Below are 48,119 nucleotides of genomic sequence, written 5' to 3'. Positions count from 1 at the left end.
CTCAAACACCTCCCCAGATTGATGGGGTATATTCCCTTATTTGTCACAGGATTAGCAAGGGGAGGGCAGTGTTTAACTTGACCTCATAGGCTCTGGCTTTTTCAATCATTGATGAGCAAATCTGGCTGATTATACTATTGCGTGTTTTTAGAATGAGAGTTTTGGGGGAAATTGTTGAGATGTGTTTATCTAAGAAATTAATTGCGCTGAGCTTTGGTGTAGCCAGTCTTGTGAGTTTTTCTTTGGTCCAAAGCGCCACTGCTGAAGAGAGGATTGTTTCCATACCAGTTGGTGATCAAAACATGGTCGCAACGCTTGAAACGGCCTCACAAGAAAACGCACCTATCGCCATACTACTGCATGGTTTTACGGGAACGCGGGATGAACTGCCGGTGAAGGAAACGGATGAAGGCGTTTTCTCTCGCATGGCCCGCCTTTTGGCTGAACAGGGCGTTTCATCTTTGCGGATCGACTTCCGCGGATCTGGCGAAAGTGACGGTAAATGGGAGGACACGACCTTCTCCAGCCAGATCAAAGATGCCGTAACCGCGATTGCGTGGATTCGTGCGCAAGATGCGTTTAAAGGGGGTAAACTTGCGTTGATCGGTTGGAGTCAGGGTGGTTTGGTTGCGAGCCATGCTGCAGCTGCGAGATCAGATGTCGACAGTGTTGTGTTGATGGCCCCAGCAACTAATCCCCTCGTAACCTTCACTGGCCTCTTCGGTAAAGAGCTTGTCGAGAAGGCCATGTCTTCTGATCCGGAAACTCCAATCACGGCCAGTCTGCCGTGGGGCGTGGATACGACGCTGAAGGCTCGCTTCTATCAGGAGCTGCCGATAACAAGCCCGCTTGCAGCAGCTGCGCAGTATGATGGGCCGCTGATGGTGATCATGGCTAAGAAAGATGCGCTGATTACACCACAGCCTGCCATCGGTGAAGCTTGGATGAGGTACCACAGCGGTGAAGAAAAACTGCTGGTGCTCGATACGGATCATGTCTGGAGTGCGTTTGAAGGACCGAAGATGATCGACGAGCAGGTTGTGCCTGCCATTCTTGACTGGTTTGAGGAGCAGCTATAACTTCTCGCTGTTGGAGCAGTCAGTCGATTGAGGGTGGCTGCTCCTGAAGAACTTTCAGTATTCTTGTGCCAGCTTTCGACTTAGCTTTACAGCTTCACGTAAGGGGAGTTGAGGGCAGGCAAGGTGCTGGATGTAAAGCAAAAAGAGCAAGTGATTGCCATTCCGGTTGGTGACCAGAAGATCATCGGAACACTTGCAGGCCCTACTAGTGTTGGCGCGCCCCTTCTGATCCTCCTTCACGGCTTTCATGGAAGCCGCGATGAGCTTGAGATCGCCGGGACCAGTGAAGGCCTCTTCTCTCGCATGGCCCGCGTTCTTGCGGAAGTTGGGTATGCCACATTGCGCGTGGACTTTCGCGGATCAGGAGACAGCGACGGCGCTTGGGAAGACAACACCTTTGAAAGTCAGACTGAGGATGCAATCGCCGTTGTTGATTGGGTCAGAGCTCAAAGAAACCTATCGTTTTCCAAACTCATTCTGGTTGGCTGGAGTCAGGGCGGCTATATCGCTGGATGTGCTGCAGTAAAGCGGCCTGATCTTGATGGCATTGCTTTGCTTGCTCCAACTGTCCACCCTCGAAAGACCTTTCGCCATCTGGTTGGAGAAAAGGTCCGCACGTGTGCAGCGCTTGTAGATCCGGATCATTTGGTTTCCGCGGAATTTCCCTGGGGCACCAAAATTCAGATCAAGGCCCGCTTCTTTCAGGATCTGCCTGAAGTTCCTCCGGTTTTGGAACGTTCAGGGTTTGTGAGTCCTATGCTGGTCGTCGCTGCCCGGCATGATCGGGTCATCTTCCCTCAACCAACCTCCAGCGAAATCTGGCTTCGCCGACATCTGGGGGCGAAGCAACTGACTGTCCTCGATACGGACCATGTCTTCGGAGTTCTGGAAGGGCGTGATGAGTTTGACCATCAACTGATGCCAGCATTGTTGAACTGGCTGGTGAGTAGTTTTTAAAAGACGCCCAACCCGCGAAGTAAGATCGCAGATTGGGCGCTGTTGGGGGACTGAGTTTAGGCTTCGACGAAGCGTTGCAGGTCGTTGAAACTGCTGCTCCAGCCTTGATCGTGGTTTTTGGTTTGCTCTGGATCGGCGAAGACTCTCTGGACCATGGTCATGCGTGTTCCGCCCTCAATTGCTTCAAAGGTGAGGTCCACGTCGGTTTCATGACCGCGAACACCATCATTGATCCAACCCCACGAAAAACAGAGGCGGTTTGGGCGTTCCAGAACTTTGTAGATGCCGGAGACCGTATAAGCGCCGCCTTCCTTGGTTGAGGTCATCGTGGTTTTCCAATGGCCGCCGGCACGTACATCCATTTCACACTCAGGGGTGGTCATGCCTTCTGGTCCCCACCACTGAACGAGCATTTCGGGATTAGTCCAGGCGTCATAGACCTTTTCAGGTGAGGCTTTGAAGTCGCGGGTGATCCGTAGAGTGGTTGCTTCCTGTGTCATGCTATCGGCTGCTGTCATCTTCTTCCCCTTGCTGTTTGTCGAGCAGTGCTTCCAGCCGGTCAAAACTGGTGTTCCAGAAAGTGCGGTAGCGCTCGATCCATTGATGCAGGTCTGCAAATCGGTCTTTCTTCAATGTACAAACCCTCCATTGCTTTTCTATGCGTCGTTCGATGAGGCCAGCGTTCTCGAGCAGTTTGATATGCCGGGAGATGGCAGGAGCTGACATTTTAAATGGCTCGGCGAGTTGCCCGACGGGCAAATCACCTTCCTTCAAAAGCCGCTCAACGATGGCAAACCGTGTCGGGTCTGCCAAGGCTCCAAAAACTTCCGGCAAGTTGGTTTGTGTATTCATTTCACCATCTCATTAATTAACAAAAAAGTTAAATGAAGAATCGCAGCCGGTCAAGCAGTCCTGCAGACTCATTTCAAGTTGGCTTGTCCTTCCCTTATGGAATGCATGGTCCTGTCGCGTCACCGGAGGAAAAAGTTGCTCACAGGCTGAGTAATTTTCAAATATATCTGCGCGGCATCTTGGCAATAAACAGCAACAAATCCTGCGAAAATAATTGAGATGCCAAAGACGAAAATTAATTCTACCTCACGCCATAGAAACGAATAGAAAAACGTAAAAAACTGAGTTAGGTGGCAAGTAATCTTTGGCGCTGAAACACAAGCTTCAGTGCCTTTCCTCAAAACTGAACGGTGTGTCACTCGCGGACTTAAATCCCGCGAGACGAACGGCATGAACCCGGACATTGCAGGCTTGTTATGAGTGAGATGGTTTCCCATGCCCCGGCTCAGGGCAACGTTAAGTATGGCATCCTCTGGATGGTGGCAGCCATGTTTATGTTCGTCATTGTCGACAGTGTGGGCAAATATCTGTCTCTGTCCTATCCAGTTCTGCAAGTGGTTTGGGGGCGGATGTTCTTCCACCTGCTGTTCATGCTGATCTTTATGGCGCCGCGGGTGAAGACCATGATGGTGCCGAACAATGGGTCCGTTGTTTATCTGCGCGCGGTTCTTGTTTTGGTGATGACCATCGGGTCTGTTGCCGCGGCCCAGTTGATCCCGGTTGCAACGCTGCACGCGATCGCATTGCTTTCTCCCATGATGGTGACAGCCATGTCTGTGCCGATTCTGGGTGAAAAGGTTGGCCTTCGTCGCTGGACATCCATTCTGGTTGCGTTTGTTGGCGCACTACTTATCGTTAAGCCGGGCGCTGATGTGCTTGATCTGGGCGCGCTGATCGCGGTGGCGACCATTGTAGTCTACTCCGCTGGACACATCGTGGCGCGATACGCGAGCAAATTTGATACGCCATCAACCGTGCTGTTCCATACCGCCTTGTTGGGAGCGGTGGTCACTACACTGTTCACGCCGTATTTCTGGCAAGCACCAGACATGGAAGGCTGGGCACTGCTGGCTTTGATTGGTGCTGTGTCTGGTCTGGGCCACTATGCCATTGTGAAGGCCTTCTCCTTTGGGGAAGCCTCCACCATTGCGCCTTTCAGCTACAGCAGCCTCATCTGGGCCATGTTGATTGGCCTCATGTTCTTCGGTGAGTTCCCGGATACTCTGACGCTAGCTGGTGCGGCCATCATTTTTGGGTCGGCCATCTACATGTGGCATCGGGAGAAAGTTTTGGGAACAGCCGCATAGATTATGCGCTTACAACTACATAATGTTTTGCTTGTTAAATCTCTCTGCTCTAAAACTGGGGGATCACTGTGAGGGGGAACATTATGCATGTAAAAATGCTGGGTTGTGGCGACGCGTATGATGCGCAAAAAACGAATTCATCTCTGCTGATCTCAGAGGGTGATTTCAAACTGCTTATCGATTGCGGCCCAACCGTGCCTCAGGCTCTGTTTGCCTATGGGATGAAAGCTGACGATATCAGCTGCATCTACATCTCACATTGTCATCCGGACCATTGCCTTGGCCTGACAACGCTGTTGAACTACATGAAGTCCTTCAAGCGGTCCAAACCGCTGACCATCTATCGTCAGGCGTCCCAGCATCAGGCGCTTTATCGTTTGATGGAGTTTGCTTATTGGCCGGAAAAAGATCTGGGCTTTGATCTTCATTGGCAAGATTCAGAAGAGCTGTCTGCAGTTGGCCCATGGCGTGCAGAAACAACGCCAAGCAATCACTCAGTGCCCAACCGCAGCCTGCAGTTGAAGAGCGACAGCGAGGTTCTGTTTTACTCAGGGGATGGCCTGCTCTCTCCAAAAGGTGAAGAACTGGCTGCTCAGGCAGATCTGGCCTTTATCGAATGCGAGTACATGACTGCTGACAATGGGCATGGATCATGGGCAGATGTAAAAGGCTTGCAGCGCAAAGCGGGAAGCCGCTGGGTGCTCTATCATATTGATGACGCTTCCAGACCAGCAGTTGCTGCTGCGATCAAAGAGTATCCTGAGTTTTCGTTGGGAGAAGACGGTCGGGAGTTCGAACTCACCGGAGTGAAGGCTTAGGCGACCGCCTGAGCTTTCTCTAGCCAATCAGAAGCGAAGATATCTGCTGTGAGCGGCTTGGCGAAGTGATAGCCCTGCGCGTAGCAGCACTTGATGTCTCTCAAAATGTCGACTTGGGTCAGGTTCTCGACACCTTCTGCAATAACTTTCAGGTCCAGCAGGCTCGCCATCGCCGTGATCGCCTCAACGATATCACGGGTGGCCTGATCTGATTCCATACGCTGAACGAAGCTGTGATCGATCTTGAGCTTGTCCAGCTTCTGCGTGCGCAGCTGCCAAAGGGCGGAATGGCCAGTGCCAAAGTCATCAATGGCGATGATCATGCCCGCGTTGGCCAAGGAATCCAGATTTTCCTGCGTATGGCCGGTATCGTTGACGAAAGCAGACTCGCTCAACTCAATTTCATAGGTCTCTGGCGGAACGCCCAGGCTTTCCAGAAGCGCGAGGATCTCTGTCACACGGTTTGGCTTTGCCAGTTCACGCTCGGAGAGGTTGATCGCAATACGACCAGCGAACTCGAAGCCTTCTGATACCCATTTGCGATACTGGCAGGCGGTTTCCCGGAAAAGCCAGTCAGAGATATCGTCGATCATGTTCTGACATTCTGCGATCGGGATGAACTCAGAGGGTGAGATCGGGCCAAGGTCGGGGTCTTCCCAACGCATCAAAGCTTCCACACCAGAAAGCTTGTCGTTCTTCAGCTCAACAATTGGCTGATAGTTCAGTCGCAGATTGCCTTCGTTGATTGCCGTTGTGAGTTTTTCTGAAATCAGCACCTTACGGACAACGGCTTCTTCCATCTGGCAGGTGTAGAAGCTGAAGCCGAGATTGTTGTACTTGGAATGGTACATGGCGATATCAGCCTGCTTCAGCATGGTGCTGCTGGAGGCGCTGGCCAACTGGCTTACGGCTACGCCAATGCTGGCGGAAAGGATCGGTGATTGCTCGCCAAGATCAATCGGGGCTACCATCGCTGTTTGTAGCCGATGAACGGTCATTTCCGCTTCTGCGTTGGAGGTCTCGCGAAGCAGGATTACAAACTCGTCTCCGCCCAGACGGGAGAGCAGGCCGTTCTCGTTCAGAACACCTTCAAAGCGCTTGGCAGCTTCAACCAGAAACTCATCACCGGCATCATGGCCCAGGGTGTCGTTGATTTCCTTGAAGCGGTCCAGATCCATATAGATGACAGCACATTGGCTTTCACCGCGTCTGGTATCCTCAACGGCCTTATCGAGCTCTTGCAGAAAGTGCGCGCGGTTTGGCAACCCAGTCAGCGCATCAGTATAGGCAAGTTTGGAGAGCTCGACTTCGCTCTGCTTCTTCTCGGTGATGTCTTTTTTGATGGCCAGATAGTAGTTTTTGTTGGCGCTGCCACCTTCCCATTCAATCGGGGAGATTTTGGAGTGCTCAACGTACTCTGTTCCGTCCTGCCGGCGGTTGATGAACTCGCCTTCCCATGGTTCACCTTTGCCCAAAGTGGACCAGAGATCTTCAAAGGTTTCAGGAGGGGTTTTGCCGGAGCGGAGAAAATCCAGATTGCGGCCAACGGCGTAGTCTGCGGAGTACCCTGTGGTCTTCTCAAACTGAGAGTTTACATAGACAATTGTACCTTCATGATCTGCAACCATGATGGTTTCAGCACACTGTTCTACTGCAACTGACAGAAGCTCAGGAGGTACGAGCACAATATCCTCGGCAAGACTTTAAACTAAATTGCATGCACTGAATAATTAAACTGAAAGATAAGCGCAATGGTTCATCGCAGATAATTAAGGGAAAGATTTAGTTTTAATTGTCTTTAATATTTCATTTAGGAATAATGAAGTCTAAACATCATAGTATATTCAAGTATTATTATGTGCCTATATTTTAGATAATTTTGAAATATTAGTACTAAATGGTCTGGTCAGGTTGGTGATTAAGTGTAGGCGGTCGTTTCTTAGAAAATAGAACAAGGGTTCAACATAAGAACGGGCTTTATTGGACCAGCTGGAAAAGAATATTGACCATTACATTTATAAATAGAGGGTAAATTCTGTTTTTTGTCCATGAATTGTCCGGACAATACAAGAGTAGGTTGCATATAAAAAAGGGGAGCCGAGGCTCCCCCTTGGTTTCTTATGCATCCTGCAGTTGCGTGGATAACGGTATATCCTTGCGTCCACCAGCCTTGCTGCTCTCAACAGCAAGGTCCAGCACTTGCTGAAGATTCGCTGCATGGCGGAATGTCGGGTGTCCGTTGACGCCGGATTTCACCGCTTCTGCAAACTTGCGATAGTTGTTTGGCGTCGGGCTCAGTGCAACCTGCTCCCACTCCGCCTTTTCCAGATTAGGGCCAGAGCAAACGAACAGCTCACCCAAGTCACCCGTGTTGGTGACTTTGATGCCGCCCTTTGTGCCGTGAATCTGAAGATGCAGGTCATTCATGTGGCCAGAGGCAAAGCGGCTGGCGTGAACGACGCCAACAGCACCGGATGCTGTTTCAGCCATCATGGTGAAGCTGTCATTGGCGTCCAGCTTGTACTCACCAATCTGATTACCCGGTGCTTTGTCGAAGGTCTTCAGATGACAGGAGACAGACTGATATGGTGCGCCGATGGCAAAGCCTGCAAAGTCGAGGATGTGAATACCCACGTCACCCAGAACGCCAAGTGAACCGTGGGATTCAGACAAGCGCCAGAGCCACTTTTCTTCTTTGTCCCAATGGCCCCATGCAGGCTGGGTCAACCAGCTTTGCAGGTAAGAAGCCTCGAAGTGACGGATTTCACCTATCTCGCCAGCAGCAATCAGCTCATGGGCTTTCTGAAGCGCAGACACATCGCGGTAGGACAGGTTGACCATGTTGATCAAACCAGCCTGATCAGCAGCGGTTGCCATCTCATCCGCATCAGCGAAGTTGCTTGCCAATGGCTTTTCGCAGAAGACGTGCTTGCCAGCAGCCAGAAGCGGCATGGTGGTTGGGTGGTGCACGGCATCCGGTGTCACGTTTGCCACGGCATCAAACTCACCCCATGCAAGAGCATCTTCCAGGGAAGTGAAGCGCTTCTCGATGTTATGTTCATCGCAAAACGCAGTCAGGCGCTCTTCGTTGCGGTCTACACCGCCGACGATGTCTACGCCCTCGATTTCGCCGAACTTCTTGGCATGGCTGTTTGCCATGCCGCCAGTTCCTACAATGACCAGACGCATTACCGGTAACCTTCCTCGCCAGCTTTATGCAGACGCGGGCCGCGTTCCTCAATCTTTTCTGGTGCCTGATCGACCGGAACGTTTGGCGCTGCATTCGGATCTGCCACGCGTGGCTGCGGGTTGTAGGCCCACTTCACACCATTGGCGATCACGCGCTGAACGGTTTCATTGTGATAGGTTGGATAGGTTTCATGACCCGGGCGGAAGTAGAAGATGTTACCTGCACCGCGCTTGTAGGTCAGGCCAGAACGGAACACTTCGCCGCCCTGGAACCAGCTGATGAAGACGGTTTCCAGCGGCTCTGGCACACCAAATGGCTCGCCGTACATTTCTTCGTTTTCCAGCTCAAAGCTGTCTGGAATGCCTGCAGTGATCGGGTGGTTGCGGGATGTTACCCAAAGACGCTCACGCTCGCCAGCTTCACGCCATGTTAGGTTACAAGGTGCGCCCATCAGGCGTTTGAATGGTTTTGCAAAGTGCGCGGAGTGCAGGAAGATCATGCCCATGCCGGACCAGACGCGCTCGCACACACGCTCAACAATCTCGTCAGACACGTCGCCGTGTGCCGCATGGCCCCACCAGATCAAAACGTCTGTGTCTGCAAGGCGCTCTTCGGTCAGGCCGTGTTCCGGGTCCTGAAGAACGGCGGTTGTGGCAGAAATTTCTGGATCATTGTTCAAAGCAGCAGCGATGTGATTGTGCATGCCATCGGGATAGATGTCTGCAACAATTTTGTTCTTTTGCTCGTGGACGTTTTCGCCCCAGACAATGGTCTTAATCATTGGCGTATTCCGATAAATGTGGAGTGTCTTGCCTGAGGACCAGACAAAACGGCCATATGGAAAAGGGCCTTCCTCATTGCGAGAAAGACTGCGGAATTGTTCATTTGTGTAGGTGCGATGCTATCGCGTCTTGGGACCGCAGAACGCGGTTGACTTCAACTCTGCTTCAACCTTGGTATGAAATGCCAATGAAATATCAAGAAATTCACCGAAACATTTGTTGCAGTGCAACCGATTTACTGCGCACTATGGAACCCCTCTAAGTAACATCAAGTTTTTGCGGGGATTCCATAGCTAGTCACCTCATTTTCTAGAAGGTTTTACGGACTAGGAGTTCACCAAAGCTTCATCAAAGGTAAGCGTCAACGTTTCCCCCGCGACAGTATTTTGCGTTGCCACATAAAGTTGCAGGGTTGCGTCGAAGCTGGACCCAGCAAACGGCAGTTTGCAAAGCACCTTCAGTTCGCCGCCATGATGGCTGATAATCTTGGCCTGAGTTGGTTTGCTGTGTTGCCAGTTCAGGTCCACTTCAAACCCACCTCTCGCCCGCAGACCCCGGACTTCACCCTCAGGCCAAGCGCTTGGCAAAGCAGGCAGAAGTTCGATGCCGTTATGGGTGGTGTTCATCAGCATTTCGGCAACACCGCGTGTATAGCCAAAGTTGCCATCAATCTGGAACGGAGGATGGGCGATCATGAGGTTGCCATAAAGGCCGCCATCTTCACTCTTTGGCGCTTCATTTTCCACCCGGTTGAACATGTTATGGATGATCTTGTAGGCGTGGTCGCCATCGCCCACACGTGCCCAAAGGCAGATCTTCCAGCCCATACTCCAACCTGTCGCCAGATCACCGCGGATCTCCAGAGACCGAACAGAAGCTTTCAGCAGATCTGGCGTGTCTTTGCCGATCTGATCGCACGGGAACAGCCCGTAAAGATGGGAGAGGTGACGGTGAGTCGGCATGAACTCTTTGAAGTCCTGAGACCATTCCTGCACCTGACCTTGCGCTCCGATCTGATAAGGCAGTAACCGTGCGGCTTTCTCTTCCAGCGTATTTGCCAGTTCAGCATCAAGTCCCAGCAGTTTCGCGGCGGTTGCTGTGTTGGCGAAGGTCTCACGGATGATGGCGCAGTCCATGGTGCTGCCTTGATCGACGGTGATGACATGGCCATCTTCATCAAGATATCGGTTCTCCGGGCTGGTGCTGACCTTTGGCACCAGATAGCCGTCCTTGTTCTCACAAAGCCACCATTCGTAAAATTCTGCGGCAGACTTCATCAGCGGATAAGCGCGGTTCTTCAGGAACTCTTTGTCGCCCGTATAAAGGAAGTGCTCCCACATATGAGAGAGCAGCCATCCTGCCGCCATTGGCCAGAACGCAGAGGCAGGATCACATGGAGAGGGGACGCTATCGCGCCAGATGGTCGTGTTGTGGAAGGCGCACCAGCCGGGCGCGTTGAACATCTTCTTGGCTGTTCGAGCGCCGGATACTGCCAGTTCTTCGATCAGCATGAATAGCGGTTCATGCAGGTCTGAAAGGCCGGTGATCTCCGCAGGCCAGTAGTTCATCTCCAGATTGATGTTCATGGTGTAGTTGGAGGACCACTGCGGGCGGCGTAGATTGTTCCAGATGCCCTGCAGGTTTGGTGGCTGACTGCCTGCACGGGATGAGGCAATCAGTAAGTAACGGCCATATTGGAATTGCAACGCAGCAAGGGCTGGATCACCTTTTTCCTGAAACTGCTCTAACCGCGTACTGGTCGGCAAATCAGAGATGGCGTCATTGCCCAGTTTGAGCGAGATGCGATCAAACAGTCTCAACACGTCGTCGCTGTGTTTTTGCAGCATATCTGCATAGGAAACAGAGCCCGCTGCATTCAAAATGCTTTTCACGATCGGGGCCGGATCTTTTCCTTCCCGGCTTGGGCTCTTGTCTGGTCCGTTGAAGCTGGTCGCCATTGCGATACGGAGGGTAACCGCCGTCGCGCCTTCAATGTGCAGCTCGCCCCGTTCCGGGCGAATGCGTCCACCTTCCAGTTCAACGGAAAGGCCTGCTTCAAAGTAAGTGCCTTCACCTAAGCCATCTTCGCTGTAGACAATGCCGCCGCGATGCCCATCCTGCTCGTTTTCTGCAAAGGGGCGGAGTTTGCCGTCAGCGCCGAAGATCTCCGGATTTCTGTGCTGCTCCAGATCATGCTCGATACGCTCAATCACACGGCTGCTGGTGAAGGCCGGAGCCTGTCCGCGAAGATGCAGGCGTGTATTTTCCCCTTCATGCGTGGTGCGGCAGGTTGGGTGCGGGCTGTCGTAGCGCAGGTTGAAGGAGAGGGCGCAGGGTTTGTCTGCTGTCAGGCGCACAACAATGACGTTGTCTGGGAAGCTGGCAAAACTGGTGCGCTCGAACTTCGTGCCGTTCTGCTCGTAGCTTTCGTGATGCAGGGAGTGACGAATGTCCAATGCCCGGCGGTAGTTTGAAACGGGGCTATCATCGGCCATGGTAATGAACAGATTGCCAACCGGCTGATAGGCCTGCCCCTGCCGCCCTGTCCAGTTCTTGCGCACGAACTCCTGAGCTTCAAATAGCTTGCCGTCTCTTAGCAGAGCTTCCACGTGATCAATCTGATGCGCAATTTCGGGCACCGGATAGATGCGGGTCGGTTCACCTGAATAGAGCGTGTCTTCATTAAGGTGAATGCGTGCACTCAGCGGATTGCCGTAGACCATGGCCCCCAAGCGACCGTTTCCAAGGGGTAAGGCTTCGTTCCAATGAGCTGCGGGGGTGTCGTACCAGAGCGTGTGTGCCGGATCGGCGTTTGGGAAGAAATCTGTAATCACGATGACAATCCTAAGAAGTTCGGGCAGGTCCGGTGCTGTCCCGAACCTTTAAAATGTTGGAAATGGAAACGGAGCGAGGTGGGATTGCCGGGTCTTCTATGATGGAAAGCAGAAGTTTTCCGGTGGCTTCTCCGAGAGCGGTGATGGGTTGGGAAACAGTGGTCAGGCGAGGGTGCATGGAAGAGGCGACATAGCTGTCGTCGTATCCGATGATCGAAAGGTCCGTCGGGACTGAGAGGTTCATCTCTTGAGCTGCATGGAGAGCGCCTGCCGCCAGCAGGTCTGTGGTCCCAAAGATCGCGGTGATTTCAGGAGAGGTCTCCAGCAAGGACCGCGTTGCTTCAAAACCAAAGGCGACCTGATCCTTTGCGTTGTGCCGCTTGATATGCAGCTCAACAGGCTCTGGGAACTTGGCAATTGCGCGCTGCACAGCTGCCAAACGCAGATCATGTGGGCCTTCCGTGTGCCACGGTTCAAACGGCAGCAGCATGCCAATGGAACGGTGGCCTAGATCCAGAAGATGCTGAATGGCGATGTGCCCACCCTGCACATTGTTGAGGTTGGCATGAAACTGTAGCGGATCAACCGGATAGCTTTCCACCAACACACACGCCACATTTGCCTTTTCCAGACGTTGGATGAGGGAAGGGATGTGCGAGGTGTCTTTGAACGGACGCAGGAGAATACCGCCGACGCGCATATCGAGCAGAAACTCGATCTGCTCTTCTTCCATCGTCCGCTCGCCGTAGGTGTTGCTCATGATCGTGGTGAAGCCATGATTGAAGAGCGTGTCTTCGGCCGCGTCGGCGAAGATGGAACTGAAATGCGTGCTGTGATCGGTCTGAAGAATGCCGACGATGCGGGTTTCTTTCTGCCGCAGGCTGCTCGCCAGTTTGTTCGGGCGATAATCCAGCTCAATAATTGCCTGCTGCACCTTTTCGCGAGTTTTGGCGTTCACTGGGCCAGTGTTGTTGATGACCCGCGACACGGTGGCCGTGGATACACCTGCTACCTCTGCTACACGACGAATATCGGTCATGCCAAAAAAGTCCTCGCGAAAATATATTATTATGCAACACTCATAGAAGTGTGGGAGCGGGTCTCGATGAATCAGAGTTTCATAAAACAGTCATGTAAAAATACGATCAAAAACATGTAAACGTTACACTTTGATATTTCACGGCTGCTATTTATGGGTTTATACTAATTTTCGGGGCGTAACAAGTGAAATTGAAACTCGCAACTGTTGCAATTCTGCGAATTATATAGCTCACCTAAGAATGTCGGTATGGGAGGAGACCTGCTGGCAAGCTTCAATATAAGACGCCGATTCGTCATATGAGTGTCATGTGTAGAAGCAAAAAAGTGAAAAGGATTACAGTGATTCCAATTGCTGGTAGTCTTTACACAAAGCTTGCGGAGGAATTTTGCAATGAGTTTGAAACGTAGTCGGCAGGTGGTTTTCGCCGGAGCAGTAAGCGCGCTGGCCCTTGTGGCAGCCACAGCTGCAGCTTCTGCCAATCAATGTTCAGCATATAATCAGGCACCGCTTCTGGATCAGATGTCCGGTCTGCCAGCTGTCGCGGATCGTCTGCCGGTTAATCCACTCGTTGTTGAAGGGATTGAGGGCATCGGCACTTACGGCGGCGAGATGACCGACGTTTATGCGGGTACCCGTATCGGTGATTATCGTCGTTATGGATATGACCCGCTGGTACGCTGGAGCCCAGATGGCTCCGAGGTTCTGCCAAACATCGCTGAGAGCTGGGACATCTCAGAGGATGCAACCACCTACACCTTCAAACTGCGTGAAGGGTTGAAGTGGTCAGATGGTAAGCCGTTCACTGCCAAGGACATCCAGTTCTGGTGGGACTACGTTGAAACCAACAGCGAGATCAACCCGAAGGGTCCTCGCAAGATGTTCATCGTCAACGGCGAAGCTGCCAAAGTGGAAGCACTGGATGACACAACTATCCGCTTCTCCTGGAGCCAGCCAAACGGTGTGTTCCTGCTGGATATGGCGTCCCCATACGGCCAGCGTGTGGTTCAGTTTGCTGAGCACTACGTTAAAGACTTCATGAAAGAACTGAACCCGGATGGTGTTGCCAAGATGATGGCAGACGCGGGTGAGGCTGACTTCGGTAAATGGTGGCTGGGCCGCATCGGCACCTACGGCAAAAACGCCGAGCACAACGACCCCAATCGCCCAACCATGCTTGCATGGCGCCCGACCGAAGCGGTTCTAGGTAAAGAGCGTTTCACCTTTGAGCGCAACCCGTACTATTGGAAGGTCGACAGCTCCTGTAACCAGCTGCCTTACATCGACAAACGCACCTGGGTGCTGGCGAAAGATCCGGAAGTTGCGCTGCTGAAGACTGTTCAGGGTGAGATCGACATTTCTCCACGCAACATCTCCACGCCTCCAAACCGTGCGGTGTTCTTCGACAACAAAGAGCGCGGCAACTACCGTCTGGTGACAGCAAACAGCTGTAACTACAACAACGCGCAGTTCATGTTCGCCATGAACCATCCTGATCCAGTCAAAGCACAGGTGTTCCAAAGCAAGGACTTCCGCATTGGTCTGTCGCTTGGCATGGATCGTGATCTGATCATCGATGCTGTGTATCTGGGGCAGGGAGAGCCATATCAGGTCAGCCCACGTCCTGAATCTCCTTACTACAACGATCAGCTGGCCCGTCAGTACACCGTGTTTGATCCTGACCTTGCTGCGGAGCATCTAGACAAGATCCTGCCAATGGGACCGGATGGCAAACGCGTCGGCCCTGATGGTAAGCCGTTCAAGTTCATCGTTCATGTGAACGAAGGCTTCCGCCCGGACTGGGTGGACATGATGCAGATCATCGCAAAAGACTGGCAGGAGCTGGGGCTTGATGTGGTGGTGAGCGTGGCCAGTGATGAGATCCACATGGCGACCCTGCAGCGTCAGGATAAAGAGATCACCATCTGGGTGGGTGAAAATGGCTGTGGTCAGTTCCCACTGGTGAACCTTGAGCGCCTGACCAACTTCAAAGAGCACGGCAACTGGGAAGGCTGGGATGCCTGGTATGATCTGAAGAAAGATCCGAACAAGACCATCCGTGAAGGCGTTGTTCCAACTGAGCCGCCAGCAGCTGTGAAGCGCATGTACGAGATCGCGGATCTGGTGCCAACCAAGGTGGGTGCGGAGCAGACAGAGCTGATGGAAGAGTTCATGCAGCTTTCTGCTGACAACTTCCTGTCCATGGGCATTGCGTTGCCGGGCGGTGGGTTCCGTTCCATCAGCAACAAGCTGCGCAACGTGCCGGACACACTGTTGGAAGGCTGGCTGTATCCGGGGCCTGCTCCGGTGAACTTCTCCAGCTTCTACATCGATCCTTCCAAGAAGTAATCGATCGCCTGAACCAATCTGCCCCTTCCTGTGGGGAGGGGCAGAGCCTTTCAACTAGGATATTTGCTTTAAATGGGAATGTTTGTTGTCAAACGGGTCCTGCTGATGATCCCAACCTTGCTCGCGATTTCGCTCGTCGCGTTTTTGGTGATCACGCTGCCACCCGGAGACTATATCGACCGACTGGTTTTGGAAGCATCAATGGATGGTGACTACATCACCGCTGCTGAAGCCGACGGTTTGCGGAAGATATACGGTTTGGATAAATCCGTTATGGCTCAGTATTTTGACTGGGTCTGGAATATGGTTGTCCATGGAGATCTGGGGCGCTCTTTCAGTTATGAACTGCCGGTTGAAGAGCTGATCTGGGACCGTCTGGGCATGACCACCTTGCTCTCCATCTGCTCCATGGTTTTCATCTGGACCGTGGCTATTCCGGTTGGCATTTTCTCTGCTGTTCGCAAATATTCCCTCGGTGACTACGTCGCCACATTCCTCGGTTTTATCGGCCTTGCTGTACCAAACTTCCTGTTGGCGCTCGTGCTGATGTATGTTTCTTTCCGCTATTTCGGTCAGAGTGTAGGCGGCTTGTTCTCACCTGAGTATGTCAATGCATCGTGGTCTTTCGCCCGTATTGGCGACCTGATGAGCCATATCTGGATCCCAATGATCGTGCTTGGCACCGCTGGTACGGCCAGCGTGATCCGCACGATCCGCGCCAACCTGCTGGATGAGCTGCACCGTCCTTATGTTGTGACGGCCCGCGCCAAAGGCATGCCGGAGCACTGGGTGCTGGCCAAGTATCCGGTTCGCCATGCCTTGAACCCATTCGTTTCCAGCCTCAACGAACTGTTTGTGCAGATCGTATCCGGCTCCACCATCGTCTCCATCGTGTTGGGCCTTCAGACCACCGGCCCACTGCTGTTTGATGCGCTGCGTCAGGAAGACATGTATCTGGCAGCTGCTCTCATCATGTTCCTGAGCTTCCTTACGGTTCTTGGAACGTTGTTCTCTGACATTCTACTTGCCTGGCTTGATCCACGTATCCGCCGCCAGTTCAACAACGGGGGGCTGTGATGAGCGCTGTAGACGTGGCCGGAGTTCCGGCAAACTCAAGAGCTTATGAGGGCCAGTGGCGTCTGATGTGGCGCCGCTTCCGCAAACACAAGCTGGGCATGTTGGGCGGTATAATCACACTGCTGATCTATCTGATCGCCGCTTTTGTAGAATTTCTTGCGCCCCATGACCCCAATGATTTCAGCGTGCGCAACACCTATGCGCCGCCGCAAAGCATCAACTGGTTTCTGGAGACGAAAGAAGGCACCGTCTTCCAGCCACATGTGTTGGGGTATCGGTCTAAGATTGACTACAACTCCGGACGTCGTACCTTCGTGGAAGATCCGCGCCGTGTTGTGAAGCTGGGCTTCTTCGTCAAAGGCAAACCCTACAAGCTGTTCGGCTTTATTCCGGCAGAACGCCGCCTGTTTGCGCCAGTCAAGAAGCGTGACCGTATGTTCCTGTTGGGGGCGGATCGCCTTGGCCGCGATGTGCTCAGCCGCACGATCCATGGCACCCGTGTGTCCATGACCATTGGCCTTGTCGGTGTGGCGCTGAGCCTCGTGCTTGGCGTGCTGATTGGCGGGCTTTCCGGTTACTTCGGTGGTTGGGTGGATACGGTCACGCAGCGTGTTGTCGAGTTCCTGCAATCCCTGCCGAGTATCCCGCTCTGGATTGGTCTGGCTGCCGCTATTCCGCCTGATACGCCACCTCTGCAAACTTATCTGCTGATCACGGTAATTCTCTCGATCATCGGCTGGACAGGGCTCGCCCGTGTGGTGCGCGGCAAGTTTATTTCCCTCAAATCGGAGGACTTCGTAAAAGCTGCAAGGTTGGACGGATGTTCGGTGCCGCGCGTTCTGGTACGCCATATGGTGCCGAGTTTTATCAGCCATATCATTGCGGTGGTGACACTCGCCATTCCGGGCATGATCGTGGCTGAAACCTCTCTGTCTTTCCTTGGCATCGGCCTGCGCCAGCCCGTGGTCAGCTGGGGTGTTCTGCTTCAGGAAGCACAGAACATCCGCTCCATCGCCAACGCTCCATGGCTGTTCTGGCCGGGTGTGATGGTCGTGATCGCTGTGCTTGCACTCAACTTTTTCGGTGACGGTTTGCGTGATGCTGCCGACCCTTATTCCAAGTGAGGAACGAGACCATGAAACCCTTGATTAACGTCACGGATCTCAGCGTTTCCTTCTCCGGTGATGATGGGAAGGTAACCGCGTTGGACAACATCAGTTTTTCCATTCCCGAAGGAAAAACGGTGTGTCTGGTGGGGGAATCCGGTTGCGGAAAGTCCGTCACCGCAAAGGCGCTGCTGCGTATTCTGGATAATCATGCTGCCATTGAAAGCGGCAGGATAGAATACCAGCGCGCCGATGGAGATCTGTTGGATCTTACCCAAGGCCCTGCAAAAGCTAAACATATTCGTGCCATTCAGGGCAACGAGATCTCCATGATCTATCAGGAGCCGATGACATCGCTGTCTCCGCTCTATACCATTGGCAACCAGATTGTTGAAGTGCTGCGCTGGCATACGAACCTGAGCTTTGAAGAAGCGAAGTTCCAGGCCATTGAGATGTTACGGCTGGTGGGGATTCCCTCTGCTGCAGATCGGTTTGACAGTTACACCTTTGAGCTTTCCGGCGGGATGCGCCAGCGAGCCATGATTGCGATGGCGCTGATTTGTAATCCGCGCCTGCTGATTGCTGATGAGCCAACCACTGCGCTGGATGTAACCACGCAGGCGATCATTCTGGATCTGATGCGCGAGTTACAAAAGACGCGCAACATGTCCATGTTGTTCATCACCCATGATCTGGGCGTGGTGGCTGATATCGCTGATGAAGTGGTGATTATGTATCTGGGCAATGTGGTGGAGCAGGGGCCTGTTGAACAGATTCTGACCAACCCGCAACATCCTTACACAAAAGGGCTTTTGGCTTCTCTGCCACATACGGACGGGAAACGGCGCGCGCGTTTGAATGCCATTCCGGGTGTGGTCCCAAGCCTTCAGAACAGACCCAAAGGCTGCCCGTTTCAGGATCGTTGTGACCACTTTGTCACCGGCCTTTGCAATGAAAAACTACCGGAGCTTACTGCGATCAGTGGCGTACAAAGCGTCCGCTGTCACGGGTTTGGGGCGCAGGCGGATCTTGTCCCACTACATACGTCGACCTCCCAAGTTGATGACTGCCTGCATGCTCCAAACCCGGTAGACCGCTCACAAGCGCCTATTCTGGAACTGCAAAACGTGAGCAAACACTTCCCGATCCGGTCCGGTTTCTTCAACCGCCAGACCGGAATAGTGCGCTCGCTCAACGATGTGTCACTGAAGATCTGGCGCGGGGAAACCCTTGGTCTTGTTGGGGAATCTGGTTGTGGTAAGTCCACTCTGGGGCAGACCATTATCGGCCTGCATAAGGCAACGAATGGTAAGGTGATGTTCCGTCCGGAGGAGGAAGAGGTTGAGCTGACCGGCAAAACGGATAGCCAGCTGCGGCCTTATTGGGCGGATATCCGCATGGTGTTTCAGGATCCAAACTCCTCCCTCAATCCTCGCATGGCGGTCTACGACATTATTGCCGAAGTGTTGCGCGTCGGGCAGGAGCTGAAGAGCTCAAAAGACATTGAAAAGCGCGTGCTTGAGGTGATGGATAAAATTGGGTTCTCTAAAGAATTCCTGAAGCGTTATCCTCATGCCTTCAGTGGCGGACAGCGTCAGCGCATTGGCATCGCTCGTGCTCTGGCGCCGTATCCAAAGGTGATCATTGCCGATGAAGCGGTGTCTGCGCTGGATGTTTCTGTGCAGGCACAGATCCTTAACCTCTTGAAAGATCTGCAGGAAGAGCTGAACCTCACTTACCTGTTCATCAGTCACGATCTGAGTGTGGTGGCGCATATCAGTGATCGTGTTGCGGTTATGTATGCGGGCCGGATTGTGGAGCTGGCGGACACAGAGACGATCTTTAATGCCCCGCGGCACCCCTACACCGAAGCGTTGATGAGTGCCATTTTGGAGCCAGTGCCAAATGCCCATTCGGATGACACGCGCATCCGGCTGGAGGGCAACGTGCCAGACCCGGCAAACTTGCCGAAGGGCTGTCCGTTTGCGCCGAGATGTCGTTATGCCACAAGCATTTGTGAGAGTTCTGATCCATCGCTTGGTGAGATCAGCACGGATCATATGCTTGCTTGCCATCATCCCGATGTGGTGCAAAATACGCCCGCGGACCAATTGGAAGCGATGGCGGGGTAGCACCGATGGCAAGTATCCGTGATGTGGCAGAAAAGGCAGGCGTTTCAACGGCAACCGTTTCCCGGGTGTTGAATAAGGATGAGCGGGTGAAAGAAGAAACCCGCGCCAAGATTCAGGCTGTGATTGATGAGTTGGGGTATCGCCCCAACCGTCTGGCAACATCTTTGCGCCGGCAGGATTCCAATCTGGTTGCGCTGTTCCTGGAAAACCAGAAATCCCCGTTTGCGACCATGCTTTACGCATCTATCGAGAAGACCTTGCATGATGAGGGCTTCAAAGTTCTCTCCTGTTGCACACGGGGAGAAGCCGAGCGTGAGCGCAAGTACACGCAGACCATGATCGAGATGCAGGTGGCAGGTGCAATCGTGCGCCCCTCCAACTCAGCCGCCGAAACGCTGAAGAACGTTAAACGCTTGCAAGCGAACGATATTCCGACAGTCTATGTCGACATTCTGCCCGGTCGTCGTTCTGAATCCTTTGTGGTTTGTGACAACACTGAAGGTGGGCGCATTGGCATGCGATACTTGGTGGCACTGGGACATAAACACATCGGCGTGCTCGCCACCAAGGCAGACCATGACCCGCGCCGGGAGAGCGTGGGCAACCTGCGTATGCGGGGCCTTCTGGAAGTTGCCCGTGAATACCAGATTGAGAAATCGGTGTATCTGCCAGAACCTAATGAGCGTAAACGTTATGATCTGGGGTATGCAACAGCCAACGAACTGCTGGATCAGAACCCTGAAATCACAGCGCTTTTTGCAATAACGGATACGGCAGCCATTGGTGCGATGCATGCTTGCTTTGACCGTGGTTTGCGCGTACCGGAGGATATCTCCATCCTCGGGTACGATGGTATCCCGATCAGCAGCATCACCTCGCCGCAGCTTTCCACCATTCAGCAGCCAATTGCTGAGATGGGCGCGTCTGCAGCCCGCTATATCATTGAAAAGATACGCAATCCTTCCAGCAAGCGCCTGCATGAGACCAAGCCCGTTGAGTTGAAACAACGGCGTTCCGTTTCCCATCCCCGTAAGGGATCCCTTCCTCTTTCTACAAGCGCTGCATAAAGCGCCAGCCTTCTTCCCGGACAAGAAGAACAAGGAGTTTCAATTGAATATTTCCGCAGCCCCTCTGTCTTTTTCTGAGGCAACATCAGCAGATATCGCAGAGCTGGTGAAGCAGCATGCGCCTGTTATCCGGTTTGATGACAAAGAACCTTTCCTCCCGTCTGCGCTGGGATATACGCTCTATGATCAGGACGGTGTTTCCGTCTCAAGTGCCCAGAAAATAAAGCTAAACGGCGCTGCGCTTGCTATTGAGTACGCCATCTGGTGGGACTGGGATATCCAACACCTTTATGAGCTGGAGCACATCTGGGTGTACCTTTCCGAAGCGGGTGAAGTGGTGCGCGTGGAGGGCAGCGCCCACGGCTGTGCGGGTGAGTTGAGCACGTGGAACGATCAGGTGCCGATGGAGGAAGGGCGTGTAACTCTTTATTCTGAACCAGGAAAACACGCTTTTGCGGCAAGTTCTGAAGCGCTGCGGTCCAACTTTGCGATAACGACCATTTGCTGTGGTGAGCGGGCAGGTTCCGGGACCATTCTGGTGCAGGATATGTTTGCAGCGGAGCTGGCTGATCTGAAGCCTTATGATCATCATGTCGCGCGTAAGTATATGGAATCAAAAGCTTTCAAGCCATCCTATCATTTCGATCAGATCTTTGATCTGCGCTCTGTTGAGATGATGTCTTGGGAGGAGCTGAAGGCTTCAATCCCATCTCGGGTTCGTGCGGTTTTGAAAGAGCTGCGCAGTGAGGCCAAAGGCGTGAAGGCGGTGTTCCTGGATAGCGGGGATACCTTGATTGATGAGAGTTCCCAGATTTTCGTTGAGGGGGAATTAGTGCTCTCCGCAGAGCCGATCCCGGGCGGGGATAAGCTGGTGGATTGGCTCAAAGAGCGCGGCTACATGGTGGCGCTGGTGGCTGATGGTCTGGTTGAGAGCTTCGAGAACGTCCATAAGGCTATGGATTTCTGGCATAAATTCGATGCGCGCTCCATCTCCGAAGCGGTAGGTTGCCATAAGCCAGATCCGCGTATGTTCCTTGAAGCGGTGAAGCTTCTGGGGCTTGAAGAACAGGACTACGCGGGCTGCGTCATGGTGGGGAATAACCTTGAGCGTGATGTAGCTGGCGCCAACCGGTTGGGGATGAAATCTGTCTGGATCAACTGGACCCCGCGCTATCCAAAAGAGCCTGCCAATCAGGATGAAGTGCCGGATTACACAATCGGCCTTCCGCACCAGCTTCTGGACGTGCTTGAAGAGATCGATGCTAAAGCCTAAGGCGTTGCGTTAACAGCATAATTTAAAATACCTTAAAGCCGCAGAAGCCATTTTCTGCGGCTTTTTGCATGAAATGCCTTAAACACTACATCATTGTTTTCATTGCAATTTTCGCCGCCTTTTTGCCGCTCAGGTGAGCGCCATGGACGGTACCGTGGTATTGGAAGTTGGTGTGCTCACCGGCCAGTGTCAGGCATTTTCCGACGGGTTCGGATAACACATTGAAATCATAAGGATTACAGCCGACTTTGGCGTAAGAAAAAGCGCCTTTGGTGTAGGGATCCTGCGACCAGCGGGTTGCGATGTAGTGACGGGGATCCGGCGTGTCTGCGCCAAACATAACACGCACCGCTTTCATAGCATCTTCAAGCATATAGTCGTGATCCATGGTCTCGATCATACGGGAATAGTTGCCGAAGCTGAGCGCGGTGAGTACGTTTGCGTCGATAAAGGGCTTATGATTGAGAAAATAATTCCAGCGGCCCTGCGTTTGCGTCATTAAGCCAAAATATTGAGTGTTTTCAGGCCAGTGCAGGTCGTCGAATTTCATTGCGACTTTTGTGACATCTCCCATACCAACGCGTTCAATTGCGTTCCTATGTGTGTCGGGCAGCGGCGGGATGAACTCAATGTCCTCAGACTTGAGTACCCCGAGGGGCGCCGTGACAATCACAAAATCACTCTCAAAAATTTCCCGGTCTGTTTGTACGAACACGCCTGCGCGATCATGGTACGCGATGCGGCGGACAGGTTTGCGCGTGAGTATCGCGATACCATGGGTGAGCGGTTCCAAAAGCCGGTCGTACCCATCAACCAACACCACATCCTCGCCCTCGAACATGTCATCCTGACTGAAATACATGGCAGAGAGCTCGTTGACCGGGCTGCCGGTGTCGAACTCGGTGTAGGCGGAAGTCATCCACTTGAACACCGGATCGCGGGACATCTTCGGTGCAATATGTTCGAGCGCTTCAGAAAGGGGCATATCCTTCGTCATGCCGTTGCTGATCAGATCCAGCATCTGATAGTGCTCTTCACCCATCTTCGAGATCATCTCGTTGGAAACTGTCTGGCCACGATGGTCATAGACGGTGAAGTTGGAGTCCTTGGTGACGAAGGTTTTTTGACCCATCTGATCGGCGAGCTTCATGATGGGGTTGTCATCCGGCCCGTGGATCCAACCAGCGCCTTCCTCAATGGGTACACCAAGTGCACGGTTGGTGCGGATGCGTCCGCCGATTTTGTTGCTGGCCTCCAGCACCAGCACGGTGTAGCCCGCATCCATGAGATCACGAGCGGCGGTCAAACCGGCAATACCAGCGCCAACAATGATGACGCTTTTGCCGCTGGAGGACACATTGGGCTTGTTCAGGTTCAGCTCAAACAAGCTGGCGACCACGATGGAAGATGCTGATGTCTTTAGGAAATTCCGGCGGCTAATGCTGCGTTTACGAGGAGGAATGACCATAGGAAACACTTTGGTTTGAAAGAGATGCGCCTGCAACCTTGAGGTGTTTTATCTCCACCCACAAGGGAAACTCAGGGACAGCCCTAACAAACCGAGAAAGCGTCGAGACACTTTCAAACCTCTCCGAAAACCCTACGTTTAATCGCATTCACGCAGCATGCATAAGATGCCGGATGCATCTCGGAAGTCCCAGTCAGAACGGCCTTTGCTCGACTGTTTTTCTCAAATGGCTTAGTCGTGGAAGCAGTGCTTCATTTCCAAGCAGTCTTCATGCATAGTTTCTGAGTTATTCCATGCTGCAGAGTCCGGACCATGTTGCCAAAGGCGCGTCTTATAGACCCTCTTTCCATTTCAGTGCCAGAACAAGTGCAGACAAAGCATTTGCAGATTTTGAAGCCCGCTGAATGCACTGCGGCGCAGCTTGCTGAAGCCCGCGTTGAAAGTTTTGAAGAGCTTCTGCCATGGTTTCACGAAGTGATGGGAGACAGCGAACAAGAAGCCAGCCAGAGTTGGCAGACAACACAACTGGCTGAGCAAACACGGCTATTTGACCTGAGAGAACGGCTGCCTTTCAGCATCTTTCATGAAGGTAAGTTCATTGGCTTTATAGAGCTTTTGCCGATCTGGCGACGCGGCCAGTTCAGGCTGACTTACTGGATACGCTCTCAGTGGGCACAGCGTGGGTACGGTTCGGAAGCAGTAAGCGCGATGGTCGTGGTTGCCTTTGATGCATTGTCAGCGCGTCTGGTAACCACTGGACACGCTGAACCAAACGAAGGTAGTGCAAGACTTGCCCGAAAACTGGGGTTCAAGGAATTTGCCCGAACTCCTCTTGCCTGCGAGCTGCCCGATGGTTCTCTCGTTTCGGGAGTGGCCTACGAGCTTCAAAACGCAGACCACCTGAGAGTTCCTGAAGTTCGCTGGAGCTAATAAGCTGCTCCGCCGAGAACTTCCCCTAGCTATGCCCCGCCAGTTCGCAGCATTCTTGCCAGAGGTGGGCGTTGTTTTGCACCTTTAGGATCCATGAGAGTGGGATGCCTTTGTCGGCGTCCAGACCGTGGATGGCACCGAGCACTGCGCCGATGAGGATGGAGCGTCCGGCGCTGTCGCCGCCAGACAGAATGTTGGTTTCAATGGCTTCGCGATAAGACCCGGCATTCTTCAGAATGTGGAAGCTGAGTGGGACGCCCATTTCCAGATGGCAGGCCCGGCCTGTGGTCTCTCCGTAGCTGACAGAGTCCGTTTCGGTTGTGTCCAGCGCGGCTTTCAGTTTGCCCTGAATGTCCGGGTGGGCGATGTCAGTCGCTGCCGCCAAAGCGTCCTGCAGATCTTCGCCATTGACCACGCGGTCCAGAAGGTCTGCAAACACAAAGCCGTAGGCGACGGATTCTTCGTTGTCGTTGGTGGAGCGGATGATGGCTTCCACCTGATCCTGCATCTGATCGCTCTGATCGTAAGCAAACAGCACTGCGGGGATCTTGGAGAGAGCCGGGAGCTGATCATCGTCAACGCCGGAAGGCGCCAACTTCTCATTGGCGATGTTTTCCAGCGTGCCGCGGGTTGGGCGGTCGATGTAACCGTTGTAGGTGCCACCAGCACCGAAGTGTGCGGCAAACGCCTGCTGAAACTCTTCCATCTTCAGGTGCTTGTCATGCGCCAGCAGGTGCTGAAGTGCCAGATGAAGGTTCTCACCGTATTGGGTGAACTGACCATCCTGCCGGTTGGCATGGGCGAAGTAGGCTGGCACGCCCTCAAAATAAGATGGTGTCAGCGGAACAAAGGCAGCGGAATCGTGCTGTTCTTGCGTGACATGGTGAATGCGCTCAACATCATAAAGCCAATGCAGCCCAAGGGATGCTGCATCCGCAACAAATGCACCAAGAAGGCTGTGGGCCTTAACCGCATGTTGGCTCATTCAATTCTCCAATCACTACTCAAATTTTGAAGAGATAATAGGCAGAGCTCCCGCCAACGAAAAGCCCCTGTAACCCGTTTGTGATTGATCTTCCTATGTCTTTGCTAGTCCTCGGAGCAAAGAGCGCTCAGGCTGGAGAAATGGATGAAGGTCATTTCCGTGCCCTGATAGTCGCCCGTGCTGATGTGATGAGCGCTGTTGGTGAGGGTGGTGATGGTTTTGGTCCAGAAGCTCTGGGCGCCTGTGTTTTTGGGTAGCACGCGCACTTGCCAATCGCCGGGGTGTCGTTGCAGGCAGACTCTTAAAGCGGCCTGTCCCAGTCCTCGGCGCTTGAACTTGCCAAGAATGAAGAACTGGCCCATGTCGATGCGGTCGGCGTCATAAGGATAGTGCCGGACTAGCGCGAACCCGGCGATTTCGCTGCCGCTCATGATGAAGTAGGGGTGATGATCTGCCTGCCGGAAGTAGGCAAGCACGATGTTCTCATCAAACTCAAACCGTCCTTCCTCGGAGATCGGCCAGTGCATGTATTTTGACATGTCATAGAGGTAGAGCTGAAACAGGTTCATCAGCGCAGGCACATCGGCCTGTATCATCGGTTTCAGTTCAATGGACATTGCTTTCCCCCTGCGCGCAGCACTGCGCTTCCCTAGCATTGATGATGAAGGGACGTCGAGGGGTATTGGAGTTTAAACCGGCGTGACTTTACAGACGATGGGGCGGGTTGGTTCCAGGAAGAGGACGCCTTCCGGCTCCACCTTGTCGGCATTGAGAATGTCGATGTCGAACTTGCTGACGATGCGGGCGAGGATGAGGGTGCCTTGCAGAATGGCGGAGCTGGCGCCGGTGCACATGCGTAGGCCCCGGCCAAACGGCAGAAAGCTCTTCATGATGATGTGCTGATCCTTGCGCATGTATCGCTCCGGATCAAAGCGATCCGGGTTAAACCAGTACTGCTTGTGCCGGTGCACGATCCATGGAGAAACGGTGATCTGCGTTCCTTCCTGCAAATCCAGTTTGCCCAGCTTGAGCGGCCTGCTGGCGCGGCGGGTCAGGTGTGGGATCGGCGGATAAAGGCGCAGGATCTCACGGAATACATTGCGGGTGTATCTGAGGCGGGAGAGCTGTTCAAAGTGAATGTCGTCATGCCCGGCGACCTTGCGCACTTCTTCTCTGATCTTCTGCTTGGCTTCAGGGCACTGGGACAGCACAAAGAACGCCCACATCAGCACGGCAGCGGCCAGTTCCTGACTGTTCAGGATGGTGGTGACGTGGTCAATCAACTGCTTGCGGGTGAAGGGAATGTTGGTTTCAGGAGAGCGGGCGATGAGGAATTTGTGCAGGAAACTGTGGTGAGAGAAGCTGTTGCTCTGGATGTTGCCATCAATGAGCATGCTCACCAGATAGCGCAATTGCTGCGCGGCATACATGGCCGTTTGCGGCAGCTTGGGCAGTTGCCAGGCAACGCCTTGCTCTGCCGTTTCGCGGATCAGCTGTGAGATGCGCAGCTCAAAGTCGCGGGCGTGGGAGTTGATCTCCTTGAACACGTCAGTGGGCAGCTCGTTGGAGAACAGCATACGATACGCGATATCTGCGTTGAGGCGGCGGAGCAGCAAAGACAGGTCGATGACCCGGTTCTCGTTCTGAATTTCTTCGCAGTAATCGCTGAACCGGCCAATGGAATCCTGAATATGTTCAAAGTTGACCTGCTGCGTGCGCATGGTGCCGATGGGGCGGATCATGTCGCGCTGGTCCAGACAGCGGTTGTTGCTGGTCACGATCGGGTGGTCGCCCAGCAACGGGCGCAGCAGCTCGATCATACCTTCCGCTTTGACGAAGATTTCGGGCTTTTCTTCAAAAATAACGGAGATCAGATCAGGGTCGTTGACCAGATAGTTGGTGCGGTCAGAGGTAGAGATATCAACGACATCTGCTTTATAAAGTTCTTCGGGAAGGTGCTTTAGGAGATTTGTTTCAACGCCATCAAAATCCCCCGTACCTTCGGTGTAAGGGTGAGGTGCCGGGGGGCGATATAAGCTGTTGTTTGTATCCATAGAGCCTGACTCGATTGCATCATACTGGTCACATCGAGGGTCCTCGCGGGATTGACCCGATGGCGGAGTGTAGCCGCGGCCTTTTTAATAATTCGCTGAAATAAACTTCGGATCATATTGAAAATACAATGCAATTGCTGGTGGTCCTGAAGGGGCGGATGTAACCGTAAAACTGCATATCTGCCATGCAACGGGGTATCTTGACAGTTTGACTTGATTTCATATATTTTGAGTTCAAAATAAATAAGAGATAAGTGTATGAATGTTTCCCCACGAACCTATGGCTACCTGCTGCGGATCAGCATTTCCTTTTTTATGAGCCTGCTGATGTCCTTTGCCATGCTGGTTCTGAACCTCGGGTTCGTCGAAAACTTTATGGCCCTGTGGTTCAAATCCTTTTCCGTCGCGTTTGCACTGGCCGTGGTCATCAGCTCGCTGGTCTTTCCGTTTGTGACTGTACTGCTGTCCAAAGTCGTGCGCGTATGCGACGAACCTGCTGAGCTGTGTGAAGCTCCAGAAGGCTGCTGATTGGGTGCCTTCAGTTCGGCAGGATGTACTCATCCTGCGTAGCAATAAACGCATCAAAGGTTTGCGAGTGGTAGACCTGAAAACACCCGTAGCTCTGTGAGACCTCTCCGCTTTTCATGATCCCGATGAACTTCTGTGCTTCCTGAAGCATGAGAACGACCGTTTCATAGTAGGGATCGTGTGTCATTTCCAACGTATACTCATCCTGCATAATCATGTAGTGGCCCTTGCCCGCAAAGGAAAACGCCCGCTTTGACAGCGCCAGATCATTGGCAAGCGAGCTGCCTGGATCAATGGCGATGAGGCAGGAGATCAGGGCAAAGTCTTTCAGAGAACTTCTGGCTACGGCGACGTTTGGATCCGGCTGATCGGCAGAGACTGCGCTGACTGAGGGCAGAGCGAGGGAGAGAAAAACCAATAGCCGGAAAAGGTGTTTCATTCTCAAATCCTTTGGTTTCAGCCGCTGTTGAGTTATCGCAAACGTAACCAGAACCGGCGCATAAGCGCTCTCACTTCCGCAAAATGACGCCGCCTAAACGAACTGTGATGCAAAAATAGCTGCTCTGCGTTTTTTGCATTTGCTTTGTGATGCATCAGAGTATACGTGCATTATTAATGCCAGTTGGCATTCAGAATTACTTTTCAGCACATTTCCTCCCTCTTCATTCGCTTTCTGGTTCGTCTCCGTAAGCGGATTTGTGCTGCTAGCAAGGACAAAAAATGGCTCAGTTCCTCAGCAAGCGAAACATGGGTATCGCGCTTACAATCCTGTCTACGCTCATCTTCGCGATGCAGGATGCGATCACCAAGCAGCTGGTGTCAGATCATCCGGTCTGGTTCATCATGATGGTGCGTTTCTGGGTTTTGCTGGCGATTGCTGTTGGTTGGGCCATGATCAGCGAGCAGGGGCTTTACAATGTGGTGCGCACAAAGCGCCCGGGCCTGCAAATCTTCCGCGGCCTGCTGCTGTTTGCCGAAATCTGCCTGATCACCTTCGCTTTCAGCATGCTGGGACTGGCGGATGTGACCGCAATCTTTCAGGCTCATCCGTTGATCGTCACCGGCCTTGCTGCTGTGTTTCTGGGTGAAACCGTTGGCTGGCGCCGCATTACGGCAATGGTGTGCGGCATGGCTGGCCTGCTGATCATGCTGCAGCCGGATGGCAACATCGGTGGCTGGGGCGCCGTTGTGGCTTTGGCAGCTTCTGTCAGCTTCGCGCTCTACCAGCTGTTCACGCGCCTTGCGAGCCAGGATGACAGCGCGCTGACCTCGTTCCTTTACGTGGGCATCGTGGGCACCGTGCTTTCCACCATCATCGGCTCTCAGCACATGATGGCGTTTGATGAGGTGGAGTGGGTTCTGCTGCTTGGCATCTGTGCCACGGGAACCTCCGCGCACTTCCTGCTTATGAAGGCTCTCTCGCTGGCACAGGCGAGCGATATCCAGCCGTTCAACTATCTGCAGCTTGTCTGGTCCATCCCGATCGGCTTCCTTGTGTTCTCCGATCTACCGGTCTGGAGCACTATTTTGGGCGCAATCATCGTTGTTGGCGCAGGCCTGTTCTCGCTCTCCCGTCAGCGCATCCGCGATGCGGAAAAGGCAGCAGCTGGCGAGCCGGAAGCGGCTGAGAAGGTGGCTGTCAGAGCTGACTAGAATGTGTTTGCAGGTTCTGCGAGAGCACGCGCAACCAAGCGTTAGAGCCTATGGCCCCGTGCCAGAAAACGCAGAACCTCACCATTGGTGGGCCAGCTGCGATATCGCGGGGCCCTGTCATCCGGCACCGGCATGCAGTCATTCTTGCCAAGAAAATGCGACCCGATCAGTTGCCCCGCTTTGCTGAAAAGCTCCAGATTGGTGCGGAAGAGCGTTCGCCTCGTAGGCACCACAGTCTTTTCCGCCAGCACCTTGCCGGCATCAATCTTCTGAATGCTCTCATGCAGGCTCACCGTAAAGGCTTGCTCATTTTCCATGATGGCATGAAAGACCGGATCAGGCCCTTTATAGATCGGTAGTTTGCCCGGGTGAATGTTGTAGGTCTTGCCCGCAAAGCGCTCATAGAATGCCGCATTCAGGATCTGCCCCAGATGTACGGTCAGAATGATGTCCGGCTGGCAATTTTCAATGAAATCCAATGTTTGCGGGGCACTCACATCCGTCGTGCGCAGGATAGGGCATTGCAGGCTATGCGCCCACACGCTCATGCTCTTCCATTTTGGGACGTGAGGTAGCCGGTAAGCAGGCTTGGTGATTGCACCCAGATAGCCTGCATACAGCGGACCTGAGCGAAGGATCAGGTCTTTATAGGCCCGCCAGTCATCCCGTTTGCCAACGATAGAGGTACACTTCACCAACCCCGCGATGTTGATTTCGGGGTGTGCCAGCAATGAATGCAAGGCAGCATCTGTGTAGACACTCGCATTGGAAATGAGACAGATCTGCACTGCACCCCCTCAAACTACATAAAGTGATCGTAGGTCACGCCCATCTTCCGCGCCTTGGCCATGCGTGGTGGCTCCATGCGCTTCAAACGTTGCTCGGCATAGGCGGTTGAGAGGATCTTCTTTGCCGTTCCCTTCGCAGCCGCTTCCAGCCCCTCAGCATTATAAAGCGTGCCGCGCACCTGAATGGTGGCTTTGAGCGCCTCCAAAAATTTACGGAACACATCCGGCTCAGGCGGCGTCGCGGAGCGCCAGAATTCTTCCCAATCGCCCTGATGGGTCAGGCCGTCCATATCGTAAATGGTTGGCAGAATGCAGCAGGTCGGTACGCCGTACTCCAGCGCCTCAATGCCTGCAGAACTGTTGATAGTCAGCATGCCAAGGGATGGTTCTGCCAGCTCTTTGATCGTCCGCCCGTGAATGAGCTGGGTCCGACCCTCAACCCCATGTTTACGGCTTGCCTCAACGATGGCGCGGGAAAGATCCTTGAAGCGGTACTCCAGCGGATGGCTTTTGAACAGCAGCAGCGTCCCATCCGGCGCATTGCGTGCAAAGGAGGTGATGACTTTCTCAATCGCCTCATAGATGCTGCCAAACGGGGAGTGGTCCCTGATCTGAAAATCACCATTCAGTTGCAACGCGAACAGATAGTAAGGCGTGCCGCTTTGCTTCAGCTGCTCCCAGATCACCTCAGCTTCCTGCTGCCGTGTCTTGGCCTGGATCCGCGCCTTCAGCCAGCCACCATAAACCTGTGTGCGTGGCTCCGTGCGGTGATTGCGGTAATGCGGAAACTTGCGAGCGTGCAACGCGTTGTAGAAGGTGAACCCCAGCTCCTGCAACACAATCTGCTTGTAACTGCCCGGATAAACTACAGCACTGCTGTCCTCTTGCGCAGGCGTTTCCAGTGCCATCAACTCCTGCTTGCTCTGCGGGAAGTGCGAGAGCGCGGAACAGCCGCCAAATTCCACCGTCATCCAGTCAGGGCGCAGATAGCCAAGCTCGGTGGCGATGATGTTCACATCCAACCGCTTGGCAACGCCAATGGCCACCTTGTGATAGTAGCGGCGATCTCCATGCAGCAGAATGTCCGTCACGCCATGCGCAACGATAAGTGCTTCCAGAAACAGCTCCCAGTTCTCTTCCGGCTCCGCAAAGTGAATGGAGTCAGTCTGCTCCCAGTCATGCACATCACTGCCGCAAAAATGCACCTTCAGCGTCTTCGCACCCAGTTGCTCCAGGTGGTGCGCAGTGCGTGCGTAGTATTTGGAAAGAGGCCCTTGCAGCAGCAAAATGCAGCGGTTGTTTTCTGAAGTCATTTGTCACTCCAGTAACAATCATCTGAAATAAGAGTACCCGCCGCCTTGGCCTGCGCCAGACGTGGAGGTGTTTCAACATAAGCGCCATGCCCGTTGACGCCGTCATTCAATATGCGTTTCACAAACTCTTTTGCAGCCAGCTGCCGGCCTTCGGGATTGAAAAAGCTTCCACGCACCTGAATGGTATGTCCCATGAGCTTTTCCAGATCGTGATAAAGGTCAGCATTCGGCTTGAAAGGTTCCTTCCAAAACTCACCCAAAGAACGCTGATCCGTCAATCCGGCAATATCATAGACAGCCGTGCCCATCGCCTTCACCGGCACGCCGATACTGAGGGACTCCATCCCGACCGTACTGTTCACCAGCACGCAGCCACGGGAGTGCTTGAGAAGCTTTCTCAAGTTTCCGCCATCAATGATGATAGTCCGGTCCTGACACCCAAACTCCGCTGCAACATCCCGGATAACCTGCGGCCAGTTCTCCACGTTGTTATCAAACGGATGAAGCTTGAACACCAGCTTGTTGTCAGCAGGTGCACTTTCCGCAAACGTGCTGAAAAGCTCCCGAATAAAGCTGGAAAGGTGCTTGTAAGGCGAATGGTGCCGGATCTGATAATCCCCCTGCATCTGCATGGGCACCACAAAGTAGTTGGCGTGTTCTTCAGCAAGCCGCGCTATTGTTTCTTCCGCTTCCACGCCGAGCCGTTTCTGACGCATCAACCGCGGGATGTAACTGAAGTAATCACGGAACGGATGATAATACCGATCGCGCTGATAAAACGGATAGAGGTAAGGAAAAAACACTGGAATGAGGTTACAAATCACCTCATTGGTCGCTTCCTGCAAAAAGGCATGCGGAAACCGCCCCGCCGCCCGAAGGTCCGGCAGATCTGCGGCGCATCTCTGAATTTGCTCAGGATCGTTGGGAAAGTGAGAATAGACACCCATCCCGCCACGCTCCAGCGTGATCCAGTCTGGCCGCATATATCCAAATTCATAGGCAAACGTATTGATGCCGCGTTTCATGGCAACATCATGCGCAATGCGATGATAAGGACGCCGATCCGCATAATAGAGGATGTCCGTTACCCCCTTCTCATCAATCAGCTTCTCAAGCTTCGCGCGCCAGTTCTTCAACCGCCCCCAATAATTCTTCGCGCCCAACCCAACACGAAAATACCAGTCACTCAGCGAAAAATTCACTACAGAATAAGCAACGCCCTGCGCCTCAAACTCCTTCACCAAAGCCCGACAAAACCTGGATGGATGAGACTGCAAAATAAGAACCGACCGCCCTGACATGATACTCAAACCCAGCTACTTAAGCTGGTTCTCCCGATGCACAGCCAGTGCTTCATCAACAGAGTCATACATCGTCAGCTCGCCCTCATGTAGTATACAAGCTGTATCGCAGAGCTTCTTGATGGTGGCTTGAGAATGAGAAACCATAATGATGTTTGCATGTTTGAGCTTGGTCTCGAAGACTTCGTCACACTTGCGCCTGAAACGTGCATCACCGACGGCTGTGATCTCGTCAATTAAGTAGCATTCAAAATTGACAGCCATACTTATTCCAAAAGCCAGACGTGCTTTCATCCCACTTGAATAAGTTTGAATGGGGAGGGCCATTGATTGACCCAACTCAGAGAAATCATCGACAAACTCGATCATGTGCTCTGTATCTTCGCCATACATGCGAGCAACAAAACGTACATTTTCAATACCTGTCATCTGGCCAGCAAAGCCTCCCCCAAAACCGAGAGGCCATGAAACATTCACGTTTCGCTTAATTTTCCCCCCATCAGGCAACTCTGCCCCAGCAATCATCCGCATTAAGGTGGATTTGCCAGCTCCATTATGCCCAAGAATTCCGATGTTTTTTCTTTCCGGGAATCTAGTGGTGAGACCTGCTAGAATAGTCTTTTTTACTCCCCTCAATTGATATGACTTATGAACGTTGTAGAACTCAATCATCAGGCTGATTTCTTTCGATAGAGACGCTCTCCCAAGAATCCGAAGACGAGCAGGATCAAAATGCAGGTCAGCAAGTATGACTTATCGAGGACAATACTATTGTAGTTGCTGTAATATCCTTCTCGGAACCACTCGATGCCATGGAGTATTGGGTTCCAGGAAAGCCAGTTTACAATATGAGTAGGGAACTCACTGGGGACGTAAAAAATCCCGGAAAGAAAAAACAAAGGTCGGCTGATGACTGCTTCCAGCTGTCGCCAGGTTGGCCAAAGCTTGAACAAAACTGCGTTTGCTGTTCCGGCGCCTAGTCCTAGAAACGTCAATAAAAGAAACGCCGCAGCACAAACTTCAATCTGTATTGGTGGACTAGCTCCATCCCAGATCATAATTACTGGAAAGAAGATGAGAATTATCATTACATACGTTAGGGTGATGATGATGTATTTGGAAAGAAGCAGATCAACTTCATTGACCAAAGGGTAGCTTAAAAGACCTCGTCCGGAGTATATCGCTGTCATCAAAGAACCGGAAAGTTTTGAATATGTTTGAAAAGGCAAAATTCCGGTTGCAAAAAACAAAGCGAAACTCGTGCCGAAGGCCGGGGATCGTCCTACACTGGAGAAGATTAATACCAGAATGAAAGTGCTAAGCGCTGGATTGACGATTGCCCAGAGATAACCAAACTGGGTATCGCCAAATGCCGATCGCGTTTCTCTAAGCACCAAAGCTCCAATAACGCGGGTTTGACTTGCTATGAGCGTGTTCATTCTGACTTTACTTGAGGTGGTCCCTAACTGAATAAGCTAGAACAGTAGCAAGTACCCAGACCGCGAGTAACCCAAGAAACAAGATGGCGGAATTTGTGAATCTGCGAGGATAAGCAGCTTCTTCTGGTTTAGACGGCGGATCAAAAACAGCAAGGTATCTTTGTTGCCGGTCTGCTTCAGCTCGTGAGCGCTCCAGACCAGCAAGCGCGACGGAGTACGCCTGTTGCGCAAATTCTTGTTCTACGACCAGTTCTTCATAGTTTGCAAGCAAGGCTGACAGAGAAGAAAGGCGACTGGTATCAGCAGACTCTGTTGTGAGTTGTGTCGGAGTTCTTCCACTTATTTCAGAGCGTTTATCGAGGATTTGCTGCGTCAGTACTTCGTCTTGCTTCCTTAACTGTCTGATTGTTGGGGAGTTCTCGTCAATGGCGCCAACGAGCGTAGCTAATCTTGATCTTACCTCTAAAAGTTGCTTCTCCAAGCCAGCAATCAATTCAATCTGAACCTCAGCGTTTCTGGTAGGATCTATTGAGTTCTCTGCGCTCCTGAACTCCTTCATACGCATACGGATCATCTTTAGACGAAGTTCTGCCCGTCTGACTTCTTCCTCAGCAAACTTTACTGCGTCGCGCCGTGCATTTTGAGAAAGTCCGTTTACGAGTTCTGCGCTGTAGGCAAGTATTTTCGCCGCAATTTTCTCAGTCATTTCCGGAGAAAAGGCCTGAATCTCAACCTCAATGATGCTGGAGGTACTATCAAAAGTCGTCGAAATCATACCCTGCCAATAAGCCACAAGCTTTTCAATTGTAATTTCCGTATCAAGGCGATAGATGAAATCAATACTCGCCCCATTGTAATGGTCGACTATTCCAACATCAGAGATCAGACGTTCAACAACTTCGCGTCCCTCCAGATAATCCATAAGAATAAATGAGTCTGTGGCTGTCGTTCCAACGCTGGCCAAGCCGGTAAGCGCCCCCAGAAAATCACCTCCAGCAGCTGTTCCATCCATTCCGCGTACAGAAAAGCCAATTGTTGAGGAATAACGATCAGAAGCAACGAATAGGAAATAGCCTGTTCCGAAAAGGCTGGGAATGAGTACGATTAAGGCAAAGGAAAGAGCCAGAATACGTCGTCTGATTTGTTGCGGACGCAGTTTTTGCAGTGCTCGTAATGATCTATTCTTGCGCTGATGGTCGCGTCGGTCGGTGTCAATTGGTAGCTCAACAACTGATCCTTTTGTCTTTTGGGGAACAGCTTTGAGATTTTGCGCTTGAGGCTTCTGTTGTACTTGTGGTTTTTCAACTTCGTTCGAGGGTGCCGGCAAGGGAGATTGAGCTGGTGTATCGGCCTGCATTTGAGAATCCACCTTCCGAGTATCCTGGTTTCATTTTCGTAAGTTCGCCCCGAGGTTGGATTTTTTAAACCTTCTACATTGGAAGATTTTATTGCATGCTTATTGTTGGGAGTGAGTATACGTAAAATGATTTTGCATCAAAGACTGGAGTACACGTAGCGTATTTTTGTCATTAGATAATGCTATTATGTAAATATATTTATACATTATTTGAATATATTACCTCTATGTAACTGTCTAAGGTTATTGTGTTCTCATGTTCAAACCCAAGTCGATTCTCATCACTGGTGCCAGTTCGGGCTTAGGGCGGGCTATTGCGCTGGGGTATGCGGAGATGGGTGTAACGCTTTGTTTGACCGGGCGAAATGAGGAGCGGTTGGGGGAGACTGTGCGGGCTGCGGAAGAACGTGGTTGTCGTGTGCTTTGGAAGCCGCTGGATATTTGCAATGCGCAAGATGTTCAAAGTTGGGTTGATGAGCTGGAGCAGGAGATTTCACTGGATCTGGTGATTTCCAATGCAGGTGTTACGGATTCTCATGGCATCGATGGTTCTGTTGAAACTGCCGAGACGGCGCATGTGCAGATTGCGACGAATCTTGGGGGAACAGTCAACCTGCTCACGGCGGTAGCTCCTTACATGCAAAAGCGCAAAAGCGGGCGTATTGCGCTGATCAGTTCACTTGCTGGAATGCAGCCGATCTCTGACGGACCTGCTTATGGGGCATCAAAGGCAGGGATCATCGCTTATGGGGAGGCAATGCGCGATCACTTGCATAAGTGGGGAGTGTTCGTCTCCGTGATTTGCCCCGGTTATATTCTCACGCCGATGGCAGATCAGTTTAAGAGCTGGCGCCCCTATGAGTTCACTGCAGAACAGGCGGCGACGAAGATCAAGAAGGCGATTGGGCGGAAGAAGGCGTTTTATGCGTTTCCGTGGCAGCTCGCCTTGAGCATTCGGATTGGAAAACTGCTGCCATGGCAGTTGCGGCGACTTGGAAATCAGCGCTTCAATTATCAGCGCTGATTCAAATAGTTAGCGTCGATTAAGCTGACATGACTTGCTGAATGGAGATGGGGTTGCTGTTGTACGTCGCCATCTCTTCATTCACCAGCTGGATTGCCTGGTCCAGCTGCTCCTCGGTGTGCTCTGACGTAATGAAGAAGCGCAGACGAGCGGATTTTTCCGGCACAGCAGGATATATGATCGGTAGTACGTTCAGGCCGCGATCCAGCAGGCGAGCAGCCAAAACAGTTGCCTTCAAGGAATCACCGACCATAATTGGAACCACAGCACAGCCTTGGCTTACGCCGGTATCAAGATTTGCCGCTTGTGCTTTTTCTAGGAAGTATTGACCATTTGATTGTGCTGCCTGAACACGTTCTGGTTCTGCTTCCATCAAGCGAATGGCTTCACATACGGCAGCCGCAATTGGTGGTGCGATGCCAACGCTGAATACAAAGCCGGAAGCGGTGAGTTTCAGGTAATCAACCAGATCACTACAGCCAGCGATATACCCGCCACATCCAGCCAGTGTCTTGGAGAATGTGCCCATCCAGATGTCGACGTCTCTTGGATCAATCTGGAAGTGCTCAGCGATCCCGTGACCGGTCTTGCCAAGAATGCCGATAGAATGTGCCTCATCGACCATGAGCCACGCACCATACTTTTTCTTAATCTCGATAAGACGTGGCAGATCCGGATAATCGCCATCCATGGAGTACACGCCTTCCACCACAATCAGAACACGTGGATGTTTGTGCGCGCGCAATTCCAGAATATTTTCAAGGGCATCCAGATTGTTGTGCGGGAAGGACTGGCGCACAGCACCGGAGAGTTTGGCACCGGTTACAATGCTATTGTGGATGTAGCTGTCGTGGATGATCAGATCATCCGGTTGCATCAGCTGGCCAATGCTGGTGACGTTGGTGGCATGCCCGCTGACAAATGCAACAGAGCTCTCGACACCGTGCATCTTGGCAATGAGTTCTTCCAACTCTGTGTGGATTACACGTTCACCAGCCACAACCCGGCTTGCGCTGGCAGAGATGCCATAGTGATCAACGGCGGACTTCGCAGCTTCCTGAACTTTCTCGTGGCCGTTCAATCCAAGATAATCGTAGGATGAGAAGTTAAGGTACGTCTCTCCATCAATCTGGGTTGTTGCCCCTGCACGCGCTTCATGGGCCCGAAAGAACGGGTTGTTGATCTGCAACAGATCCGCTGCAGCTTTTTGAAGGCGAATTTCTTTAAAACCTGGCAAGTCAGCAAATTTTGGAGCGATTGCCTGTGTCTGAGCTGGTTTAGTTGCCTTTGGCTTAGGAGCAGCCGACTTTGAGCGCCGCACAGCGCTCAAAGCATTTAAACGGTCGTCTTTGCTCAGTTTTTTCTTTTCTGACTTAGCCATTAATTTAAAATTCTTGCGCTCTTGTCTTGATGGGTATCGAGGATCTCGCGCACGCTCGATTTTTGAGCATCATCGAGATCATCAGAAAGGTGCTGGCTTGCAAGAACGTTGTGCGAGCCTTCCTCAGCAGAGGCATCCCCACCTTCACGTTTGCGGAGTTTTTGCAGAATCTGAGCTGCAAAATCATCCAAGCATGTCCCGCCGGAGATAGAAACCAGCGGAATCTCCAGATTGAAACGCTTCTGGATACCCATTCGCAATTCCAGCCCCATCAACGAATCCATACCGAACTCGGCCAGTGGACGCTGATGAGAGATGTCTTCCGCAGGAAGGCGCAGGATACGGCCAATTTCACCGGCAAGAATATGCGCAACGACTTCCTTGGCTTCAGCATCAGACTTACCTTCAATCAGGGAAAGAATGTCCGTTGCTCCATCACTGTCACCATCAACGTCAGTGCGACCCACGATCTCCTGGAAGAGAGGCTTACTGAGCAGAGACAAAGACTGATGTGCTGCTGCCCATGCAAAACGGCCGATATGGACCACTGCGCCTGGTGCAGATCCATCATCCTGTTCCATTGCCAGCTTCAGGATATCTAGACCTTCACGTGCTTTGATAGTTGCCTCACCAAGGTGACGGGAAAGCTTGTCGGAAACATCTGCGTTTCTGGCAAGGAAGCCTACATCGCCGATCGCACCCCAGCCGACAGCTGTAGCAGGCTTGCCCGCTTTACGGCGCGCTCTTGCGAGGCCTTCCAGATAACCATTGGCAGCCACATAGTGAGACTGACCAGGGTTACCAATCAGCGTTGTCGCTGAGGAGAACAGAATGAACTGATCAAGTTCGTCGTCGCGCGTCAGCTCATCAAGCAGACTTGCACCCTGTACTTTTGGCTCCAGAACCTTGCGGAAGCGCTTTTCGTCAAGTTGCTGAATGATACCGTCATCAAGCACCATCGCTGCATGGGTAACGCTCTTGATTGGTGCGGATTGGCGCAGCTCGGTCAACAGTGTATTGATCGCAGCCCGGTCGGTCACATCACAGCTGACTGCAGAGACGGTAACGCCCTTGTTGGCAAGTGTCTCAAACAGCCCCTCATGCGCTTCGCTGACGTTTGCAGAGCGGCTTGTCAGAGTGATACGGCGTGCACCGTTGTCAGCCATCCAGCGGCAGATCTCGAGACCGAAACCACCCAGGCCACCAATTACAACATGATGACCATCAGCGGAGAACTCCAGAGGCTTGCGTTCCTGAGGGACGCGGACCTCTTCTGGCTGAGGAGGTGTAATCAGGATCTTACCGATGTGGCCGGAGCGCTGCATTAGTCGGAAGGCATCCTGCACATTGCGACCTTCGAAGACGCGGTATGGCAGTGGAGTGAAGGTGCCATCTTTGATCAGCTCAAAAACATCTTCAATCAGCTTACGGGCCAGATCACTGTCATGCAGAAGGATCTGGTCCAGATCGATGCCGAAGTAAGACACATTGCGACGGAATGGGCGCAGGCCGATTTTGGTATTTGCGTAGTAATCGCGTTTACCCAGCTCGAGGAAGCGGCCAAATGGGCGAACAATGTTGATACTCGCTTCCATCGCTTCGCCAGCGAGGGAGTTCAGAACAGCATGGACGCCTTTCCCATCTGTGATTTCCATGACCTTGTCAGGGAACTCGAGACTGCGAGAATCGAGAATGTGGTCTGCTCCAAGCAGACGCAGAATCTCACGTTTCTCTTCTGAACCTGCAGTTGCGATAATTTTGGCGCCAACGTGTTTTGCAATCTGCAATGCAGCAAGGCCAACACCGCCAGCTCCACCATGAATGAGAACCCATTGATCTTCTTTGAGTTCTCCAAGGTGGATGAGAGAGTAGTAAGCTGTCAGGAAGGCAACTGGATAGGTTGCGGCTGATACCAGCTCCTGGCTCTGATCAAGCTTAGCAACAGCGAACTTAGGGCACGTTACATAAGAGGAGTAACCACCAGAGGTGAAGGCGACCACTTTGTCTCCAACTGAGACATCGCTCACATTCTCGCCGACACGGGTAACCGTACCGGAGATCTCCAATCCCAGATTTGGACCGCCATATCCATCCTCAAGAGCTTCTTCCGGCAGCATTCCCAGAGTCCACATTACATCACGGAAGTTAAGGCCGGTTGCTGCGACCTTGATCTCAACCTGATCCTGTGTGGGCTCAATACGCTCCTGTCCGCGCCAGTCCAGATGGTTCAGGGATCCCGCCTCAGAGAAGTTCAGTTCAACGTTTTCTGCTGGCACCCAGGACGATTGACCAAATCCAGATTTGACGCGTGAAACCACCTGATTTTCATGTGGCAGGAGAAGCTCGTTCTCCTGATTTTGTGAGAACACTGCTTCCAGAACATCTGAGGTAATGTCCTCGATGGACTTATCAAGCGCCACATCCAGTGTGAGTGGTGTAAGCTCTGGTGCTTCGTTTCCAAGCACACGCGCAAACGTCCAAGCAGCACTTTGTACCGGCGCTTCCTGCTTTGAACTGTGACCACTGCCGCCAGGAGCAACGAATGCGAGCTGCCCAGCAAGTCCTGGATAAGCTTTGACAAGACCGACACAGGTTGCGCAGCGCTTCATCACCTGGTCGACAGGATTATCGCCAGTTTCAGCCAGGCCATAAAGGTGGATGATCGTTTTCTGGTCAGCATCGAGGAAAGCAGAACCCGCCAGTGCAGTCTTCCATCCGCTTGCTTCATTCAGATCAAACTGATCACTGTCAGCATCGAGGATAGTGACATTACAGGAGGCGAGACGTTCGTCTGTTTTGATCGCCTTGGCGATCTCCTGTTCCTGCTTTGCATTGCCGGTAAGAACAAGGAGAGCATCATTATCAGTCAGATCAACAAGTGCATTTGCCTGCTGCTCAGCTTTAGAAGCGTTAGACGTTGCTTTTAGCAGAACAACGGAAGCCCCATCTTTCAGTGCTTCAATTGCAATCGGTGCCTCAAAAGACGTGTTACCGAACTGATCCAGCCAGTCATTGCTTGACTTAAGTGGGCCGACTGGGAACTCATCGGACAACGAACCTGCAAACCAGTCTTGAGATAAGCCGAAGGCAACGTCATGGAAGACGTCGGTCAGAGGCTCAATCGCAAGAAATTGGCCACCTTCTGAGAGCGATTGCCCCAACTTATCGAAGAGCTGAGGCTCGCTCTGACACGCTGTGTGGAGCAGGCCAGAAGAGACGATAATGTCAAACGGCCCTTGTTCCAGCGCTGCTTCCCAAGTGTGATTGCTATCCTGATTGCTGGTGTCGAAAACAGTAATGTTCGGCTCATCCAGGACACTGGCAGTCAAGCGTGCAGCACTTTTGTGACTGCTGTCCGCGATAGAAATACGCGTGATCCGATTTGGAAGAAGTTGCTGAACATCCTTTGCCAGATTCAGGCCGGAACCGCTCAGGTCCAAAACGTGTAATGGCGTGTTCAGGTCCCAATCAGCAAGCGCAGTCTTCAACCATTGCGACACGCTTTTGCTGCGTGTTTGTGCCTCTGGAGAGGAATACCAATACTGTTCCAACATCGCGCTGGAATGCTCGAGGTTTTCCTCATCAACAGTACCGCGTTGAAGGCTCTCAAGAACATGTTTGCGGGTAGTCGCAAGGATTGTGGCCGCGGCGATATCTTTCGGACTTTCCTCAAGTACGCTTTCAACCAGCAAATCGAACTCTGGAAGCTCAAAATCGCTGTTCAAATCAAATCGGCCTGCACTGCAGTCTGTTGCTGCACCGGCTTCTTCCAGAATGCTCAGAAGATTGATGAAATAGCGTCGGTGATTGACAGGTAGGCTTTCGATGGTGACGGTCTGATCATCATCGGCAAACTTTGAGATGATATCGAAAGCCGTCCGCTGTGCCGCTGCGTTGAGCAGCAAGTAAGCTTCACGCTCTGCTTCATCATCAACGGTTCTGAATTTCTCTGCAACGTAATCTTCAATCGCAGGGAAGACGTGAGCCAGCTTATTTGCTTGAGCTGATGGGCTACGCTGCAGAGCAGACTCAACGCGATAAATCAGATCAGAAGGATTGTCTTTTCTGCCGAGTTCGGTTGCTCTGAAACGTCCGCCTTTGATTGCGATGATGACGTTGTCATCTTCATCAAAGATCTGGAAATCCGCCAGAATTGAGAGATCGGACGCACGTTTTACCTGAATGCGCACATAAGCAGGGGATGAGCCTGATTTATATTGACGAACTTTATCAAAGAAGATCGGCACGTAAGCCTTGGGACGGCTGTTTTGTGTCGTTGTTTCTCTAAACAAAGACAGCAACCCATGGAAACACCCATCTAGTTCAGCGGGATGGATACCGAAGGCGGAGACCTGATCAACTTTGTCTAGAGCAGAAAGATGGACGATAAAGGTACCTTGATCGACCTGAGAAACGTTTTGAGTGCGCTGGAAGCGTGGCCCAAATTCCAAGCCGTAGGTTAGAGCAGCTTTATAAATTTCCTCGCCACTGTTGATGAGGCTGGCAGCTTCAAAGTCCAGCTGAATGTCAGGAGCTGTTGTCTCCAGCTTCCCAACGCGGCCAACGGCATGCAGCGTCCAGTCATCACCACTCAGGCGCATGCGACTAGATATTTTAACTGTGCCTGTTTCCTCAGAGATTTCAGTTTGAACTTCCGTCAGATACTCGTCGCTTAAGACAAGCGCTTGCAGAATATCCATGGAGCGAAGTTCAACAGCTTCAGAGCCATACAAAGAAGCACCTGCTGCCAGAGCCATCTCAACATAACCAGCACCCGGGAAGATCATCTGGCCGTTGATGACGTGATCTTCCAGGAATGGAACGGTGAAGCGGTCCAGATGGGTCGTCCAGAGGTTATAATTGTTGTTTGGGCGCCATCCAAGCAGAGGATGTTCTCCTCCCCGGAAGATACCCATGTTGGCTTCATGACTGTTTTCAAAGCGGAAGCTTTTGTTTTGCCAAGGCAGAGGTGGCAGATTGACTGGCTCTTCTGGATTTTTACCGAATAGCTTGTCTGTATCGACTTTAATGCCTGCAACAAAAGCGCGCGCCACCAGATTAATGACTGGATCGGCTCCATTAAGTTGCTCATTAGACAAACTGGAAAGGACGGAACTTTTTCCGCCTTTGTCAGCTGCAACCTGGCGGAGATAACTTTGCAGAATTGGCTTTGGACCAATCTCAATGATGGTTTCAGCACCAAGATCCAAAGCGGTCGCAACAGCTTTTGAAAACAGCACTGGTTTGCGAAGGTTCCGCCACCAGTAATCAGCATTCAAATCCTCACCATCAGCGACAGCACCTGTTACTGTGGAGATGAATGGGATATGGCTTGCAGTAGATTCAACCGTCCCAACTGCATTGCGGAATGGTCGTTCAACGGGTTCAATAAGTTGACTATGGAATGGATAGTTCAGCGCAACTTTTCTGAAGGCAACATGGTTGGCACGGGCAAACTTAGCAAAGCCGTCCATGTCTTCTTTGGTGCCAGACAAACTGACCGACTTTGGACTATTTTCAGCTGCAACTTCAATAGAGTCAAAACCGCTTTTAGCAACAAGGCGGCGCGCTTCATCGGCAGGGAGCACAAGTGCTGCCATGGTGCCGTGACCAGCAACTACTTCTTGTTCCGCAGATCGATGGAAAACAAGATTTACAGCCGCTTCCAGAGTGAGCGTGCCTGCAATGTGAGCGGCGGCGACTTCACCGATGCTGTGGCCTAGCACCATATCTGGTTTGAGTGCGTAATCTTCCAGAGCCTTGCACAGGGCAACCTGAACAGCAAACAGAAGCGGTTGCGCGATGCTGGTCTTTTTTAGATCGTCTTCAAGCGTTTCACTGAAGAGCTCAGTCTTTAATGACCAGCCAGACAGGCCTGTGAAGATTGTATCTACATTGTCAAAGACTTGCTTAAACAACCCGTTTGCAGCGTAGGCATCACGGCCCATGCCTGCCCACTGAGCGCCATTCCCTGAAAATGCAAACGCGCATTTTCCAGTGCTTGCAGCTTTGTTGGAATAGATGACATTTGTGTTTTTCTGATCATTTGCAAAGTCGGAAAGCGCCGTCTTCAACAAGGTGAGATCTGCACCTATAAACGCAGCTTTTTCCTGAAAAACACGCTTCCGATGGAATGTAGCTGCACAAATCTTTTGACTATCCTTTTCAGTCAAAAGATTTTCATTCGCATACTTTTGAGCGAGCTCAACAAGTGCTTCTTTGGTTGGCGCACTAAGAAGCAAAGTACTCTGATTTTGATGAGTATTGAGCTGAGTTACATTTTCAGCTGGCGTATCTGGATCGCTGATGATGACGTGGGCGTTGGTGCCCCCAAAACCAAATGAGTTCACGCCAGCAAAACGTGAAGCACCTGTACGAGGAAGCTCAACGCCTTCACCTGCGACTTTAATGTTTAAGCCATCAAAATCGATATCCGGGTTTGGGTCTTTAAAGTGAAGGCTAGCTGGGAAATAATCATTTTGCAGCGCCAGAATTGATTTTGCTAGTCCAACCAAACCAGATGCCGGCTCTAAGTGACCAACATTGGTTTTTACCGAGCCAATAGGCAGGGGTGCACGTCGTTTTTGTGCAAGAGTTCGACCGATGGAGCCTGCTTCAGCCGGATCGCCTACACGTGTACCTGTCCCGTGGGCTTCAACAAATGCGAGCTGGTTTGGATCAATTCCATGCGTCTTGTATACGCGCTCGAGCAGATTGGCTTGTTCCACATCAGATGGAAGGGACATACCGACAGTGCGACCATCAGAGTTGACGTCAACAGCTACGATATCAGCGTGTGATCGTTGGCCTTTCCAACGCGGAGCATCTTTCCGTTTGATGACGAGTGCAACACCACCTTCAGACCGCACGTAGCCGTTACCGTTGGCATCGAAAGCTTTACACTGACCATCCGGAGACAACATGGTTGCCTGCGCAAAACCGACAAATGGGAACGGACTGGCAAGCACGTTCACACCCGCTACAATGGCACAATCAATACGGCCAGAACTCAGCGCCCGATAGGCCTCGTGAAGGGCAACCAGAGAAGAAGAGCATGCTGTATCAACCGTAAAGCTCGGACCTTTCAAATCAAAGATATAAGAAAGACGATTTGAAATAATGGAAAGCGTGTTACCAGTCATGAAGTGACCAGTTGCAACATTCGGATCGAACAGGCTTTCATTGGCATAATCGAGAGCAGACGCGCCGACATAAACACCAACATGATCGCCTGCGAGAGTTTCCGGCGAAATACCCGCATCTTCAATAGCTTCCCAAGCAAGCTGGAGCAGGATCCGCTGTTGAGGGTCCATCTGTTCTGCTTCACGGGGGGATATACCAAATGCGGTTGGATCAAAATCCCAGAGATTATCTAGGATGCCGGCCTTGAAGGTGTATGTCTTGCCACGCTCTGCAATGCGGGGGTGATAGTATTTGAAATGCGGCCAGCGGTCGTGTGGGATTTCTGTAACTGTGTTATGGCCTGCCTTTAGCAAACGCCAAAGGGCTTCTTTGTTATGAGCACCCGGAACGCGTACTGAAAAGCCTACAATTTCCAACACATGAACATACTCTGTTGAACTTAAATGCGAGTCAGGAAGCAACTCGTCGAACTACAGAGGAGTATAAAATTAATTGTGATGTCACACTAATTTAGAAATGGGGTCACAAGAACTGAAGGATTGATCAACTGCGATAAGTTAGCTCCATCGTGGGTGTGTTCTTTACTCAAAACACCGCTCATAAATCTCTTCAATACGCTTTGTTTCTTCTTCGGTTAGCGCCTCGAATTCTTTTGACCTCGCGCGGTGGGAGAGTTTTCCGTTATTTTGATTCAGGAATCGGAAGAGGAGATCGGACAGGCGGGCGGGCATGTCGATGAGTTGGGAGAGCTCGCGTTGGAAGCGGTCGTGGTTTTGCAAGAAGCGGGCTTCCTCGGGTAAATCATGTTCAACCGTACGTTTTACACAGGCGTTGAGGAACTCTGCGTGGGCGGTGGCGTCAAAGAATCGGTAAAAATCTGCTGTTTCGTTGGTCACGGTGAGGTTGCCGTGGGATGTGGGTTGCCAGTCAACCTTGCCGAGAAGGCGTGCTGAGTAGTCTTCCAGCACTTGTCTGTAAGTATCGATTCGTTCCAGAATCACTGCGGAGACCGGAAACACCACGCCAGGTGGGTTGAAGCCACGTTGTGCCAGCGCGTGGTGGATCAGGTAGCGGTGGAGCCTTCCATTGCCATCTTCAAACGGATGCACGTAAACGAAGCCGAAGGCGAGAACAGCTGCTGCCAGAACTGGGTCCAGATGTTTGGCGTGGTCATGTGCAAAGTCAATCATGCCTTTCATCAGACTTCGCAGATCTTCCGGCTTTGCGCTGATGTGATCTGGCACGGGCATACGAGTTTCGCGGTCGTGCATGCCGACGAAGCCGCCTTCTTCACGCAGACCCAGATGAACGAAGCGGTCATCGCCAATCACGATGCGTTGCAGGCGAAGGAACTCGTCGATGCTCAATGGTGTTTTGCCAGCCTCTGCGATGGCGCGGCCCCAGCGTTGGATGCGGTCATGTGCCGGGCGCTCTCCTTCAATGGCGAAGCTGGACTTGCTGTCCTTCAATAGCAAAAAGGCTGCGGTTCGTGCGAGCAGGTCTTTGGGAACGGATGCCGCCGCATCCATTGCTTTTTCTTGTAGTTTGGCTTGCTGAAAGGCCTCCAGATCGTTGTTGCGGAAGATGAGAGGGCAGAACTGAGGTGTCCCAGGTAGGTTGTTGCGCACGCGATGACGGGGTGAGGAGACAGAGTTGCCACCGAATTGCTTGTCGGTATTCAGTGCATCCACATAAGCACCTGTCTCAACATCGGGCAGCTCCAGTTGCTCGCCAAGCAGCCATTCATAGAGAAACCAGATGCGCCGTGTGTAGCGGCCGGTTGGGCGAGATCGGATCAGTTCTTCAATGGGTTCCGGGCCGCAGGCAAGGAACAGGCGCTTGAGCAGTGCCAGATCTAGCCCTTCGTTTTTCAGCGCAAAAGTGAGATGTCCCAACAGTGTGGCTTCCGGGGCGTGGCGAGGTGTGAAAATACGCCAGCCGTCTTGCTCGATGATCTTGTGACGATCTCCAATGGCGCATAATCTGTGCGGAAGGGGTACTCTTAAGTCATAGGCATCAATAAGCGCTGAGTAGCCTGCCGGGGTTGCAGGCACAGGAAGCCAGCTTTCATGAAAAACTGTTACGGCCTGTGAAAAAGGCTTATTCATGCGCCACTCCCGTGAAAAACTGTTACAGAAGATAGCGCAGAAGGAGACTTATGTGAATACCTGTCATTTTTCAGAGTAAACTCCGAATAACCGTCAGCTCCCATGAAAAAGCGTTATTTCAAGCCGGGAGTGCCATCAAACTTGCGTTCCAGACCAGACCAGCAGTCCACATAATCATCCTGCAGAGGTGCTTCTTTTCCCGCGAACTCAGTCAGTTGCTGCGGAAAGCGGGTTTCGAACATGAAGCTCATGGTGTCTTTCAACTTCACCGGCTCCCAGCTGCTGTGCGAGGCTTTTTCAAAAGCTTCCTGATCTGGGCCATGGGGCAGCATGCAATTGTGAAGACTGATGCCACCGGGGACGAAGCCGTGCGGTTTGGCATCATACTGCCCATAAATATTGCCCATCAGTTCAGACATGATGTTCTTATGGTACCAGGGCGGCCGGAAGGTATCTTCCTGTGGGAGCCAGCGGGGTGGGAAGATCACGAAGTCGATGTTGGCCGTGCCTTCCTCTGAGGTTGGAGCTGTGAGCACGGTGAAGATTGAAGGGTCTGGATGATCGAAGCTGATTGCGCCCACGGGAGAGAAGTGGCGCAGGTCGTATTTATAAGGGGCGTAGTTGCCATGCCATGCCACAACGTCCAGCGGTGAGTGATCGATGGTTGTGCGGTGAAATTCCCCACACCATTTGACCGTCACATGGCAAGGGCGCTCGATGTCTTCAAACTGCGCAACTGGGGTTTTGAAATCCCTTGGATTTGCAAGGCAGTTAGCACCGATGGG

Annotated in this window: 36 protein-coding genes (1 of these 36 cut by a window edge); 14 read left to right on the top strand and 22 right to left on the bottom strand. The window is 52.3% G+C overall.

The window, feature by feature from the left end:
• Positions 1-302 precede the first annotated feature (302 nt).
• Both PJE062_RS17915 and PJE062_RS17910 read left to right on the top strand, forming a co-directional pair.
• Positions 303-1,079, top strand: coding sequence for a S9 family peptidase (locus tag PJE062_RS17915; RefSeq protein ID WP_208982381.1), 777 nt, complete (start codon positions 303-305; stop codon positions 1,077-1,079).
• A gap of 123 nt (positions 1,080-1,202) precedes the next feature.
• A complete protein-coding gene (locus tag PJE062_RS17910; RefSeq protein WP_008551026.1) occupies positions 1,203-2,036 on the top strand; it encodes an alpha/beta hydrolase in 834 nt (277 codons plus the stop codon).
• A gap of 56 nt (positions 2,037-2,092) precedes the next feature.
• On the opposite strand, the gene PJE062_RS17905 is transcribed toward PJE062_RS17910, so the two are convergent.
• Together PJE062_RS17905 and PJE062_RS17900 are read right to left on the bottom strand one after the other, a co-directional pair.
• On the bottom strand, positions 2,093-2,554 hold the full coding sequence (locus tag PJE062_RS17905) for an SRPBCC domain-containing protein (protein ID WP_208982380.1): 462 nt from the start codon (positions 2,552-2,554) through the stop codon (positions 2,093-2,095).
• Positions 2,538-2,888, bottom strand: coding sequence for a helix-turn-helix transcriptional regulator (locus PJE062_RS17900; protein WP_008551062.1), 351 nt, complete (start codon positions 2,886-2,888; stop codon positions 2,538-2,540). The genes PJE062_RS17905 and PJE062_RS17900 overlap by 17 nt, the downstream gene beginning before the upstream one ends.
• A gap of 416 nt (positions 2,889-3,304) precedes the next feature.
• Here PJE062_RS17900 and PJE062_RS17895 point away from each other — a divergent pair, with 416 nt between their 5' ends.
• Both PJE062_RS17895 and PJE062_RS17890 read left to right on the top strand, forming a co-directional pair.
• Complete coding sequence (locus tag PJE062_RS17895; protein ID WP_008551064.1) at positions 3,305-4,195, top strand: DMT family transporter; 891 nt, start codon at positions 3,305-3,307, stop codon at positions 4,193-4,195.
• Between the two features lie 83 nt (positions 4,196-4,278).
• Entirely contained in the window at positions 4,279-5,013 is a 735-nt protein-coding gene (locus PJE062_RS17890) for an MBL fold metallo-hydrolase (protein ID WP_008550858.1), read from the top strand.
• Here the strand turns inward: PJE062_RS17890 and PJE062_RS17885 are convergent.
• The 5 genes from PJE062_RS17885 to PJE062_RS17865 all read right to left on the bottom strand — a co-directional run bounded on the left by PJE062_RS17885 (position 5,010) and on the right by PJE062_RS17865 (position 12,858).
• Positions 5,010-6,698: a bifunctional diguanylate cyclase/phosphodiesterase gene (locus PJE062_RS17885; RefSeq protein WP_008551116.1), complete on the bottom strand. Its 1,689-nt coding sequence runs from the start codon at positions 6,696-6,698 to the stop codon at positions 5,010-5,012. The genes PJE062_RS17890 and PJE062_RS17885 overlap by 4 nt on opposite strands.
• 433 nt (positions 6,699-7,131) lie before the next feature.
• The gene (locus tag PJE062_RS17880; RefSeq protein ID WP_008550958.1) at positions 7,132-8,202 is read right to left on the bottom strand and encodes a Gfo/Idh/MocA family protein; all 1,071 of its coding nucleotides are present in this window, start codon (positions 8,200-8,202) and stop codon (positions 7,132-7,134) included.
• Complete coding sequence (locus tag PJE062_RS17875; protein ID WP_008551249.1) at positions 8,202-8,984, bottom strand: ThuA domain-containing protein; 783 nt, start codon at positions 8,982-8,984, stop codon at positions 8,202-8,204. The genes PJE062_RS17880 and PJE062_RS17875 overlap by 1 nt, the downstream gene beginning before the upstream one ends.
• Positions 8,985-9,311: 327 nt before the next feature.
• The gene (locus tag PJE062_RS17870; protein WP_008550976.1) at positions 9,312-11,819 is read right to left on the bottom strand and encodes a glycoside hydrolase N-terminal domain-containing protein; all 2,508 of its coding nucleotides are present in this window, start codon (positions 11,817-11,819) and stop codon (positions 9,312-9,314) included.
• A 10-nt stretch (positions 11,820-11,829) separates the two neighbouring features.
• Positions 11,830-12,858, bottom strand: coding sequence for a LacI family DNA-binding transcriptional regulator (locus tag PJE062_RS17865; RefSeq protein WP_008551001.1), 1,029 nt, complete (start codon positions 12,856-12,858; stop codon positions 11,830-11,832).
• 393 nt (positions 12,859-13,251) lie between these two features.
• Between PJE062_RS17865 and PJE062_RS17860 the strand changes: the two genes are divergently transcribed.
• The 6 genes from PJE062_RS17860 (at position 13,252) to PJE062_RS17835 (ending at position 21,862) form a co-directional block, all read left to right on the top strand.
• Positions 13,252-15,207, top strand: a complete 1,956-nt coding sequence (locus tag PJE062_RS17860) for an ABC transporter substrate-binding protein (protein WP_008551253.1) — start codon at positions 13,252-13,254, stop codon at positions 15,205-15,207.
• Between the two features lie 72 nt (positions 15,208-15,279).
• Positions 15,280-16,284 carry an ABC transporter permease gene (locus PJE062_RS17855; protein ID WP_037037546.1) on the top strand — a complete coding sequence of 335 codons (1,005 nt, stop codon included), beginning with the start codon at positions 15,280-15,282 and terminating at the stop codon, positions 16,282-16,284.
• Positions 16,284-17,408 carry an ABC transporter permease gene (locus PJE062_RS17850; protein ID WP_008550797.1) on the top strand — a complete coding sequence of 375 codons (1,125 nt, stop codon included), beginning with the start codon at positions 16,284-16,286 and terminating at the stop codon, positions 17,406-17,408. Before PJE062_RS17855 ends, PJE062_RS17850 begins: the two co-directional genes overlap by 1 nt.
• Positions 17,409-17,419: 11 nt before the next feature.
• On the top strand, positions 17,420-19,522 hold the full coding sequence (locus tag PJE062_RS17845; RefSeq protein WP_008551029.1) for an ABC transporter ATP-binding protein: 2,103 nt from the start codon (positions 17,420-17,422) through the stop codon (positions 19,520-19,522).
• A 5-nt stretch (positions 19,523-19,527) separates the two neighbouring features.
• On the top strand, positions 19,528-20,589 hold the full coding sequence (locus PJE062_RS17840; RefSeq protein ID WP_008550874.1) for a LacI family DNA-binding transcriptional regulator: 1,062 nt from the start codon (positions 19,528-19,530) through the stop codon (positions 20,587-20,589).
• Positions 20,590-20,632: 43 nt separating this feature from the next.
• On the top strand, positions 20,633-21,862 hold the full coding sequence (locus PJE062_RS17835) for an HAD family hydrolase (protein ID WP_008550986.1): 1,230 nt from the start codon (positions 20,633-20,635) through the stop codon (positions 21,860-21,862).
• Positions 21,863-21,947: 85 nt separating this feature from the next.
• On the opposite strand, the gene PJE062_RS17830 is transcribed toward PJE062_RS17835, so the two are convergent.
• The gene (locus tag PJE062_RS17830; RefSeq protein WP_008550909.1) at positions 21,948-23,330 is read right to left on the bottom strand and encodes an FAD-dependent oxidoreductase; all 1,383 of its coding nucleotides are present in this window, start codon (positions 23,328-23,330) and stop codon (positions 21,948-21,950) included.
• Between the two features lie 312 nt (positions 23,331-23,642).
• Here PJE062_RS17830 and PJE062_RS17825 point away from each other — a divergent pair, with 312 nt between their 5' ends.
• Positions 23,643-24,260, top strand: coding sequence for a GNAT family N-acetyltransferase (locus tag PJE062_RS17825; RefSeq protein ID WP_008551191.1), 618 nt, complete (start codon positions 23,643-23,645; stop codon positions 24,258-24,260).
• A gap of 25 nt (positions 24,261-24,285) precedes the next feature.
• Here PJE062_RS17825 and PJE062_RS17820 read toward each other — a convergent pair whose 3' ends face one another.
• The 3 genes from PJE062_RS17820 to PJE062_RS17810 all read right to left on the bottom strand — a co-directional run bounded on the left by PJE062_RS17820 (position 24,286) and on the right by PJE062_RS17810 (position 27,299).
• The gene (locus PJE062_RS17820; protein ID WP_008551159.1) at positions 24,286-25,245 is read right to left on the bottom strand and encodes an ADP-ribosylglycohydrolase family protein; all 960 of its coding nucleotides are present in this window, start codon (positions 25,243-25,245) and stop codon (positions 24,286-24,288) included.
• Positions 25,246-25,349: 104 nt separating this feature from the next.
• Entirely contained in the window at positions 25,350-25,862 is a 513-nt protein-coding gene (locus tag PJE062_RS17815) for a GNAT family N-acetyltransferase (RefSeq protein WP_008550781.1), read from the bottom strand.
• 72 nt (positions 25,863-25,934) lie between these two features.
• Positions 25,935-27,299, bottom strand: a complete 1,365-nt coding sequence (locus tag PJE062_RS17810; protein WP_008550773.1) for a cytochrome P450 — start codon at positions 27,297-27,299, stop codon at positions 25,935-25,937.
• Positions 27,300-27,557: 258 nt separating this feature from the next.
• Between PJE062_RS17810 and PJE062_RS17805 the strand changes: the two genes are divergently transcribed.
• Complete coding sequence (locus PJE062_RS17805; RefSeq protein WP_008551080.1) at positions 27,558-27,827, top strand: DUF2798 domain-containing protein; 270 nt, start codon at positions 27,558-27,560, stop codon at positions 27,825-27,827.
• A gap of 10 nt (positions 27,828-27,837) precedes the next feature.
• On the opposite strand, the gene PJE062_RS17800 is transcribed toward PJE062_RS17805, so the two are convergent.
• Positions 27,838-28,266: a hypothetical protein gene (locus tag PJE062_RS17800; RefSeq protein ID WP_008550930.1), complete on the bottom strand. Its 429-nt coding sequence runs from the start codon at positions 28,264-28,266 to the stop codon at positions 27,838-27,840.
• A 281-nt stretch (positions 28,267-28,547) separates the two neighbouring features.
• On the opposite strand from PJE062_RS17800, the gene PJE062_RS17795 reads away from it, so the two are divergent.
• Positions 28,548-29,480, top strand: coding sequence for a DMT family transporter (locus PJE062_RS17795; protein ID WP_008551225.1), 933 nt, complete (start codon positions 28,548-28,550; stop codon positions 29,478-29,480).
• 41 nt (positions 29,481-29,521) lie between these two features.
• On the opposite strand, the gene PJE062_RS17790 is transcribed toward PJE062_RS17795, so the two are convergent.
• From PJE062_RS17790 to PJE062_RS17765, 6 genes are all read right to left on the bottom strand, one after another.
• On the bottom strand, positions 29,522-30,268 hold the full coding sequence (locus tag PJE062_RS17790) for a formyltransferase family protein (protein WP_008550921.1): 747 nt from the start codon (positions 30,266-30,268) through the stop codon (positions 29,522-29,524).
• A 14-nt stretch (positions 30,269-30,282) separates the two neighbouring features.
• Positions 30,283-31,581, bottom strand: a complete 1,299-nt coding sequence (locus tag PJE062_RS17785; protein WP_008550923.1) for a capsular biosynthesis protein — start codon at positions 31,579-31,581, stop codon at positions 30,283-30,285.
• The gene (locus PJE062_RS17780) at positions 31,578-32,822 is read right to left on the bottom strand and encodes a capsule biosynthesis protein (RefSeq protein ID WP_157039219.1); all 1,245 of its coding nucleotides are present in this window, start codon (positions 32,820-32,822) and stop codon (positions 31,578-31,580) included. The genes PJE062_RS17785 and PJE062_RS17780 overlap by 4 nt, the downstream gene beginning before the upstream one ends.
• Positions 32,823-32,897: 75 nt before the next feature.
• Entirely contained in the window at positions 32,898-33,554 is a 657-nt protein-coding gene (locus tag PJE062_RS17775) for an ABC transporter ATP-binding protein (RefSeq protein WP_008551124.1), read from the bottom strand.
• Complete coding sequence (locus PJE062_RS17770) at positions 33,554-34,321, bottom strand: ABC transporter permease (RefSeq protein WP_008551097.1); 768 nt, start codon at positions 34,319-34,321, stop codon at positions 33,554-33,556. The genes PJE062_RS17775 and PJE062_RS17770 overlap by 1 nt, the downstream gene beginning before the upstream one ends.
• A gap of 7 nt (positions 34,322-34,328) precedes the next feature.
• Positions 34,329-35,678, bottom strand: coding sequence for a hypothetical protein (locus PJE062_RS17765; RefSeq protein ID WP_008551188.1), 1,350 nt, complete (start codon positions 35,676-35,678; stop codon positions 34,329-34,331).
• A gap of 256 nt (positions 35,679-35,934) precedes the next feature.
• Here PJE062_RS17765 and PJE062_RS17760 point away from each other — a divergent pair, with 256 nt between their 5' ends.
• Entirely contained in the window at positions 35,935-36,702 is a 768-nt protein-coding gene (locus PJE062_RS17760; protein ID WP_008551246.1) for an SDR family oxidoreductase, read from the top strand.
• 19 nt (positions 36,703-36,721) lie between these two features.
• On the opposite strand, the gene PJE062_RS17755 is transcribed toward PJE062_RS17760, so the two are convergent.
• The 4 genes from PJE062_RS17755 to hmgA all read right to left on the bottom strand — a co-directional run.
• Complete coding sequence (locus PJE062_RS17755; protein ID WP_008551244.1) at positions 36,722-38,083, bottom strand: aminotransferase class I/II-fold pyridoxal phosphate-dependent enzyme; 1,362 nt, start codon at positions 38,081-38,083, stop codon at positions 36,722-36,724.
• Entirely contained in the window at positions 38,083-45,645 is a 7,563-nt protein-coding gene (locus PJE062_RS17750; RefSeq protein ID WP_008551233.1) for a type I polyketide synthase, read from the bottom strand. Before PJE062_RS17750 ends, PJE062_RS17755 begins: the two co-directional genes overlap by 1 nt.
• 162 nt (positions 45,646-45,807) lie before the next feature.
• The gene (locus PJE062_RS17745) at positions 45,808-47,334 is read right to left on the bottom strand and encodes a Fic family protein (RefSeq protein ID WP_008550931.1); all 1,527 of its coding nucleotides are present in this window, start codon (positions 47,332-47,334) and stop codon (positions 45,808-45,810) included.
• A 113-nt stretch (positions 47,335-47,447) separates the two neighbouring features.
• A protein-coding gene (gene hmgA / locus PJE062_RS17740) for a homogentisate 1,2-dioxygenase (RefSeq protein WP_008550906.1) crosses the window boundary here: on the bottom strand, positions 47,448-48,119 show its 3' end. The gene runs 693 nt beyond the window's last position; the window shows 672 of its 1,365 coding nt (coding positions 694-1,365); its start codon lies beyond the right edge, outside the window; its stop codon occupies positions 47,448-47,450.

Source organism: Pseudovibrio sp. JE062, from assembly GCF_000156235.1.
Taxonomy (GTDB): domain Bacteria; phylum Pseudomonadota; class Alphaproteobacteria; order Rhizobiales; family Stappiaceae; genus Pseudovibrio.
This window is presented reverse-complemented; position numbering and strand designations above follow the sequence as displayed.

Coding starts and splice junctions, on each gene's coding strand:
- PJE062_RS17830 (WP_008550909.1), bottom strand. CDS start 23,330: ATGGTCATTCCTCCTCGTAAACGCAGCATTAGCCGCCGGAATTTCCTA.
- PJE062_RS17755 (WP_008551244.1), bottom strand. CDS start 38,083: ATGGCTAAGTCAGAAAAGAAAAAACTGAGCAAAGACGACCGTTTAAAT.
- PJE062_RS17840 (WP_008550874.1), top strand. CDS start 19,528: ATGGCAAGTATCCGTGATGTGGCAGAAAAGGCAGGCGTTTCAACGGCA.
- PJE062_RS17865 (WP_008551001.1), bottom strand. CDS start 12,858: ATGACCGATATTCGTCGTGTAGCAGAGGTAGCAGGTGTATCCACGGCC.
- PJE062_RS17875 (WP_008551249.1), bottom strand. CDS start 8,984: ATGATTAAGACCATTGTCTGGGGCGAAAACGTCCACGAGCAAAAGAAC.
- PJE062_RS17880 (WP_008550958.1), bottom strand. CDS start 8,202: ATGCGTCTGGTCATTGTAGGAACTGGCGGCATGGCAAACAGCCATGCC.
- PJE062_RS17915 (WP_208982381.1), top strand. CDS start 303: ATGGTCGCAACGCTTGAAACGGCCTCACAAGAAAACGCACCTATCGCC.
- PJE062_RS17860 (WP_008551253.1), top strand. CDS start 13,252: ATGAGTTTGAAACGTAGTCGGCAGGTGGTTTTCGCCGGAGCAGTAAGC.
- PJE062_RS17820 (WP_008551159.1), bottom strand. CDS start 25,245: ATGAGCCAACATGCGGTTAAGGCCCACAGCCTTCTTGGTGCATTTGTT.
- PJE062_RS17890 (WP_008550858.1), top strand. CDS start 4,279: ATGCATGTAAAAATGCTGGGTTGTGGCGACGCGTATGATGCGCAAAAA.
- PJE062_RS17855 (WP_037037546.1), top strand. CDS start 15,280: ATGGGAATGTTTGTTGTCAAACGGGTCCTGCTGATGATCCCAACCTTG.
- PJE062_RS17815 (WP_008550781.1), bottom strand. CDS start 25,862: ATGTCCATTGAACTGAAACCGATGATACAGGCCGATGTGCCTGCGCTG.
- PJE062_RS17775 (WP_008551124.1), bottom strand. CDS start 33,554: ATGATTGAGTTCTACAACGTTCATAAGTCATATCAATTGAGGGGAGTA.
- PJE062_RS17760 (WP_008551246.1), top strand. CDS start 35,935: ATGTTCAAACCCAAGTCGATTCTCATCACTGGTGCCAGTTCGGGCTTA.
- PJE062_RS17850 (WP_008550797.1), top strand. CDS start 16,284: ATGAGCGCTGTAGACGTGGCCGGAGTTCCGGCAAACTCAAGAGCTTAT.
- PJE062_RS17745 (WP_008550931.1), bottom strand. CDS start 47,334: ATGAATAAGCCTTTTTCACAGGCCGTAACAGTTTTTCATGAAAGCTGG.
- PJE062_RS17825 (WP_008551191.1), top strand. CDS start 23,643: ATGTTGCCAAAGGCGCGTCTTATAGACCCTCTTTCCATTTCAGTGCCA.
- PJE062_RS17800 (WP_008550930.1), bottom strand. CDS start 28,266: ATGAAACACCTTTTCCGGCTATTGGTTTTTCTCTCCCTCGCTCTGCCC.
- PJE062_RS17810 (WP_008550773.1), bottom strand. CDS start 27,299: ATGGATACAAACAACAGCTTATATCGCCCCCCGGCACCTCACCCTTAC.
- PJE062_RS17805 (WP_008551080.1), top strand. CDS start 27,558: ATGAATGTTTCCCCACGAACCTATGGCTACCTGCTGCGGATCAGCATT.
- PJE062_RS17900 (WP_008551062.1), bottom strand. CDS start 2,888: ATGAATACACAAACCAACTTGCCGGAAGTTTTTGGAGCCTTGGCAGAC.
- PJE062_RS17895 (WP_008551064.1), top strand. CDS start 3,305: ATGAGTGAGATGGTTTCCCATGCCCCGGCTCAGGGCAACGTTAAGTAT.
- PJE062_RS17785 (WP_008550923.1), bottom strand. CDS start 31,581: ATGACTTCAGAAAACAACCGCTGCATTTTGCTGCTGCAAGGGCCTCTT.
- PJE062_RS17795 (WP_008551225.1), top strand. CDS start 28,548: ATGGCTCAGTTCCTCAGCAAGCGAAACATGGGTATCGCGCTTACAATC.
- PJE062_RS17765 (WP_008551188.1), bottom strand. CDS start 35,678: ATGCAGGCCGATACACCAGCTCAATCTCCCTTGCCGGCACCCTCGAAC.
- PJE062_RS17905 (WP_208982380.1), bottom strand. CDS start 2,554: ATGACAGCAGCCGATAGCATGACACAGGAAGCAACCACTCTACGGATC.
- PJE062_RS17845 (WP_008551029.1), top strand. CDS start 17,420: ATGAAACCCTTGATTAACGTCACGGATCTCAGCGTTTCCTTCTCCGGT.
- PJE062_RS17770 (WP_008551097.1), bottom strand. CDS start 34,321: ATGAACACGCTCATAGCAAGTCAAACCCGCGTTATTGGAGCTTTGGTG.